This is a genomic window from Stenotrophomonas sp. TWI819, from assembly GCF_039673075.1.
GTDB classification, from domain to species: Bacteria; Pseudomonadota; Gammaproteobacteria; order Xanthomonadales; family Xanthomonadaceae; genus Stenotrophomonas; species Stenotrophomonas rhizophila_B.
The window spans coordinates 57,386-112,689 of the sequence record NZ_JBDJKY010000003.1 but is presented as its reverse complement, the minus strand read 5'-3'; the positions used below and the strand labels follow the sequence as shown (position 1 = coordinate 112,689).

The following is a 55,304-nucleotide window of genomic DNA, read 5'->3' as shown; positions in this document are numbered from 1 at the left end:
CCGGCCCGCGCGCCCGCGTGGGCCGGTTCTCATCCGCCGGCGCGGGCGTGGAGTAACGCCATGTCGCTGAAAATCAATGAGCTCTGCGTCAATTGCGACGTCTGTGAGCCGGCCTGTCCCAATCAGGCCATCTCGATGGGTGAAACCATCTACGTGATCGATCCGGCCCGCTGCACCGAGTGCGTGGGGCATTTCGACGAACCCCAGTGCGTGGTCGTCTGCCCGGTCGAATGCATCGATCCCGATCCGGACATTCCGGAAACCCAGGACGCTCTGCTGGCCAAATTGCATGGGCTGCAGCGCGATCATCCCGAATTGTATGTCACGGAGTTTGTGCCCAAATGAGAACGCTGTCGCGTCGCTGGTTGCTGCTTGTCCTGCTGGTGGCCCCGGGTGCCTGGGCCGCGGAACCCGCGCAGGCGGCCCTGGCCAAACATCCTGACGGTGCCGCCGTCGCCAGTGGCCATCACCTGGCCACCGAAGCCGGCATGGAAATCCTGGCCAAGGGCGGCAACGCGTTCGATGCGGCCGTCGCGGTTTCGGCCACGCTGGCCGTGGTCGAGCCGATCAGTTCCGGCCTTGGCGGCGGCGGTTTCTTCCTGCTGCACGATGCGGCCACCGGCAAGGATGTGATGCTGGACGCGCGCGAAACCGCGCCGCAGTCCGCCACCCCCGAAGCCTTCCTGGACAAGAAGGGCGAGCTGGACCGCGACCGTTCGGTCAATGGTGCCTGGTCGGCCGGTATCCCGGGCCTGCCGGCAGCACTGGTGGAGCTGTCCTCCAAGCACGGCAAGCTGCCGCTGAAGACCTCGCTGGAACCGGCCATGCGCATCGCGCGCGAGGGCTTCCCGGTGTACGCACGCATGGCCAAGGGCTATCAGTCCCGGCGTGAGGTGATGCAGCGCTACCCTGGCACCCGCGAGGTGTATGAGCGCAACGGCAAGCCGATCGCCGAAGGCGACGTGTTTCGCCAGCCGGAATTAGCCAGGACCATGGAGCGCCTGGCCGACCAGGGCTTCGATGGCTTCTACCGTGGCGAGACCGGCAAGCTGCTGCTCAAGGGCGTGAAGCAGGCCGGCGGCCAGTGGACCGCGGAGGAATTGGCCGGCTACCGGGTCAAGCTGCGCGAGCCGATCGCCTTCAAGTACCGCGACTGGACCATCACCACCGCCTCTCCGCCGTCCTCCGGCGGCATCGCGCTGGCGGCCATGCTGCAGATCCTGGAAGGCTGGGACCTGAAGTCGATGGACCAGGCCCACCGCACCCACTTGGTAGTGGAAGCGATGCGCCGTGCCTACCGCGACCGCACCTTCTTCCTGGGGGATCCGGACTTCGTGGATATCCCGCAGAAAGTGCTGACCAGCAAGGATTACGCGCAGGGCCTGCGCGCCACCATCCATCCGGAGAAGGCGACCCCGAGCGACCTGCTGTCAGGCAACCCGACGCCGCTGGAAGATGACGAGACCACGCATTTCTCGATCATCGACCGCGAAGGCAACCGCGTCGGCGCCACCCAGACCGTGAACCTGCTGTACGGCTCGGGCCTGATTCCGTCGGGTACCGGCGTGCTGCTGAACAACGAAATGGACGATTTCGCGCTGAAGCCGGGCACGCCCAATGCCTTCGGCGTGATGGGCTATGCGGCCAATGCGCCGAAGCCGGGTAAGCGCATGCTTAGCTCGATGACCCCGACGTTCATGGAGTCCGCCGACAAGGTCGTGGTGCTCGGCACGCCCGGTGGCAGCCGCATCATCACCATGGTGCTGCTGGGCATCCTCGGCTACGACGATGGCCTGACCGCCCAGCAGGTCGCCGCGTTGCCGCGCTACCACCACCAGTGGCTGCCCGACCGGATCGAGGCCGAGGACGGCACCTTCGATACGGATACCATCAAACAGCTGCAGGCGATGGGCCACAAGATCGATCTGCCCGGCGACACCGCCGCGGGCGGTCGCGGCTCCAGCCATGTCTGGGGCAACCTGCAGACGGTGGAATGGGACCGCCGCAGCAATGTCCTCAGCGGTGGCAGCGACCCGCGCAACCCGGTCGGCAGCGCCGCGGTCAGCCAAGCGCATTGATTGATCGCAGTAACGAGAAACCCCGTCCCAGTGGCGGGGTTTTTTCATGGGCGACGGCTAGCGAATATTTAACGTGCGCCGCCGGATAATTTGCGAATGAAACTATGGTCCATCCGCGGTAACTCCCAGAAACTCGACGGCGGCGCGATGTTCGGCAATGCGCCGCGCGCGGTCTGGGAAAAATGGGCGGCGCCGGACGATCTCAATCGGATCGAACTGGCGTGCCGTGCATTGCTTGCCAGCCCCCTGGCCGGCAAGACGGTGCTGTTCGAAACCGGTATCGGCGCGTTCTTCGAGCCGAAACTGCGGGACCGTTACGGCGTGCAGGAACCCAGCCACGTGCTGATCGAATCCCTGCGCGAGGCGGGGTTCGAGCACGAAGACATCGACGTGGTGGTGCTGAGCCACCTGCACTTCGATCATGCCGGCGGCCTGCTGGCACCGTGGAGCGAAGGGCGCTCGCCGGAACTGTTGTTCCCGAATGCAACCTTCCTGGTCGGTGCCGAACACTGGGCGCGTGCGCTGCATCCGCACCCGCGCGACCGGGCCAGTTTCATTCCGGAGCTTCCCGGCCTGCTGGAGGCGAGTGGGCGGCTGGAAATCGTCGACGGCCCGTACTCAACCACCCTGGGTGACAGTGTGCGTTTCAGCTTCAGCGACGGGCATACCCCGGGCCTGATGCTGGCCGAGATCATCGGGCCGGAAACAGTGGACGGCCAGACGCGGGGTGGCGTGGTGTTCTGCGCGGACCTGATCCCGGGCCGCTCGTGGGTGCATGTGCCGATCACCATGGGTTACGACCGCAATGCCGAACTGCTGATCGACGAGAAGCGCAGCTTTCTGGAAGACAAACTGGCCCGCAACGTCCATCTGTTTTTCACCCACGACCCGCAGTGCGCGCTGGCGCAGGTGTCACGCGATGAAAAGGGCCGCTTCGGCACCGTGCACGAACAGGGCGAACTGAAGGCGCGCGCGCTGGCGTAACGCCAGGGTTGGCCCGGCCGCGCACCGCCCGGCACTGCCGCCTGCGCAACCGCACCGGTAGGTGCCGACCGTTGGTCGGCACGGCTCCCCACGGTGTCCCACGCTACCGGACATGCAGCCGGTGCGACGCCCGGGCATGACCAGGCCATGTGAAGCACCGACGGCCGTTGAGGGCCGCCGGTCAGAACGATGGAATCAACCGACCACGCGGGTCCCGAAAATCCGGTCGCCGGCGTCGCCCAGGCCCGGCAGGATGTAGCCCTTCTCATTGAGCTGGGCATCGATGGCCGCAGTGAAGATCTCCACGTCCGGATGCACCGCCTGCACGGCGGCGATGCCTTCCGGTGCGGCGACCAGGAAGATGCCCTTGATCCGGCGTGCGCCAGCGCGCTTGAGCATGTCGATGGTGGCGATCAGGGTGCCACCGGTGGCCAGCATCGGGTCCAGGATCAGCGCATCGCGCTCTTCTAGGCGGCCGGTCAGGCGCTCGAAATAGGGCACCGGTTGCAGGGTTTCCTCATCGCGCTGCAGGCCGACCACGCTGACGCGCGCGGCGGGGATCAGCGACAGCACGCCACTGAGCATGCCCAGGCCGGCGCGCAGGATCGGCACCACGGTGATCTTGGCACCGGCAATGCGCTGCACCGTCACCGGGCCGGCCCAGCCGGCCATGGTGTGGGCCTCGGTCTCCAGATCGGCGGTGGCCTCGTACGCCAGCAGCCCACCGAGCTCGTTGGCCAGCTCGCGAAAGTCCTTGGTGCTCAGGGACGCATCGCGCATCAGGCCGATCTTGTGCTGCACCAGCGGATGGCGCACTTCGACGATTTTCATGGGGGGAATAACTGGCAAAGGAGAGGCCGATAGTGTGCCGCAACACCCCACCGAAGCCAAAAGCCGACGCCGGCACCGACCTTCGATGTCCCCGGTGTCATCCCCATGCAACCTCCCGGACATACCGTGCTGACCCATTCTTTACACAGATTGGGGAAGGCAGTGCAGAAGAAGCGTCCGTTGGGCCTGGCGATCAGCCTTTCGTTGCTGGCGGTGATCACCCCGTCGGCCCATGCCGCCGATACGCCCGATGGCGGCACGGTGGCCGGCAGCGCCGCAGCCAGTGCCGCCGCGATCGATCTGGACCGGGTCGAAGTCCGCCCGCAGCTGGAGTCGCAGACCCGCGCGGTCGACCTCAAGCGCAGCAGCGATGCGATTGAAGATGCGGTGTCCTCCGATGCCATGGGCGTCTACCCGGACCAGAACGTGGCGGAATCGCTGCAGCGCCTGCCCGGCGTCAGCGTTACCCGTGACCAGGGTGAGGGGCGCTTCGTGGTCATCCGTGGCCTGGATGCCAATCTCAACAGCGTCAGCGTCGATGGCATCGCGATTGGTACCCCGGAAGACTCCAGCCGCGCGGCCCCGCTGGACGTGATTCCCTCCGACTCGACCGAGCGCCTGCGCGTGGTCAAGTCGCCCACTCCGGATATGCCGGGTGACGCCATCGGCGGTGCGATCCTGGTCGAGTCCGCCTCGGCGTTCGACCGCGAAGGCCGCAACCTGCGCGGCAAGATCGAAGCCAGTCACCAGCAGCTCTCCGGCAACACCAGCCCGAAGGCCGCGATCAACTACAGCGAAGTGTTCGCCGATACCTTCGGCGTGGCGCTGGGGGTGAACTACCAGAACCGCAAGTTCGAATCGGACAACACCGAAGTGGAGTACGACACGTTCGATGGCGGTGCCGAGGACGACCTGTTCGCCACCAGCCTGCAGCAGCGCAAGTACGAGATCGAGCGCAAGCGCATCGGTGCGAACCTCAATCTGGATTGGCACCCGGATGAAGACAATCGTTATTACCTGCGCACGCTGTACAGCCAGTTCGACGATGCCGAAACCCGCCAGCGCACCATCTTCAACTTCGGCGATGGTGACGTCACCGCGCTGGGCAGCAACCAGTACCGCGTCGATGACCTGCCGGCCGATGCGATCCAGAAGCGCATGCGCTACCGCACCAAGAAAGAAAACACCTTCACCACCAGCGCCGGCGGCGAGAACCGCCTGACCAATGCGGTGGTCGATTACAAGGTCGGTTACACGCGTACCGAAGAGCGCGTCAACGATGAGATGGAGGCGCGCTTCGAGTACAACGGCGATGACCTCGGCGCCAGCGTCGATCAGAACAGTGGCATCCCGCGCTACAGCCTGAACAGCGCGCAGTGGATGGACAACGGCAACTACGATTTCGATCGTTTCGTGGTGTCGCCCAAGCAGGTCAACGACAGCGAACGCAGTGCGCAGATCAACGTGCGCTTCGATGGCGATGCCTCCAGCATCAAGTTCGGCCTGCTCGGCCGCTGGCGCGACCGCGACGTCAATGTCGATGAGCGCGAACTGCGCGTCGGCCCGGACGTGGCGTTGTCGGACTGGACCACCTCCACCCCCGATCACCGCGGCGGCAGCCTCGGCCAGGGCATGAGCTCGGATGCGATGCGCCGCTACTGGGCGCAGTCTGGTGGTCAGTACAGCGCCCGCCCGCAGGATACCGGCGGCAATGCGCTGACCTCGCTGGAAGAGGACTACACCGCCAGCGAAGACATCTTCGCCAGCTATGCGATGGGCACCTGGGATGTCGGCGCGCTGCGCATCATCGGCGGTGTCCGCGTGGAGAACACCCAGTTCAGCGCCACCGGCAACAGCGTCGAGGTGGCCGGTAACGGCCGCAGCTTCACGGTCACCCCGTTGAGCGTGAGCCGCAGCTACACCAATGTGCTGCCCGGCTTGCACCTGCGTTACGACGCGGGGGATGACTGGGTGCTGCGTGCGGCCGCCAACAAGACCGTCTCGCGCCCGTCGTTCGGCGATGTGGCGCCGCGTGTCGGCCTGAGCCGGGGTGACGAGGAAGTCCGGATCGGCAATCCGCAGCTGGATCCGTATGAATCCAGGAACATCGACCTCTCGCTCGAGAAGTACATCGGCAGCACCGGCATCGTCTCGCTGGGCGTGTTCCACAAGTCGATCGACGGCTACATCGTCAACACGGTGAGCAACAACGATCCGGCGTATCCGGACTTCGAGGTCACCCGGGTGATCAACGGCAACAAGGCCACGGTCAAGGGCGCCGAGTTCAACTGGCAGCAGCAGCTCGCCTTCCTGCCGGCCGGCTGGGATGGCCTGCTGGTGGGTGCCAGCGGTACCTGGCTGGATACCGATTTCGAACCCGGCGTGGCTGGCCGCGAGCGCGACGACTTCATGCTGCCGCGCGCCTCCAAACACGTGTACAGCGCGCACATCGGCTATGAAAAGGCCGGCTTCAGCACCCGCGTGGCCGCGGTCTACCGCAGCGAGTACCTGGATTCACTCGGCGACAGCCGCGCCTATGACATCTATGTGGCGCCCAACACCCAGCTCGATTTCAGCATGGACTACAAGATCACCTCGAACGTCAGCGTCTACTTCGAAGCGCAGAACCTGCTCGACAAGCCGCTGGAGCTGTACCAGGGCGTGCGCTCGCGCACCCTGCAGAACGAGGAATATGGCCGCACCTACGCCCTTGGCCTGAAGGTGGCCCTGTGATGCGCGCGTCCCATGGTCTTAGCCTGCTCGCGCTGGCGCTGCTGACCGCCTGCAGGCCGACGGCCGCGCCCGACGCAGCGGCGCCGGCCCCGGTGGTCGCACCGACCGGCACTGACGCCTCCACGGCACGTGATGTGGCCACCGTCGCCGAGGCGTTCCTGACCCCGATGACCCCGGACGACAACATCGACTCGCCGGCCAGCTGGACCACGCCCGACGGCCAGGTCTGGTTGATCGCCACCGCCAAGGCCACCGACAAGCTGGTGGTCTACGACGGGCAGACTGGCGCAAAGCTGCGTGACGTCGGCAGCCTCGGCACTGCCCCGGGCCAGTTCGACCGCCCCAACGGCATCGCCGTGGTCGATGACCTGGTGCTGATCGTGGAGCGCGACAACCACCGCGTGCAGGTGCTGCAGCTGCCGGACTTCACCCCGCTGGGCGTGTTCGGCGCCGACGATCTGCGCAAGCCGTACGGGCTGTGGGTGAACAGGCAGGGCAATGGCTACGACGTGTACGTCACCGATTCCTACGATGCGGGCGAAGATGCGCAGGGCAACGACGTGCTGCCGCCGCTGGCCGAGCTGGACAAGCGCGTGCGCCGTTACGCGCTCACCGTGCAGGGCGGCAAGGCGCAGGCTACGTTGACGGCCAGTTTCGGTGACACCACCGAGGCCGGCGCGCTGCGCGTGGTCGAATCGATCTGGGGCGACCCGGCCAACGATCGCCTGCTGATCGCGGAAGAAGACGAAACCTATGCCAGCGAGTTCAAGGTTTACACGCTGGAAGGCCGCTTCAGCGGCACCACGTTCGGCCGCGATGCCTTCCAGGCCCAGGCCGAGGGCGTGATGCTGCGCACCTGTGGCAAGGATGGCTGGTGGATCACCACCGAGCAGGGTAAGCAGCGCAGCGTGTTCCATCTGTTCGACCGGCACAGCCTGAAACATGTCGGTGCATTCCAAGGCAATACGGTGGCCAACACCGACGGCATCTGGTCGACGCAGACACCGTCCGCGCGCTTCCCGCATGGCGCGCTCTATGCCGTGCACGATGACCAGGGCGTGGTGGCCTTCGACTGGGCGAGCATCGCCAAGCAGTTGTCGCTGCCGCTGGAGTGTGGTGCGTGAGCCGCGTTCCTGCCGCCCTGACCGCGCTGACGATGGCGCTGCTGCTGTGCAGTGGCAGCGCCTTGGCAAAGAAGGACGCCGAGACCGGTGCCGAGCCCAACACCCAGGTGCCGGCCGGCAGCCGTCACTACGCGGCGACCGGCTTCCCGGATCGCCTGGTCGCTTCGCCGGCGCAGGACGCTGCCCGCGGTTTCTCGGTTGCGTGGCGGACCGACACCTCGGTCAAGGCGCCGGTGCTGGAATGGGTACTGGCCGGTGATTCGCCGGATGTGGGGACGCCCACCCGCATCACCGCCACCACGCAGGCGCTGACCACCGAACTGGGCGCGTCCCATCATCACCGTGCCGACATCATCGGCCTGCAGCCGGACACGCTGTACCTGTGGCGCGTGCAGGGTCAGAACACCTGGAGTGCCTGGAACCAGCTGCGCACCGCCGGCCGTGCCGAGCAGCCGCTCACGTTGTTGTATTTCGGCGATACCCAGAACAAGAACCTCAGCCACGTCTCGCGGGTGATGCGCGCCGGCATCAAGGCCGCCCCGGACGCGCGCGTGAGCCTGTTCGCCGGTGACCTGGTCAGCGGCGGCGACGGGCAGGACGACAGCGAGTGGGGCGAGTGGTTCGCCGCTGCCGGCTGGCTGCCGCAGGAGACCGCCGTGGCCCCGGCGATCGGCAACCACGAGTACTTCGAGGAGTTCGAAGACACCCCGCAGGAGCGTCGCGTGCTCGGCCGTCATTGGCCGGTGACGTTCGCGCTGCCGCGTAATGGTGTGGACGCCGCGGATACCAGCACCTACTGGTTCGACTACCAGGGCGTGCGCATCGCCGTGCTCGACGGCACCTCCGCGCTCGATCTCGGCACCGCCAAGGCGCAGGCCGCCTGGCTGGACACGGTGCTGGCCGACAATCCGCACCCGTGGAGCATCGTGCTGCTGCACCAGCCGTTCTACTCCCCGCGCGAAGGCCGTGAGAACACCGAGCTGCGCGATGTGCTGCTGCCCGTGGTGCGCCGCCACCAGGTCGATCTGGTCCTGCAGGGCCACGACCACACCTACGGTCGCCGTGGCGAAGGGCAGGGCGCGACGCCGCAGTTCGTGGTCACCGTGGCCGGGCCGAAGCAGTACCGGCTTTCGGATGAAGCCCGTGCCACCATGGCCCCGGTGGGTGAGGACACGCAGCTGTTCCAGGTGTTGAAGATCGATCCGAGCCACCTGCGTTACGAGGCGCGCACCGTCACCGGCCGCCTGTACGACGGCTTCGAGTTGACACGCGGCACCGATGGCCGCAAACAGAAAACCGAACTGACGCAGGGACGCATCGCCCCCCGTGACTGCACGCGCGCCCAGACCCTGAAGGGCCGCGCCGACCGTTGCTGGGAATGACCGACCGGCCGGGCCGCTGCGGCGCGCCCGGCCTTCTGTGGAGATCGAGATGATCCATCGCCGTTCCATCGCGCGGGCCGCCTTGGCCACCTCGCTGCTGCTGCTCGCCGGTGCCAGCGTGGCCGGCAATGCCGTCCTGCACCCCTTTCTCGCCGCGCAGCCGAAGAACGCGCCGGACGAAGTGCATCTGGCCGTGGAGATCCCGGCCGGCAGCGTCACCAAATACGAGATCAAGGAAGACGGTCTGGTCCATGTGGACCGCTTCCAGTCGATGCCGGTGGCATACCCGGCCAACTACGGCTCGATGCCGCGCACCCTGGCCGGCGACAACGATCCGCTGGACGCACTGGTGTTGACCCGCGAGCCGCTGCATCCTGGCGTGATCGTGCGGTTCCGTCCGATCGGCTACCTGAAGATGGTCGATGACGGCGAGCAGGATGAAAAGGTCATCGGTGTGCCGACCGACAAGATCGATCCCACCTACGCCACCATCCGCGATCTGGATGACCTGCCGCTGATCGAACGGCAGCGCATCGAAGCCTTCTTCCGCGTCTACAAGGACCTGCCGGTCGGCCGCAATCCGGTCCAGCTCAACGGCTGGGGCAATGCCGCCGAGGCCAAGGCGCTGATCCGTGCCTCGATGCAGCGCTTCGACGCGCAGCAGCGGCGCGCGAAGGGCGACTGATCAGCCACGTGCCATCCCGGGCGATCACACCCGGCTCGCATTCGCCTTCTGAAGTCGCCGCAGGAACACGGCCATCTCCTTGGCCGCCTGCTTGTCGCCGTTGGTCTCGGCGACGGTACTGCCTTGGTGCCAAGCCTGTGCCGCCGCGTCGATGTCGCCGGCGGCCAGATGCGCTTTGCCCAACCATTTCCAGCCCGCCGAGTAGCCCGGATCCTGCGCCACACAGCGCTGCAGGTGGATGACTGCCTCCGCGGTGTCGCCCTCGTCGAGCAGGGCCTTGCCCAGGCCGAAGCGGAGCAGGGCGCTGTCGCGACCACGCTCTAGCAGACGTTGCAGTGCGGGGATATCCATCGCTGTCTCTACCGTGCAGTACCGGCGCCCATCAACGCCCGCCGGCGGCCTGGTAACGGCGCGCCACTTCGGTCCAGTCGATCAGTTCGAAGAAGGCGGCGATGTAGTCCGGGCGGCGGTTCTGGTAGTTGAGGTAGTAGGCGTGTTCCCACACATCCAGCCCGAGGATCGGGGTACCGCCGGAGAGGCCGGCGAACTCGCCCATCAACGGGTTGTCCTGGTTCGGGCTGCTCTCCACCAGCAACTTGCCATCACGGCTCAACGTCAACCATGCCCAGCCACTGCCGAAACGGGTCTGAGCGGCCTTGGTGAAAGCCTCCTTGAACGCGGCGTAGCCGCCGAGATCGCGCTCGATGGTGGCAGCAACGGTGCTGTCCGGCTGGCCGCTGTTGGGGGTCAGCACCGTCCAGAACAGGCTGTGGTTGGCATGTCCGCCGCCGTTGTTACGGACGGCGTTGCGCAATCCCTCGGGCAGGGACCCGATATCGGCGATCAGCGCATCGATGTCGGTGCTCTCGATGCCGGCATCGGCGAGCGCGGCATTGAGGTTGGTGATGTAGGCCTGGTGGTGCTTGGCATGATGGATCTCCATCGTGCGCGCATCAAAGTGCGGTTCGAGTGCGTCGTAGGCGTAGGGCAGGGCTGGGAGGGTGTAGGCCATGGATATCTCCGGAAGAGCAGGTGGGGGCGGTGCCGGCAAGCAGCACGGTGATGCCACGATAGAACCTCAAGCGTGATTGAGGTCAAGCGTGGCGATGTGGAACAGTGCGGGCCATTCACGCGCCATCGCTGCCTCTCCTTCACCTGCACTGGCTATCATTGCCCTTCGAATCTTCCGGGGTAGTCTCGTGTCGGTAGCGTTGGTGTGGTTTCGCCGTGACCTGCGGTTGCAGGACAACCCGGCCCTGCAGGCCGCTCTGGCTGCCGGCCATGTGCCGGTGCCGGTCTACATCCACGCGCCACACGAAGAAGGCGACTGGGCGCACGGTGGCGCGTCGAACACCTGGCTGCATCGCTCGTTGGCCGCGCTCGACACGGACCTCCGTGCGCGCGGCTCGTCGCTGGTGCTCCGCCAAGGCGACAGCCAGGCACAGTTGCAGCAGCTGATCGAGCAGACCGGTGCGGTCGCGGTGTACTGGAACCGCAAGTACGAGCCGGCCACGCAGCCCCGCGACGCGAAGATCAAGCGGGAACTGCGCGAGCAGGGTATCGACGCCGAAAGCCACAACGGCAGCCTGATGTTCGAACCGTGGGACGTAGCGACCCAGCAGGGCGGGCCGTACAAGGTGTTCACTCCATTCTGGCGCAATGCGCTGACCCGTCTGCAGTTGCCGGCCCCGACCTGCTTGCCCGAGCGGCTGCCCGCGCACAGCGCCAGCGGCGAGAGTCTCGACACGCTTGGCCTGGCACCGTCGATTCCGTGGGATCGACAGTTCTGGGACCATTGGCAACCGGGCGAGGCGGGCGCGCACGAGGCGCTGACCGTCTTCATCGATGGGGCGCTCAACGGTTATCGCGAGCAGCGTGATCTGCCGGACCGTGTGGGCACCTCGCTGCTGTCGCCGCATCTGCATTTCGGCGAGATTGCCCCGTGGCAGATCGCGCGTCGTCTGCAGGGCGAGCGCAGCGCCAGTCGCGATGCCGACATCGACGGCTACATCCGCGAGTTGGGCTGGCGCGAGTTTTCGTATCACCTGCTGCATCACTTCCCGCAGACCCCGGATCACAACCTCAACCCGCGCTTCGATCAGTTCGACTGGGCCAAGCCCGATGCCGACGCGCTGCGTGCGTGGCAGCAGGGCCGTACCGGCATCCCGATCGTGGATGCGGGGATGCGCGAGCTGTGGGCCACCGGCTACATGCACAACCGCGTGCGCATGATCGTCGCCAGCTACCTGTGCAAGCACATGCGCCAGCATTGGCGCGAAGGTGCGCGCTGGTTCTGGGACACCCTGGTCGACGCGGATCTGGCCAACAACACCATGGGGTGGCAGTGGGTTGCCGGCACGGGGGCGGACGCAGCGCCTTACTTCCGGATCTTCAATCCGGTGACGCAGTCGCAGAAGTTCGATCCGCAGGCGTGCTACATCACGCGCTGGGTACCCGAACTGGGTGCACTACCCGTGAAGGCACGCTTCGCACCGTGGCAATCGCCGCAGCTGCTGGCCGAGCTCGCGCCGGGCTACCCGGCATTGCCACTGGTGGATCTGAGCGAGGGCCGGGATGCCGCGTTGGCAGCGTATCGGCATACCGGCGGGGCGTGACCGGCGCACCGTAAAAGTCGCTTTCGCCGTAACCGTTTACCTGAACAGGGAGCTGCCGGGCGTGACATTCATCATGCCGGCATCGCGTTGGGCTGTTTATGCTCTTCACGCCCCGCACGCCGGCGGCGTCCGGTAACCAAGGAGAAACCTCATGATTCGACCTGCAACCCGCAACGTGGCCCTGGCCCTGATGACCGCTGCCGCCCTGACGGCCTGCGCCACCGGCGGCTCGTACGTCCAGAGTGACCAGTACGGCAACCCCGTCGAACAGCAGAACCGTACCGGCCGCAATGCCCTGATCGGCACCGCCGTCGGCGTCGCTGCCGGCCTGCTCAGCGGCAACAGTGCCACCGAGCGCCGCCAGCACGCCATGATCGGTGCTGGTATCGGCGCACTCAGCGGCGCGGCCGTGGGCCAGTACCAGGACCGCCAGGAACGCGCGCTGCGCGAACGTACCGCCAACACCGGTATCGACGTCTCCCGTAATGGCGACAACCTGGTCCTGAACCTGCCGGACGGCATCACCTTCGATTTCGGCAAGTCCACGCTGAAGCCGCAGTTCTACGGTTCGCTCAACGGCGTGGCCAGCACGCTGGCCGAGTACAACCAGACCATCATCGAAGTGGTCGGCCACACCGACAGCATCGGCAGCGACGCGGTCAACAACCGCCTGTCCAAGGAACGCGCCGACTCCGTCGCCGCCTACCTGGCCGGCCAGGGTGTGCAGCGCGCCCGCATTGAGACCCTGGGTGCCGGCAAGGCCTACCCGATTGCCGACAACAACACCGATGCCGGCCGCGCGCAGAACCGCCGCGTCGAGATCCGTGTGATTCCCTTGCAGCAATAACGGCGCGCCAGCGCGCTGTTATTGCGTGTAGCGAGCCACAGGTTCGCAACACAAAAATGCCGCCCTTACAGGCGGCATTTTTTGTAGGTACCGGCCGCTGGCCGGTACGCCCGGAACAACTCCGTCCGCTCGCACACCCACACGACCGCACCGCCCAAACGACAACGCCGCCCAAGGGCGGCGTTGTCGTTCATACGGCACTTCGCTGATGAAGCATCGACAGCATTACCCCGCGGTCACCGTCTCCAGAATCCGCTTCCCGGCCGCCTGCAGCTCCGTTTCAACCTGGGTCTGCTGCTGCTTGGCCAGCTTCGCGGCCGGGCACTGGGCCAGCATGTAGTTGGCGTCGAAGTTCATCTTCTCGACCAGGAAATCGACGAACGCGCGCACCTTCGGCGAGACCAGCCGGCCGCCGGCGAACACCGCGTTGAAGTCCACTTCCGGCCCGGTCCAGCCGGCCAGCACGCGGCGCACCATCCCCGATTCAACGAACGGCTTGGCCATCACGTCACCGGTCAACAGCAACCCTTCGCCGCACACCAGTGCACCGTTCAACGCGGACGGATCATTGGCCACCAGCAGCGGATTCACCGGGAAATCGAGCAGCTCGCCCCCGTTCTCGCCCAACTGCCAGAAGAAGCGGTTGTTGTTGAGGTTGCGCGCTTTGCGCATGGCCAGGATGCGGTGGAACTGCAGCTCATCCGGATGCAGCGGCTCGCCGTAGCGTTCGATGTAGGCCGGGCTGGCGAACACCTGCGTGCGCAGGCTGCCCAGCTTGCGCGCGACCAGGTTGGAGTCGGGCAGGGTGCCCACGCGCAGCGCCAGATCCGCTTCACCGGCAATCAGGTCGAGCTTCTCGTTGCCCAGGTGCATGTCCAACTGGATTTCCGGGTACTGCGCATGGAACTGGCCGAGCAGTGGTGCGATCCAGGTGATGCCGATCGAATAGGGCACGGTGAAGCGCAGCCAGCCACGCGGGCCGGACTGCAGCTGGTTGACCGCGCCTTCGGCTTCTTCCAGTTCGCGCGCGATGCGCTGGCAGTGCTCGTGATACACCGAGCCCGCTTCGGTAAGGCCGAGGCGGCGGGTGGTCCGGTGCAGCAGGCGTGCGCCAAGACGCGTTTCCAGTTCCTGCACTTTGCGGCTGACCGTCGTCTTGGGCAGCCCCAGTGCAGTGGCGGCGGCAATGAAGCTGCCTTGCTCGACCACTTTGACGAAGATCAGCGTGTCGTTGAGATCGTGGGCCATGACGGGATCCAAGGTCGGGGGAGGAGAGAGTGCCGCAAATGATTGTGCCGGGCACGGGATGATTATTCCCCTAAATCCGGACTAATCAAGGGGGAGTTTGAGGACTAATCTGGCGCCATTCCAGATATGAAGGACGACAACCATGTGGTTGCGGAACATTCTTGGCCGCCTGCGTAGCGGCCCAAACGCCCCGCTGGACCTGGCGCTGACCGTGGAACCCCGCTTGGGGTCCCTGTCCCGCAAGGCTTTCCGGGAGTTCACTCCGCCTGCCAACATGCAGCGTGGTGGCAGCATTCGCCTTGGCGCCCGTGGCGGTGACCGACTGGGCCGGATTGGGATTATCCCGGCGACGGGAGTGAAAGTCCCATGAATGGGACATTGGCCCCCGAGGTGCTGGTGCTCGGTGGCACCGGCAGCGTGGGCCAGGGCATCGTGGCTGCGCTGCTGGAGGCCGGAAGCCCCGTGCTGGTGGTCGGCCGCGATCCCGCGCGGCTGACTGCGCTGCAGGAGCAGTTCGCCGATGAGCCCGGGCTGGAAGTGCTGCTCGGCTCGTTGGGCGATGACGGCTCGGCGCGCACCGTGGCCGAGCGCCTGGGCGGGCGTCGGCGCACGCTGGCCGCCGTGGTCGATGCGATGGGCGGGCCGTACAACCGCGGCCGCGTGACCGACCGCAGCGGCGACGCCCTGTTGCAGGCGCTGCAGGCCGATGTGATGCCGCATGTGCATGCCGGGCGGCACCTGCTGCCGTTGCTGCGCGGTGGCGCACAGACGCGTCGCTATGTGCTCGTGGGCGGTCCGGCCGGCTTCAAGCCGTGGGCCGGTCACGGTGAGTCGTCCATCACCATGTCCACCACGCGCATGTACGCGCAGGTGCTGCACCAGGAAGCCCAGGCGCTGGGCGTGCGCGCGCAGATGCTGGAAGTGTGCAACCCGGTCTGTACCCCGGCCAACGCGGCCAATGCCTGCATCGAGTGGCCGAGCGCACTGCTGGTCGGCCGCCGCGTGGTCTCCCTGCTCGACAACTGCGCCGACAACCGCGCCATCGTCCGCTGCGACGCGCGCGACGCCGAACTGCCGCGCGGACTGCTGCATCTGGATTGGCCTCCCTCGCTGTCGCGCAACACCGCCGGCACCGCTTGACCTTCACCTAGGTTCAGGTCCCAGGCTACGCCCCCACGTCGCCCCGTCTCTTCGATTTCCCTGTATCACCACCCCTACGTACGGATGCATGTCATGACTTCTTCCTCTTCCACCCCGCACCGTTTCACCCGACGGCTGGCCCTGGCCGGCGTGTCGATTCTTGCCGCCGCGGTGCTGACCGCCTGCAGTGGCAGCCACGCTGAAGAAGCCGGCATGCCGCCGCCGCCCTCGGTCAGTGCCGCCCCGGTGCTGGTCAAGCAGGTCAGCCAGTGGGACGATTTCAGTGGCCGCGTTGAAGCGGTCGAAAGTGTTGAACTGCGCCCGCGTGTCTCCGGCTACATCGACAAGGTCAACTATGTCGAAGGCCAGGAGGTCAAGAAGGGCGATGTGCTGTTCACCATCGACGCCCGCAGCTACCGCGCCGAACTGGATCGCGCGACGGCCGAACTCAACCGCGCCCGCACCCAGGCCCAGGTGAGCCGCAGCGAAGCCGACCGTGCCCGCCGCCTGTCCGACCAGCAGGCCATCTCCACCGAGACCTGGGAACAGCGCCGTGCCGTGTCCGAGCAGGCCCTGGCGCAGGTGCAGGCTGCTCAGGCCGCCGTCGATGCAGCCCGCTTGAACATGGAGTTCACCCAGGTGCGCGCACCCATCAACGGCCGTGCCGGCCGCGCGATGGTGACCGCCGGCAACCTGGTTACCGCCGGCGACAGCGCCAGCGTGCTGACCACGCTGGTTTCGCTGGACAAGGTGCATGTGTACTTCGATGCCGATGAAGGCACCTTCCTGCGTTACGCCCAGATGGCGCGCAAGGGTGAACGCCCGAGCGAGCGCGACAGCGAACTGCCGGTGAAGGTCGGCCTGTCCGGTGAAGAGGGCTTCCCGCACGAAGGCAAGGTCGACTTCCTGGACAACCAGGTGACCCGCAGCACCGGCACCATCCGGGTCCGCGCGCTGTTGGACAATGCCGACCGCGCCTTCACCCCGGGCCTGTTCGCCCGCGTGCAGCTGCTCGGCAGCGGCCAGTTCCAGGCCATGCTGATCGATGACAAGGCCGTGCTGACCGACCAGGACCGCAAGTTTGTCTACGTGGTCGACAAGGACAACAAGGCACAGCGCCGCGATATCCAACTCGGCCGCACGGCCGACGGCCTGCGCATCGTTGAGCAGGGCCTGAAGGCTGGTGACCGCGTGATCATCGACGGCGTGCAGAAAGTCTTCATGCCCGGCATGCCGGTCCAGGCCAAGGCGGTTGCGATGCAGCCGGCTGGCGGCACCGTCGCCCCGAAAGCCACCGCCGCTCTGAACTGATCTTCCCTCGCTGATGCCCCGTGCGGGGCTGCCCGTCTCCGCTGTCGTCCGCGACAGCGGCAGGGGTCCTGCACGCCGGTGTCGGCGAACACCCAGGAATCCACCCATGGACTTTTCCCGTTTTTTCATTGACAGGCCGATCTTCGCGGCGGTGCTGTCGATCGTGATCTTCGCCGCCGGCCTGATCGCGATTCCCATGCTGCCGATCAGCGAGTACCCCGAAGTGGTGCCGCCCTCGGTGGTGGTGCGCACGGTGTACCCGGGCGCCAATCCCAAGGTGATTGCTGAAACCGTGGCCACGCCACTGGAAGAAGCGATCAACGGCGTGGAGGACATGATGTACATCAAGTCCGTCGCCGGCTCCGACGGCGTGCTGCAGATGACCGTGACCTTCCGCCCGGGCACCGACCCGGATGAAGCCGCGGTCAAGGTGCAGAACCGTGTGGCCCAGGCGCAGGCGCGCCTGCCTGAAGACGTGCGCCGCCAGGGTGTGTCCACCCAGAAGCAGTCGCCGACCTTCCTGATGGTGGTCCACCTGACCTCGCCGGACGGCAAGTACGACTCGCTGTACCTGCGCAACTACGCGCGCCTGCACGTCAAGGATTCGCTGGCACGCCTGCAGGGCGTCGGCGATGCGCAGATGTTCGGCGGCGGTGACTACGCGATGCGTGCGTGGTTGGACCCGGACAAGATCGCCGCCCGTGGCCTGACCGCCAGCGATGTGGTGCGTGCGATGCGCGAGCAGAACGTGCAGGTCTCGGCCGGCCAGCTCGGCGCCGAACCGATGCCGAGCAGCGACTTCCTGACCCTGATCAACGCCCAGGGTCGCCTGCGCAGCGAGCAGGAGTTCCGCGACATCGTGCTCAAGGCCGGTGACGACGGTGAAGTGGTGCGCCTGTCCGATGTCGCCCGCCTGGAACTGGGCGCCGGTGACTACACGCTGCGCTCGCAGTTGGACGGCAAGAACGCGGTCGGCATCGGTATCTTCCAGGCCCCGGGTGCCAACGCGCTGGAGATCCGTGACTCGGTCATCCACACGATGGACGAGCTGACCAAGCAGTTCCCGGCCGGCGTGAAGTACGAAGCGGTGTACGACACCACCATCTTCGTGCGTGACTCGGTCAAGGCTGTGGTCTCCACGCTGCTCGAAGCGATCGCGCTGGTGGTGCTGGTGGTGATCCTGTTCCTGCAGACCTGGCGCGCCTCGATCATTCCGTTGATCGCCGTGCCGGTGTCCATCGTGGGTACGTTCGCGGCGCTGTACGTGCTGGGCTTCTCGATCAACACCCTGACCCTGTTCGGGCTGGTGCTGGCGATCGGCATCGTGGTCGATGACGCGATCGTGGTGGTGGAGAACGTCGAGCGCAACATCGAAGAAGGCCTGACCCCGCTGGCTGCGGCGCACCAGGCGATGCGTGAAGTGTCCGGCCCGATCGTGGCGATCGCGCTGGTGCTGTGCGCGGTGTTCGTGCCGATGGCGTTCCTGTCGGGCGTGACCGGTGCGTTCTACAAGCAGTTCGCCGTCACCATCGCGATCTCGACCGTGATCTCGGCGATCAACTCGCTGACCCTGTCGCCGGCCCTGGCCGCGCGCCTGCTCAAGCCGCACGGTGCACCGAAGGATGGCCTGACCCGTCTGATCGATCGTCTGTTCGGCTGGATCTTCCGTCCGTTCAACCGCTTCTTCAAGACCAGCTCGGAGAAGTACCACGGTTCGGTCGGCCGCCTGCTGGGCCGCCGTGGCCTGGTATTCGTGGTCTACGCGGGCCTGCTGCTGGCCACCGGTCTGATGTTCAAGGCGGTGCCGGCCGGCTTCATCCCGACCCAGGACAAGCTGTACCTGATCGCCGGTGTGAAGCTGCCGGAAGGCTCCTCGATCGCACGGACCGACGCCATGCTGGCCAAGGTCGCCGAGATCGCGCGCAACACCGATGGCGTGGCGCACACGATCCAGTTCCCGGGTCTGAACGCGCTGCAGTTCACCAATACGCCCAACACCGGCGTGGCGTTCGTTCCGCTCAAGCCGTTCAGTGAGCGCAAGGGCCGCACCGCCGCGCAGATCAATGCCGAGATCAATGCCAAGATCGCCGGGCTGCAGGAGGGCTTCGCGTTCTCGATGATGCCGCCGCCGATCCTCGGTCTGGGCAACGGCAACGGCTATCAGATGTTCATCCAGGACCGCGGCAACCTCGGTTACGGCGCACTGCAGACCGCGGTGAGCACGATGCAGGGCGCGGTCGCGCAGACGCCGGGCATGGCGTTCCCGATCACCAGTTACCAGGCCAACGTGCCGCAGCTGGATGCCGAAGTGGACCGCGTCAAGGCCAAGGCCCAGGGCGTGGAACTGACCGAGTTGTTCGACACCCTGCAGACCTACCTGGGCTCGTCGTACGTGAACGACTTCAACCAGTTCGGTCGTACCTGGCAGGTGATTGCCCAGGCCGACGGCCAGTTCCGTGACAGCGTGGAAGACATCGGTCGCCTGCGTACCCGCAACAACCGTGGCGAGATGGTGCCGATCGGCTCGATGGTCACCGTAAAGGAAACCTACGGTCCGGATCCGGTGCTGCGCTTCAACGGTTACCCGGCGGCCGATCTGGCCGGCGAAGCCGACCCGCGCATGCTGTCCTCGGCCGAGGCCATGGCCAAGCTGACCGAGATCGCCGGGCAGGTGCTGCCGGTGGGCATGCAGACCGAGTGGACCGACCTGAGCTACCAGCAGGCCACCCAGGGCAAGGCCGCCTTCATCGTGTTCCCGGTAGCGATCCTGCTGGCGTTCCTGGTGCTGGCTGCGCTGTATGAAAGCTGGTCGCTGCCGCTGGCGGTGATCCTGATTGTCCCCATGACCCTGCTGTCTGCGTTGTTCGGCGTATGGATGACGGGCGGTGACAACAACGTGTTCGTGCAGGTCGGCCTGGTGGTGCTGATGGGCCTGGCATGCAAGAACGCCATCCTGATCGTCGAGTTCGCCCGAGAACTTGAAATGGGCGGCAAGGGCATCGTGAAGGCTGCACTGGAAGCGTGCCGCCTGCGTCTGCGCCCGATCGTGATGACCTCCATCGCGTTCATCGCCGGCACCATCCCGCTGGTGATCTCGCATGGCGCCGGTGCGGAAGTCCGCTCGGTGACCGGTATCACGGTGTTCGCCGGCATGTTGGGCGTCACCCTGTTCGGCCTGTTCCTGACCCCGGTGTTCTACGTGGCCCTGCGCAAGTTCGTCAGCCGTAATGGCGGCGGGCAGCTGGTGACCCACGGCGAACCGACCATCCACCACTGATTCCTTCCCCCGCGAGGTTTTTCCTATGAATACCGCTACCCAAAAGATCGCCCTGGTCACCGGTGCCACACGCGGCATCGGCTTGGAAACCGTCCGTCAGCTGGCCCAGGCCGGCGTGCATACGCTGCTGGCCGGGCGCAAGCGCGACGTCGCCGTGGCCGAGGCGCTGAAGCTGCAGGCCGAGGGCCTGCCGGTGGAAGCGATCCAGCTCGACGTCGGTGATGCCGCCAGCATCGCCGCCGCCGTGCAGACCGTGACCGAGCGTCACGGCCGTCTGGACATCCTGGTCAACAACGCCGGCATCCTGCTCGACGACATCAAGCTGGCCCCCTCGGCGCAGACCCTGCAGACCTGGCGCGATACCTTCGACACCAACGTGTTCGCGGTGATCGCTGTCACCCAGGCGTTCCTGCCGCTGCTCAACGCCTCGTCGGCCGGCCGCATCGTCAACGTGTCCAGCATCCTGGGCTCGCTGACCCTGCACAGCCAACCGGGCTCGCCGATCTACGGCTTCGCGGTGCCGGCCTACAACGCCTCCAAGAGCGCGGTGAACGCCTGGACCGTGCAGCTGGCCTATGAGCTGCGCGAGAGCACCACCAAGGTCAACACCGTGCATCCGGGCTACGTCAAAACCGACATGAACGGTGGCGAGGGTGAGATCGAGATCAGCGAAGGCGCGCGTTCCAGCGTCGGTATGGCACTGATCGATGCCGATGGCCCGAACGGCAGCTTCACCTACCTCGGCGAGGTGCTGCCATGGTGATCCGCCTGTTGACCGTGGCCGTGACCAGCGCGCTGCTGGCCGGCTGCGTCAGCGTCGGCCCCAACTACCAGGCGCCGCCGGCCGAGCCGGTGACCCTGCAGGGCGCCGCCGCGCCGGTGTTCACCACCACCTCGCCGGTGGCGAGCTGGTGGGCCCAGTTCGACGACCCGGTGCTGGAGCAGCTGGTACATGAAGCACTGGGCACCAACCTGGACCTGCGCATCGCGATGTCGCGCGTGCGCGAGGCCCGCGCGGTGTTTGTCGAGCAGCGCCTGGACCAGTTGCCCCATGTGACCAGCGGCGGCAGCTACGACCGTCGCAAGCAGCCCGATGCAACGGTGGGTGGCGAGCGTGTCTTCAGCGAAAGTTATCAGCTCGGCTTCGATGCCGGCTGGGAACTGGATCTGTTCGGCCGCCAGCGCCGTGCCGCCGAAGCAGCGCGCGCGGACCTGGGCGCCGAGCAGGACAACCTCGCCGATGCACAGGTCACCGTCGCCGCCGAAGTGGCCCGCAACTACTTCGAACTGCGTGGTACCCAGAAGCGCATCGCGGTGGCAAAACGCACGCTGGTCAACCTGCGCGACACTCAGAAACTCACCGAAACCCGGTGGGAACTGGGCGCCGGCAGCGAACTGGATGTGCAGAGCAGCCGCGCGCGTCTGAAGGCGATCGAGGCCGACATCCCGCTGCTGGAAGTGGCCGAAGTGCAGTCGCGTCATCGCTTGGCGGTGCTGCTGGGCCAGCGCCCGGATGCACTGGACAGCCTGCTGCAGCCGCGCGAGATGCGGCCGTACGCCAAGGCGTTGCCGCTCGGTGACACCACCGATCTGCTGCGTCAGCGCGCCGATGTGCGCGTGGCCGAGCGTCGGCTGGCTGCGGCGACCGCGCGCGTTGGCGTGGCCACGGCTGACCTGTTCCCGCGGATCAGTCTGAGCGGTTTCGTCGGCTTCCTGTCCGGCGATGCCAGTGGCCTGGTCAACGGCAGCAACAAGGCGTGGTCGGTGACCCCGTCGATCAGCTGGGCCGCGTTCGATTTCGGCACGGTGAAAGCCCGACTGCGCGCGAGCAAGGCGCAGGCTGACGGCGCTGCGGCCGAGTACGAAAAGGCCGTGCTGCTGGCACTGGAAGACACCGAGAACGCGCTGACGCGTTACGCCAAGCAGCAGGCCCGCCTGGCGATTGTCGCCGAGCAGGCACAGGCGGCAGGGCGCGCCGAGGAGCTGGCGCAGATCCGCTTCCGCGAGGGCTCGGAAGACTTCCTGACCCTGCTGGATGCACAGCGCACCCAGCTCGCGGCGGATGACGCGCTCGCCGAGGCCGAATCCACGGTCAACGTCAGCGTGGTCGGTGTCTACAAGGCTTTGGGTGGTTGGGGCCAGCAGCAGGATGCGGCCAACATCCCGGTGGCGGTCACGCAGCGCTGACCGCCGCGTGGGTCTCGGGGCGGCGAGGGCGCCGTCCCGGGGAAGGAATGAGCAACAGCCGTCACTTCCGCTGCGCAGTGCGTCGCGGTTGACGGCTTTGCCTCTGCACGGTGTCTGCGCACGGTGCTAAAAGCGTGGGTCGTTTTCTGGAGTGGCCCGCATGCAACCCAATCACTGGCGCCCTGTCCGCGCGCATCTGCACGACCCGGGACCTGGTTCCGGCGCCGGGCTTTCCCGTGGCGTGATCGCGCTGTTGGTGGTGGCGATCGTTGCGGTGGTCATGGGATTCTGTTGCCTGACCGAAGGGTTGTTCGAGATCGGCCTGATCGCCACCGGTGTGTTCATTGCCATCGGCGCGCGGATCTGTCAGGCACGTGAGCAGCATCAGGCCCTGTATCGGTTGCTGCAGCAGATCGATCAGCGGCAGCCGTGATCGACACTGTGAAAACGCAGGCCGCCGTACGGCCAGGAAGCCGATGGACGGTGCTCTGACCGCCCATCGCGCGTTTCCTTACTTGCCCGTCGTCGTGCCCGCGGCGAACCGGAGTTCCGCCTGCACCGGGTAATGATCCGACGGCAATACGCCACCGGGCTTCTGGTCCAGCGTGCTGAAGCTGTCCACGCTGAAGCCGCGCACCAGGATCCAGTCCAGCTCCACCGTGGGCTTGCCGGTGAAGTCATGGAAGGTCAGGCGCGGGCCGTCGACCTTGCCGGCGAGTGTGCGAGCATCGCCCAACGCAGCGGTGAATGCCTTGTAGGTGTCACTGCCGGGCTCACTGTTGAAATCGCCGGTAACGACCACCGGGATGTCCTTGGGCAGTTCAGCCAGACGGGAGACGATCAGCTTGGCACCGAGCACGCGGCGCGGCTCATCCTCATCGCGGTAGGGCAGGTGGGTATTGAACAGATAGAAGCGCTGACCGTCGGCCTGCCGCTGGAACAGCGCCCAGGTCACCATGCGCGGGAACAGGTTGCCCCAGGTGATGCTGCCCGGCACGTCCGGTGTATCGGAGAGCCAGAAGTCACCTGATTCAAGCACCTTCAGGCGCGAACTGTCGTACAGCACGCCCATGTGCTCGTCGCCATTGCCGCCGCGGCGGTCTCTGCCGAACAGGGTGTAGCCGGGCAGGTGCGCGACCAGATAGTCACCCTGTTTCTGCACCAGTTCCTGGGTGCCGATCACCTCGGGCTTCTGCTCGCGGATCAGCGTGACCATCGCATCGCGGCGGTCTTCCCAGCGCTTGCCCGGGTCGGTATCGGCCGGCGTGCGTACGTTGAACGACATCACCTTCAACGCATCCGGTGCCTGCGCCCAGGCGCTGCCCAGCGGGGCGGCGAACATCATCAGGGCCAGCAGCGCGGGCCGATGCAAACGAGACAGCATGTGGAATCCCTCCATTCCATGAAAACGTTCCCAAAGGGTCGCATGGAAGGGCGGGGGAAGGATATGCGGGACATGGCGGTTGGTCGGCAGTGTCGCCCTCAGCTCGAGAGCAGGATCACGCCGATCGTCATGTTGATCGCAGCGCCGAGTACCAGTACCCACAGGGTCGAGAGGATCGTGTTGAGCCACGAGCGCTGCAGCGCGACCTTCAGCCACCCGGCCTGGACCACCGCACACCACAGCGCGGCGAGCACACCGACCGCGATGCCCAGCGTGGTCGACAGCTGGCCCGGCAGCCGCACGAACACCATGCTGGTGGACAGGGCCACCGCGAACGGTGCGGTCAGGTAGCACTGCATGAAGAAGGGACGGCGCAGCGACTCGCGGGTCATCGGCACGTGCTTGCGCCGCAACAGGTGCGTGGTGGTCACCAGTGGCCAGATCGCGAACGTGATCGAGCGGTACAGCAGCAGGCTCTCTTCATTGCCGAAGATCGAGCGCGACAACGCCCCGGTGCCGACCACCTGCTGGTGCAGCATCAGCTCCACCCCGTGCGCGACCAGCACCGCCAGCATCAGGAACATCGGCGGGCTGATCGCATCGTCGAACTGGCGGTCCAGTTTTTCCTTCAGCTCGGTATCCACGTACTGGGCCATCCGCCGCGGATACACGATCACGCGGTACAGCGTGCGTGGGAAAAACAGGAACCAGGTGCACAGCTCGTAGAGGAACTCTTCCAGCGACCGCAGCAGTTTGAGGAAGTCCATCCCGGGGTCCTTGCGAGGGGGAAGCCAGCACCGCCGAGGATGCCGGGGACAGGGCTCAGCGGATCGCGACCGTCAGGCTGTGCGGTGCCTTTTCATTGCGACGCGCCTGGGCACGCATCTGGTAGACCTGCACGACATAGGTGCCGGTGGTCGGCAGGGTGCCGCTCCAGCGGCGCTTTTCGTCGTTGCTGCCCAGTGCCTCACCCTGGCCGGGCGTCACGCCGGGGGCAAACACATTGAAGTTGGCGTTCGGACTGCCGTCGATCGTCACTGCCATGGTCTGGCCGGCCCGTGCGGCGATCGTGTACCGAACGGTGTCATAGCCGGACACCGTGCCGCGCAGGGTGGCGCTGCTGGCGCCCTTGGTGAAGTGCACGGGGGTGGTGGTGACCTTGTCCGCCGCGGTGGCCAGCATCGGCGTCAGGGCGAGCAGGGTGGTCAGCAGCAGCGAGCGGAGCGGCGTCATGGCATGTCCTTGGTGGCCCCTGACAGGGGCGTTTCGTATTGAGCATGAGCGCGACCCGATCAAGGAATTGTCGAGGCTGCGCGGTTCACCGCCGACGGGTCAAGCGCGTGTGACTGAACGTCTTCCAACACTGGCCCGGCGTACCGGCTACCATGCCCGCATGAGCATCCCCGTACCGGACAGCAGCGTGCCGCGCCTGCTGGGTTTTGACGTTCCGACATTGCATACCATTGTCGATCACGGCGCGGATGAGGCCATTGTCGCCATGCTCGATGTTGTGCCCGATGCCCACTGGTTGAAGCTGTTCGACGAACGGGTGGCCGCGCTGAAGGGCGAACTCGGCCTGGCCGGTGTCGAACTCGACGGCACCTCGATTCTGTTCTTCGGCTCCATCGCGGACAGCCGCCGCCTGGCGACTGCCGTATCTGCCCTGATCAATGCCATCAACATGGAAGTGGCCGGCCATACCGATCCGTTCCAGCCGACGGCGCCGTAGCCCCTCACGAATCGATACGGCACGCGCGCAGCAGCGCGCTGTCACTCATGCCCGTATCTGCCGTGCGATACGGAGCCGGGCAGGTGCCGCGGATCTCGGTCACCCACATCACCATCATGCCGACGATGCGATGGGCTTCGGCAGGCCATTGCGCGATCAGTCGATCGTGGATCGCGTCATACACCGCCCAGCGCTCAGCGGCTGACATCCCGCCTGCCCAGCACTGCGCCAATTCGGCCTGCGCCAGCCGAAAAGCCTCCTTCTGTCCGTCCATAGCGTTCCCCCGACACAATCCATACCGGGCAGGCGCCTGCCTGCCCGGGTGAGCCCCCTGCAATGAGGTAAACGCAGTTGGGGCGGCGCAGCGGCCAGCGCGCAGTGCGCACACGGTGCGTCGCCGCAGGCTGAACGCGTCGGGGGTACACGGGTCAAACAAAACAGGACGTCCTGTATAGTTACGATCCCGTTTGTCCCCCCCTGACGCCCCATGACCCCGACCAAGACCCAGCGCTGGAGCCTGCTGCTCACCGTAGCCGCCGGCCTGTTGCTGATCACCCTCGACAACTCGGTGCTCTACACCGCCTTGCCCACGCTGACCAAGGAACTGGGCGCGACCCCGCTGCAGGGCCTGTGGATCATCAACGCTTATCCCCTGGTGATGGCTGGCCTGCTGCTGGGTGCCGGTACGCTGGGCGATCGCCTGGGGCACCGCCGCATGTTCCTGATCGGCCTGGCGATCTTCGGCATCGCCTCGCTGCTGGCCGCGTTCGCGCCGGATGCCAATCTGCTGATCGCCGCCCGCGCGCTGTTGGCCGTGGGCGCGGCGGCGATGATGCCCGCCACCTTGGCGCTCATCAGCCTGACCTTCGAAGACGAGCGCGAGCGCAACCTGGCCATCGCGGTGTGGGGCTGTATCTCCATCATCGGCAGCGCCATCGGCCCGATCGTCGGCGGCGTGGTGCTGGCGCACTTCTGGTGGGGCGCGGTGTTCCTGATCAATGTGCCGATCGTGCTGCTGGCCATGGTCGGGGCGGTGCTGTTCGCCCCGCACGGCACGCCCGATGCAGGCAAGCCGTGGGATCTGATCTCCTCGCTGCTCAGCCTGGTCGCCTTGTCCGGGCTGGTGGTGGCGATCAAGGAGGTCGCGCATGCGCCGCCGAACGGGGTGCTGGCAGCCGGCGCGGCGCTGATCTTCGTCGTGGGGCTGGTGCTGTTCCTGCGCCGCCAGCGCCGCCTGCCGTATCCGATGCTCGACGTGGCCATCTTCCGCAATGCGCCGTTCCTGGCCGGCGTGCTCTCGGCGGCGTTTGCGATGTTTGCCATCGCCGGCCTGCAATTGCTGACCACCCAGCGCTTCCAACTGGTCGCCGACTACACCCCCTTGCAGGCGGGCCTGCTGGTGTCCGTGGTGGCGATCGGGTGCCTGCCCAGCGCCATTTTCGGCGGCATGTTCCTGCACCGCGTCGGGCTGTTGCCGCTGATCACCGGTGGGCTGGGCGTGGGCACCGCCGGTGTGGTGCTGGTCGCGGCCACCTTTGGCGGCCAGCTCGGCTGGACCCTCGCCGGGCTGCTGCTGACCGGGCTGGGCATGGGCGCCACCATCTCCGTGGCTTCCACCGCGATCATCGGCAACGTGCCCCCGCACCGCGCTGGCATGGCCTCCTCGGTGGAGGAGGTGTCCTATGAGTTCGGCAGCCTGTTCGCGGTGTCCCTGCTGGGCAGCCTGATCGCCGCGCTGTACTCGGCCACCGTGACGCTGCCGGACGGCGTGGACCCGGCCGCAGGCGAGAGCATCCAGCAGGCACTCGCGCTGGCCGCGCAACCGGGTGGCGATGCCGGGTGGCTGGCGGCGGCCAGCACCGCGTACGACGCCAGCTACGTTTGGGTACTGTATGTGATTGCCGGGGTGCTGCTGGTCGGCACCGTCACCACCGGCGTGCTGCTGCGCCGCCATGGCCCCGGCACGGCCACCACCGTCTCCCACGCCCACTGACCCATGCGCCCGAGCAACCGAACCAACATCCTGGATGCCGCCGTCCGCGTGATCGAACGCGACGGCATCACCGCACTGACCTTTGAAGCGGTCGCCAGCGAATCCGGCATCGCCCGGGGCGGGCTGCTGTACCACTTCCCCTCGCGCGATGCGCTGCTGCAGGGCATCCACCAGCACCTGGCCGGCGTGTGGGAGGCGAGCATGATCGATGCGGCCGGCAAGCCGGGCGAGGCCGCGGCTGCGACTGAACGCTACCAGGCCTACGCACTCACCTGTGCCCAGACCGCGAGCCGGGCCGAGCTGCAGCTGATGTTCGATGCGGCCGCCACCGACGAGAACATGCAGCCGTGGACCGCAGTGGTCGAGCGCTGGTCGCCGCCCACGCCGCAGGACCTGAGCGATCCGGGTGCGCTGGACCTGTTCATCGCCAAGCTCGCCGCCGACGGCATGTGGGTGTTCGAAGCGCTATCGCGCTCGCGGCTGGCGCCGGAGGTGCGGCAGGCCATTGCCGACCGGCTGGCGCAGACGATTGCCGCCGCTTCAAAGACAGCGTGATGCCTGCCATGCGGGTACCCTTGGCGGTTCACTTCTTGAACGACGGAAACGCCTGATGGATTACCAGCTTGTGATCAAGTTTTGGCGAAAGTCGCTGGACGACGAGGCCTTTTTGGCCACGCTGGAGGCCGAACTGACCACCGCGCTCGGCAAGGCCGCCACGCTGGACGGCTACGACGTCAGCGCGAAAGAGATCAATCTCTTCATGTTCACTGCGGATCCGCGCCCGACGTTCCGGAAGACCAAAGATGTGCTGGAGGCGCTGGGCGTGCTGCACAGCGTATCCGCGGCGTACCGGCTGGTGGGCGGTGCGCAGTTCACTTCGGTGTGGCCGCTGCGGATGGCACGGAAATTTACGTTGCCGTGAGAGGCTGAGCGGCTGCGTCGGATGCGGAAGACGGGCACAAAAAAGGCCGGGACCTTCGATTTCTCTAGGGTTCCAGCCTCTGATGCACCGTCGAAACGGCTAATTGGTGGAGGTGGGCGGAATTGAACCGCCGTCCGAAGGCACTCCATCCCCGGTACTACATGCTTAGCTCACCGTTAGATCTCATCCTGTGGCAGCACGGTGTGCAAAGCGCACCCCAGGACCAGCCTGCTTTAGTTAAGTCGTGACTGACAGGCAGCCATCACAACCGGTTCCGTGATAATGACCCTACATCTACGAGCACGGGCACAAGTAGGTTCGGGGGTTCGCCTAAGGCGGCTGTAGAACTAAACGCTAAAGCTGTTTTTAGGCAGCGATTGCGAAGTCGTTCGAACCGTAGTTGTCGTCGTTGGCAACTAAAAGTTTGCTGCTGGATTAACGAGGAAAGCTGCCCCCTCGGCATGCACCAAGTAACTTCACAACCCCCGTCGAAACCAATGCACCCCCGGTTTCTTCAAGAACCGCACGTCATCCGGAAAAGAGCACCGGAACTCTACTTGACGGAGTGGATGCTACTCCAATCCAGCTGAACAGTCACCTTGGCCCTCTGCGCCTTACTTCTGCAGCTGGCGGCGGCTGTCGGCCTTGTGGCGGGCCTTTTCCTTCTTCAGGCGATTGTGCTCGTTGCGCACGGTCATGGCCTGCTTCTTCGCTTGCGGCTCAACCCGAGCCATCAGCGATTCCACCTGGGCGACCAGGCGGCGGTGCTCCAGGCTGTCGTAGCTCTGGGTTTCCGAGGCGACGCGCTTGGCGTTGCGGATCAGGTAGGTCAGCACCTTGAGCAGCGCGGCCGGGTCCATGGCGCGGGCGAGTTCGTCAAAGATGAACTCCAGCGCCGCCACGTCGGCGCGCAGGGTGGTCAGTTCGTCCGCCGCCAGTGCGGGTGCCGGGGTAGTTTCGAGAGTCACGCGCGGATCCTTTCCGTATCAATGCGGGGATTCTGACAGCTGTGCGGGGTTGGCGGGGAAAGATCGTTATCCCGCTGGCGTCCGCGGGTCAGGCGGTGCGGGCGCCCTGGCGCACCGGCGGACTACAATCCGGCCCCGGAAGAGTGGTTACAGACAAGGACGGCGCGTTGAAGAGGCAGGTGTGGATCGCAATGGCGATGCTGGCGGCGGCAATGCTCGGGGCAGCCAGCGTTTGGCGGTCGACGTCGGGTGCGCAGGCGCCGGCCGGGGCAGAGCAGGCGGCGAAACCGAGCGGACAGGCGGCCACGCCTTCGGTTGAAGCGGCGCCGACCGCCTCGACCAGACCGCCGCACCCCTTTCCCGATCTCGCCCGCACACGGGAGAGCCTGGATATCGCCCAGGACCCCTTCAGCAGCGGTCACCCGGAGGAGCGGCGCTGGCTCGACCAGCACGGCTTCCCCAATGGCGCGCAATGGACCCGCTATCAGCAGGCCTCCGACGCCGAGCTCGACCAGGCGGCACGGGCAGGCGACGCGGTGGCGGCCACGATGCTCCATGCGCGGCGGCTGGGCGCCGATCCGACGGCTGAAAGCCGTTTGCTGGCTTCCGGCGCGGAGGGCGACCTGTTCGCGCTGAGTCTGCTGTCGTCCTGGAAGGCGGGCGCCAATGCGGCCGGGATTCCCGAGGCCTACGCGATATCCCGCGTGGCCGAAATGCGCGGCGACCTCACCGCAGCGCTGCACCGGGAAATGATGCTGGGTGGGCGACTGACCAGCGAGCAGCGCCTGTTGGCCGAGGCCGAGGCGCTGCATCTGAATCTGCATCTCAATGCGTTGTACCGCCAGAAGCACGGCGTGGACCCGCCGCCGGTGGAGATGCGACCGTATCAGGTGGACGACGCGCGCTGAGCTTGACGTTCCCACCCCCGGTGCACTGCCATGCCAACGAGCATCGCCGGCACGAACCAAAGGACTTCGTGGGCCCCATAGCCGAGACCGACCAGCGCCGGCCCGGGGCAATAGCCCGCCAAGCCCCAGCCGATGCCGAACAACGCTGCGCCGCCGAGCAGGCGGGTGTCGATCCGTTGGCTATCGCTGAGATGGAACTGATCGGCCAGGCGCGGCCGCGGCGCGCGCAGTACGAACCGGAACAGCAGCACGGTGGTGGCGACGGCGCCGCCGAGCACGAACAGCAGGGACGGGTCGAACGCGCCGGTGACATCCAGGAAACCGAGGATGCGCAGCGGATCGGTCATGCCCGAGACTGCCAGGCCGAGACCGAACAGAGCGCCCGCAGCGAGCGCGACGAGGATCTGTCGGCTCATGCGATCCCCGCGAGATGGCGCACGATGAAGGTGGTCAGTATCGCGGTGACCATGAACACCCCCACGGCGACCAGCGAACGCAAGGACAGGCGACCCAAGCCGCAGACGCCATGGCCGCTGGTGCAGCCGCCGCAAAGCCGGGTGCCGAAGCCCACCAGCAGGCCGCCTGCGATCAGCAGTACCGGCGCAAAGCCGGTGCGTGAGGGCGCGGCGGAGGGCAGCCAGTGCAGCGCAAGTGCACCCGCCGCGATCAACCCCAGCAGAAATGCATAGCGCCACGCCGTCTCGCCACGTTTCGGGAACAAGGCGCCCGCGGTGATGCCGCTGATGCCAGCGATGCGGCCGTTGAGCCAGAGCAGTGCGGTGGCGGCAAGGCCGATCAACACCCCGCCAGCCAAAGGGGTCACCCAGTAAGGCGTCATGGCTGATAGCCTGCGGTGGCAGGACGGTACTGATATGGCATGGGCCAGTCCTTTAATTTAGATAAATCTAAATTAGGGATGTCTCAGGTAAAGTGCAAGCCATGCGTGACTCAAATCCGACCAGACACCCGCCTTCAGCCTCCCGCGCTGCGGAGATGGCCGCCCAGGCTGGCCAAGCCGCCGCGCTGCTCAAGGCGCTGGCGCACCCCGCGCGGCTGCGGGTGCTGTGTCGGTTGGTAGAAGGCGAGGCGTCTGTAGGGGAGCTGCAGCCGCTCAGTGGACTGGGCCTGTCGGCGCTGTCCCAGCACCTGGCCGTCCTGCGTGGGATGGCGTTGGTGACCACGCGGCGCGAGGCGCAGACGATTTTCTATGCGTTGGCCGACTCCCCGGCACTGGGTGTGCTGGCGGCGCTGCATGACGCCTATTGCCCGGACGGGGATGCCGAGGCGGTCTGACCCGGAGAGTCAGAGCGGCTTGCGCAGGTACAGGCGCTGATGCCCGGGCGGAAACGCCTGCAGCCGGCCGAACACCTCATAGCCCTGCTTGAGATAGAAGCCCTCGGCCTGCCAGGAGAAGGTATCCAGCGTCACGGCGTGTGCGCCGAGCGTGCGCGCCTGTTGTTCGGCATCGGCCAGCAGCGCCTGGCCCAGGCCTTCGCCGCGGCGGGTATCGTCGACCCACAGCGCATGCACCATCAGCCAGCCGCCACAGACATCGGCGGCGATCCCGGCCACGACCTGGCCGGCGTCATCGTGGATCACCCGGTTGACCGGCTGGTCGTCCAGGGCGTCGCCACTGGCGGCCTGGTTGAAGGCCAGCAGACCAGCGAACACCGCGCGGGTGTCCTCGGCGCTGGCCGGCTGGATAACCGGGGCGGGCGACGCCGGCGCCATCAGGCGTCGCGGTTGTGCCGGCGCATGGTGCGCGACTTCTCGCGCGCCCAGTCGCGGTCCTTCTCGGCATCGCGCTTGTCGTGGGTCTGCTTGCCCTTGGCCAGCGCGATCTCGAGTTTGATGTTGTTCTTGCTCCAGTACATCGCGGTGGGCACGATCGTGTAGCCATCGCGCTGCACCTTGCCGATCAGCTTGTCGATCTCGCTGCGATGCAGAAGCAGCTTCCGCTCGCGACGGTCGTTGGCCACCATGTGGGAGGAGGCCTGGATCAACGGGGTGATCTGCGCCCCGATCAGGAAAATCTCGCCATCGCGCACGTAGGCGTAGGCATCGATGATGTTGCCGCGCCCGGCGCGGATCGACTTGACCTCCCAGCCCTGCAGGGCCAGGCCGGCTTCGAAGCGATCCTCGATGTGGTACTCGTGACGGGCACGCTTGTTGAGCGCGATGGTTTTGTTGGCCGTCGCGCCCTTTGCTTTATCCTTGCCGCTGTTCTTGCTCATTTCCCTATTGTCTCCGATTCGGGCACGCCCGGTCGATTCATCCGACATCTGTATCGCATGCCAACTATCCGACGTAGTGCCCTGGTCGAACATTCGGCTGCCCGTATGTTCGACCTGGTCAATGATATTGACGCTTATCCGCGCCGCTTCCGCTGGTGTTCGGCCTCGCAGATCCTGGAGTCCGGCCCGGACCGCCTGGTCGCGCGCCTGGACCTGGGCTTTGGGTCGTTCTCGACCTGGTTCATGACCGAGAACACGCTGCAGCGCCCGCACAGCATTGATATGCAGCTCAAGGACGGGCCGTTCAAGCGCCTGCACGGGCGCTGGGAGTTCCACGCGCTGGCCGAGGACGCCTGCAAGGTCACGCTGACGCTGGAGTTCGAACCGACCTCACGCCTGCTGGGTCCGGCCTTGGCGCTGGGTTTCCAGGGGCTGGCCGACCGCATGGTGAATGATTTCGTCCGCGTCGCCGACGCCCAGGACTGAGCCGTGATCACGGTCGAGGTGGTGCTGGCCTGGCCCGATCGGGCTGATACCCGGCGTTTGACCTTGCCCGAAGGGGCCACGGTCGCCGATGCCATCGAAGCGGCGGCCATTGACGGCAGCGTGCAATGCCCGGCCGTGGCCGTGCATGGCCTGCTGGCCAAGCCGGATCAGATCTTGCGCGAGGGCGACCGGGTCGAGCTGCTGCGTCCGCTGCTGGCCGACCCGAAAGACAACCGCCGCCGGCGCGCACGCGCCGGCAGCTGAGTGAAGAAGGCGGGCCTCAGCGGCCGCGCTTCTTCTTGTCCTTGGGCAGGTTGCGGCCGAACTGGCGCAGCGTGCTGCGGGCCAGCTCGGCGTCGTCGCTGGCGAAGTACTCGCCGTCCCAACGGGTGACCGCGTCGTTTTCGAAGTAGACGGTGAAGTTCTTCACTTCCGTCTTGCCTACGCGGTTGACGCGCTGGCTGGCGGTGTAGTCCCAGCGCTGGGCGTGGAACGGGTCCGCGATGGAGGGCGTACCAAGCAGGGCACCAACCTGCTGCTTGCTCTGGCCCACCTGCAGCTGACCGACGGCCTGCTCCCGGATCAGGTTGCCCTGATAGATGGGTTGCTTGTAAATGATGCCGCAGCCCGTGGTGGACAGGGCAACGGCGGCGACCAGCAGGAGATTGCGCATCGGGGAATGGCGTTTGGGGAAATCGAGTCGATGATACACTCCTGACGTGTCGCCGCGACCCAATCCGAGGCAGCTGGCGCTAAATCGCCAATGAACGGAGAAGTATGGAAACCCACGACCTGCGCAAAGTCGGCCTCAAGGTGACCCATCCGCGTATGCGGATCCTGGCGCTGCTCGAGCAGCGCAACGCCAGCCACCACATGACCGCCGAAGACATCTACCGTCAGCTCCTGGAGCACGGCGACGAGATCGGCCTGGCCACGGTGTACCGGGTGCTGACCCAGTTCGAGGCCGCCGGCCTGGTGCTGAAGCACAACTTCGAAGGCGGTCAGGCCGTCTACGAGCTGGACCGCGGTGGTCACCACGACCACATGGTCGATGTGGACAGCGGCAAGATCATCGAGTTCGAAAGCCACGAGATCGAGGAGCTGCAGCGCAAGATCGCGGCTGACCACGGCTACGAGCTGGAAGAGCACTCGCTGGTGCTGTACGTCCGCAAGAAGCGTCGGTAACGGCCTGCAGGCCGCCCGGATGCGATCAAAAAACCCCGGGCATGCCCGGGGTTTTTGTTTTCAGGGTGAGGCGCCGGTTCGGGCGGGGCGCCGGCCAGCGGCCGGCACTACCTGTCACACCTGGAGCAGCTTGCGCGCCGCGGCCCGGGCTTCCTTGCTGACTTCCACGCCGCCCAGCATCCGGGCGAGTTCTTCCTCGCGGGCCTTGGTATCGAGCTTTTCGACCGCGCTCTGGGTCATGCCGTCCACCGGCGCCTTGCTGACCCGGTAGTGGGCGTGGCCCTTGGAGGCGACCTGCGGCAGATGGGTGACGCACAGCACCTGACGCTTCTCGCCCAAGGCGCGCAGCTTCTGCCCGACGATGTCGGCCACGGCGCCACCGATGCCCGAATCGACTTCGTCGAAGACCATGGTCGGCACCGCATCCAGGCCCAGCGCGGCGACTTCGATCGCCAGTGAGATACGGGACAGTTCACCGCCCGAGGCGACCTTGCGCAGGGCGCGCGGCGGCTGGCCGGCGTTGGCGGCGACCAGGAACTCGACCCGTTCGGCCCCGTTCGGGTCCGGCTTGACCACGGTCTGCGGCTCGATATCGATCAGGAACTGACCGCCGCCCATGCCCAGCTCGCCGATCAGGGTGGTGGTGGTATCCGACAGGGCCTTGGCGGCCTTCCGGCGGCTGGCGCTGAGCACCTCGGCCACGGTCTTCCACTGGCCGGCGGCACGGTCGATCTCGCCGGCCAGGGCCTGCAGGCGCTCGTCGGCACCGCGCAGCTGCTCGACTTCGGCCTCCATGGCGTCGCGGTGCTCGCCCAGCGCTTCCATCGGCACGCGGTGCTTGCGCGCGAGGTCGTGCAGGCGGCCAAGACGGCGCTCGATATCCTCGAACTGCTCCGGGTCGGCATCGAGGTCGTCATGGACGCGGTCGAGCAACGACAGCGCTTCGTCCAGCTGGATGGCGGCGCTGTCGAGCAGGGCATCGACCTCGCCGAGCCGGCTGTCGTGTTCGGCCACGCGGGCCAGGTCATGGCGGGTCTGCTGCAGCAGCTGCAGCACCGAGACCTCGTCATCGCCGTTGAGGCGGCTGACCGCCACGTCGCAGGCGCCGATCAGCGCGCTGGCATGGGCCTGGCGGCGGTGGCTGCTGCCCAGGGTGGCGATCGAGGCCGGGTCCAAGTCTTCGCGCTTGAGCTCGCTGAGCTGGTGTTCCAGATAGCCGATCCGGTCGCTCACGTCGCCCTGGCGCGACAGCGCCTCGGCTTCATCGACCAGCGTCTGCCAGCGTGCCGCGGTCTGGCGGACCTGGGCGCGCTCGGCGTCGTTGCGGGCGAAGGCATCCAGCAGCGAGAGCTGCGAGGGGCGCGAGAGCAGGGCCTGCTGTTCGTGCTGCCCGTGGATCTCGACCAGCATGCTGGCCAACTCGGTCAGCTGGGTCAGCGTCACCGGGCGGCCGTTGATGAAGGCGCGCGAGCCACCGTCGGCGCGGATCACCCGTCGCAACTGACACTGTTCTTCGTCGTCCAGCTCGTTGTCGCGCAGCCACTGGCGGGCAGGGGCGTCGGCCAGCGGCGCGAATTCGGCCGAGAGCTCGGCGCGCGCGGCACCGTGGCGGACCACGCCGCTGTCGGCGCGCAGCCCGGACAAAAAGCCCAGCGCGTCCACCATCAGCGACTTGCCCGCGCCGGTTTCACCTGAGACCACGGTCATGCCGGCGCCGAATTCCAGCTCGGTGGCGCGGACGACCGCGAAATCCTTGATCGATAGATGTCTAAGCATGGTCTACGTTGTACACGAGGGGCGTCTCCAAGCCGCGCACGCTAGCATGGGCGGGGGGCGTCTCCAATGACTTGCCAACGCCCCGTGCAGCCATTATCTAAGTGGGCGTCTCACAGGCTGATTCCATGCATCCTTCCACGTCCCATCTCGCCCCGCGTGCCCGCCATCTGCTGCGGACGCTGATCGCGCGCCACATCCAGGATGGCGAACCGGTCGGCTCGCAGACGCTTGCCCGGCATGCTGGCCTGGACGTCAGCCCGGCCACGATCCGCAACATCCTGGGCGACCTGGAGGACCTGGGGCTGCTCAGCTCGCCGCACACCTCGGCCGGCCGGGTGCCGACCGCGCACGGCTACCGGGTGTTCGTGGACAGCCTGGTCAAGATGCAGCCGCCGGGCGAGGGCGAGCTCAGCCGCCTGCGCACCGAGCTGGCCACCGGCACCGGCACCCAGGCCCTGCTCGGCAGTGCCTCGGAGCTGCTTTCGGCGATGAGCCATTTCGTCGGGGTGGTCAGCGCCCCGCGCCGGGAGCAGTTCGCGTTCCGGCATATCGATTTCGTGGCACTGGACGCGCGCCGGGTGCTGGCGATCCTGGTGTTCGCCGACAACGAGGTGCAGAACCGGGTGATCGAGCCTCGCCGCGGGTTCAATCCCGGGGAGCTGGAGCAGGTCGCCAACTACCTCAATGCGAACTGCGCCGGTCGGCCGCTGGCCGAGATCCGGGCCCGGCTGCTGCTGGAGCTGCGCGATGCGCAGTCGGAAATGGAGCAGTTGCTGGCGCACAGCATCGAACTGGCCGAGCAGGCGATGGTGCCGCCGGCCGATGACATGGTGCTGGCCGGGCAGACCCGGCTGATGGGCGTGCAGGACCTGTCCGATCTGGAGCGCCTGCGCGAGCTGTTCGATGTGTTCGCCAGCAAGCGCGAGATCCTGCAGCTGCTCGAGCGCACCATCCAGGCCCCGGGGGTGCGCATCTTCATCGGCGAGGAGACAGGGGTGATGCCGCTGGAAAGCGTCTCGCTGGTCACCGCCCCGTACTCGGCCGACGGCCAGGTGCTGGGCGTGCTGGGGGTCATCGGCCCCAAGCGGATGGCCTACGACCGCATGATCCCGCTGGTGGAAGCCACCGCCCAGGTGCTGGGGGCCGCGCTGGGCTCGCCCGCTGGCGGCGGATTGTCCCGCGATCGCGCATAAAGCGGCCCTGGACTCTTGAATCCCGTAGCCGCGCCCACATAGGGGTGGGTGGAGGCGGAGAGTCACCGCCAAGGATCCGGAAATGAACCAAGATCAGCCCGATATCGCATCCCAGAATCCCGCCGGCGAGCCGGCCGCTGAGCCGTCCCTGCAGCAGCAGCTGGACAGCCTGCACAACGAGCTGGCCCTGCTGCGTTCGGAGTCGCTGCGCGAACGCGCCGACCTGGACAACCAGCGCAAGCGCGTTGCCCGCGACGTGGAACAGGCGCGCCGCTTCGCCAATGAGAAGCTGCTCGGCGAGCTGCTGCCGGTGTTCGACAGCCTCGATGCCGGCCTCAATGCCGCCGGCAGCGAGCCGAGCCCGCTGCGCGAAGGTCTCGAACTGACCTACAAGCAGCTGCTCAAGGTCGCCGCCGACAATGGCCTGACCCTGCTCGACCCGACCGGCCAGACCTTCAACCCGGACCACCACCAGGCCATCAGCCAGGTCGACGCGCCCGGCGCGGCGCCCGGCAGCGTGGTCCAGGTGTTCCAGAAGGGCTACCTGCTCAACGACCGCCTGCTGCGGCCGGCGCTGGTCGTGGTCGCCCGCGACTGAGCCACAGGTCGGTCCGCCGGGCCAGGCCCGGCGGCTCGGCCGGACGCTGAACGCGTTGGGTCGCCATCGAACACTGTGTTTGATGGACGGCTTGAAAGTGTCCGCAGCGTCCCACACATCCCATTCATAACCCGGCAGCTGCCGGATGTACCCAGAACTTTCAGGAGTCTCCCTCATGGGCAAGATCATTGGTATCGACCTCGGCACCACCAACTCGTGTGTGGCGATCATGGACGGCGGCAAGGCCCGCGTCATCGAAAACGCGGAAGGCGATCGCACCACGCCGTCCATCGTCGCCTACACCAAGGACGGCGAAGTCCTGGTCGGCGCCTCGGCCAAGCGCCAGGCCGTGACCAACCCGAAGAACACCTTCTACGCTGTCAAGCGCCTGATCGGCCGCAAGTTCACCGACGCTGAAGTCCAGAAGGACATCGCGCACGTGCCCTACGGCATCCTGGCCCATGACAACGGCGACGCCTGGGTCCAGACCAGCGACGGCAAGAAGATGGCCCCGCAGGAAATCTCCGCCCGCGTGCTGGAGAAGATGAAGAAGACCGCCGAAGCGTTCCTGGGTGAGACCGTCACCGAGGCCGTGATCACCGTGCCGGCTTACTTCAATGACAGCCAGCGCCAGGCCACCAAGGACGCCGGCCGCATCGCCGGTCTGGAAGTCAAGCGCATCATCAACGAGCCGACCGCTGCTGCCCTGGCCTATGGCCTGGACAAGGGTGACGGCCGTGACCGCAAGATCGTTGTGTACGATCTGGGCGGCGGCACCTTCGACGTGTCGATCATCGAGATCGCCAACGTCGACGGTGAGAAGCAGTTCGAAGTGCTGGCCACCAACGGTGACACCTTCCTGGGCGGCGAAGACTTCGACAACCGCGTCATCGAGTACCTCGTCGACGAGTTCAACAAGGACCAGGGCATCGACCTGCGCAAGGATCCGCTCGCCCTGCAGCGCCTGAAGGACGCCGCCGAGCGCGCCAAGATCGAGCTGTCCACCAGCCAGCAGACCGAAGTGAACCTGCCGTACGTCACCGCTGACGCGTCGGGCCCGAAGCACCTCAACATCAAGCTGACCCGCGCCAAGCTGGAAGCGCTGGTGGAAGACCTGATCAAGAAGTCGATCGAGCCGTGCCGCATCGCGCTGAACGATGCCGGCCTGCGTTCGAGCGACATCGGTGAAGTGATCCTGGTCGGCGGTCAGACCCGCATGCCGAAGGTGCAGCAGGCGGTGACCGAGTTCTTCGGCAAGGAACCGCGCAAGGACGTCAACCCGGACGAAGCCGTGGCACTGGGTGCTGCGATCCAGGGCGGCGTGCTGGGCGGCGACGTCAAGGACGTGCTGCTGCTGGACGTGACCCCGCTGTCGCTGGGCATCGAGACCCTGGGTGGCGTGTTCACCAAGATCATCGAGAAGAACACCACCATCCCGACCAAGGCTTCGCAGGTGTTCTCCACCGCCGAGGACAACCAGTCGGCCGTGACCGTGCACGTGCTGCAGGGTGAGCGCGAGCAGGCCCGCTTCAACAAGTCGCTGGCCAAGTTCGACCTCTCCGGCATCGAGCCGTCGCCGCGCGGCCTGCCGCAGGTGGAAGTGTCCTTCGACATCGACGCCAACGGCATCCTGCACGTGTCGGCCAAGGACAAGAAGACCAACAAGGAACAGAAGGTCGAGATCAAGGCCGGTTCGGGTCTGTCCGAGGACGAGATCGCACGCATGGTCGCCGATGCGGAAGCCAACCGCGAAGAAGACAAGAAGTTCCATGAGCTGGTCCAGGCCCGCAACCAGGCTGATGCGCTGATCCACGGTACCCGTACCGCGATCACCGAGCACGGCAGCAAGGTCGGTGGCGATGTGATCGGCAAGGTGGAGTCGGCCCTGGCCGATCTGGAAACCGCGATGAAGAGCGACGACAAGGCACAGATCGAAGCCAAGTCGAAGGTGCTGGAAGAAGCCGGCCAGGCACTGTTCGCGGCCTCCGCGGCAGCCGAGCAGGGCGGCGCGGCACCGGGCCCGGACGCCGGTGGAAACAGCGGCGCGCACGACGATGTGGTCGACGCCGAGTTCACCGAAGTCAAGGACGACAAGAAGTCCTGATCCGGACACGACACGGGACGTTGCGCAGGCAACGTCCCGTTGTCATATCCCCCTTCTGGTCCTGACAGCCGTATCCCGGCCTGTCGGGGCGCCCGGCGAAAGAGCGGACCTGGTGCCGCTCTTCCGCTTTGACGAATCCCGACTTCCGGAACCCGATTCAAGTTATGAGCAAGCGCGATTACTACGAAGTGCTGAGCGTGTCCCGCACCGCCAGCGATGAAGAACTGAAGAAGGCCTATCGCCGTTGTGCGATGAAGTTCCATCCGGACCGCAATCCGGGTGACAACGAGGCCGAGGCCGCCTTCAAGGAATGCAAGGAAGCCTACGAAACCCTGTCCGATGGCAACAAGCGCCGGATGTACGATGCCCACGGCCACGCCGCGTTCGAGCACGGCATGGGCGGCGGTGGCGGTGGTCCGGGTGGCCCGGACATGGGCGATATCTTCGGTGACATCTTCGGCAACATCTTCGGCGGTGGCGCCGGCGGTGGTGGTCCGCGCCAGGCCCGTCGTGGTGCCGATATCGGCTACGTGATGGAGCTGGACCTGGAAGAAGCGGTGATGGGCGTGGAGCGCCGCATCGAGATTCCGAGTCTGGTCGAGTGTGACGACTGCAATGCCAGCGGTTCGGAAGATGGCAAGGTCGAGACCTGCTCGGTCTGCCGTGGCCAGGGTCAGGTGCGCATCCAGCGCGGCATCTTCGCGATGCAGCAGGCCTGCCACCACTGCAACGGCCGTGGCCAGATCATCCAGAACCCCTGCAAGACCTGTCACGGCAATGGCCGTGTCGAGGAAGACAAAGTGTTGTCGGTCAAGGTGCCTGCGGGCGTCGACACCGGCGACCGCATCCGTCTGTCCGGTGAAGGCGAGGCCGGTCCGGCCGGTACCCCGGCAGGCGATCTGTACGTGGAAGTGCGGGTGCGTGAGCACGCGATCTTCCAGCGCGACGGCGATGACCTGCACTGCGAAGTGCCGATCCGCATTTCCCAGGCGGCCCTGGGCGATACCGTCCGTGTGGCAACGTTGGGCGGTTACGCCGAGATCCGCATCCCGGCCGAGACCCAGACCGGCAAGCTGTTCCGCATGCGGGGCAAGGGCGTGCGTTCGGTGCGCAGCCGCAGCGAAGGCGACCTGTATTGCCGCGTGGTGGTGGAGACCCCGGTCAACCTCACCCCGGAGCAGCGCAAGCTGCTGGAACAGTTCGAAACCACCTTCACCGGTGAGGAAGCGCGCAAGCATTCGCCGAAGTCGGCGACGTTCATCGATGGCGTGAAGGGCTTCTGGGATCGCATGACGTCGTAAGCGTCACGTGTTCCTGTGAACTACCGAAGGCCCCCTGGTGACAGGGGGCCTTTTTTGTGCACGGCCGTACGCGTGTGGTCCGCGCGCGGAAAAGCGGGCCTCTCCGGGCCGCCGGTGCTCTCGACACGGTCCCCCGCTCGACCCACCTTCCGCCGCGCCTGGAGAGACTCGCAGGCGTAAAATGTCGGTATGAACGAATCCCTCGAAAGCCACCTGGTCCACGGCCGCCGCCAGCGCCCGGACGGTCCGTCGCCGGTCGACGTCATTTCGGTGCAGTCCCAGCTGGTGTACGGCTATGCCGGCAACAGCGCGGCCGTGCCGCCGCTGCGTGCGCTGGGCGTGCGCGTGGCCGAAATCCCCACCACGCTGCTCAGCAACGCGCCGTTCTACGAGACCACGCGCGGCCGCGTGCTGCCTTCGGACTGGTTTGCCGATCTGCTGCTCGGCGCCGGTGAGCGCGGCCTGCCACAGCGGGCGCGGATGCTGGTGTCCGGCTACTTCGGCAGCGTCGGCAACGGCGCGGCCTTCGCCGACTGGCTCGATGCGGTGCTGCCGTCCTCGCCGCAGCTGCGCTACTGCCTGGACCCGGTGATCGGCGACACCCACACCGGCCCTTACGTTGAGCCGGGCCTGGAAAAAGTCTTCGCCGAACGTCTGCTGCCGCATGCCTGGCTGGTCACGCCGAATGCCTTTGAACTCGGCCGACTGACCGGCATGCCAAGCCTGGCCCAGGACGATGCGATCGCCGCGTCGCAGGCGCTGCTGGCGCGTGGCCCGGAGTGGGTGCTGGCGCACAGCGTCGGCGGCGATCCGGGCCAGCTGGTCACGCTGGCGGTCAGCCGCGACGCGATCTGGCGCTGGTCTTCGCCGCATCTGCCGGTGGACGTGGCCGGCACCGGCGATGTGCTGATGTCGCTGCTGGTCGCGTTCCTGCTGCGTGGCGAAACCTTCGAACAGGCGATCTCGCGTGCCATCGCCGGCGTGCATGTTGCGCTGGAGACCACGCTGGCCAACGGCCACGAAGAGTTCGATGTACTGGCCGCAGCGCCGGCAGCGTTGGCGCTGCCGGATCGTTTCGTCCCCGAGCGCCTGGCGTGAGTCTGACGCCGGTGGTTGGCATCGTCGGCAGCGACGGTGCCTATGGGCGGTGGCTGCGCCGGTTCCTGGAACAACGCCTCGGGCTGGACGTGATCGGCCATGACCCGGCCGACGCATCGTCGGACAATCCGGAAACGCTGCTTGATCGCGCCGAGGTATTGATCTTCTCGGCACCGATCCGGCACACGCCTGCGCTGATCGCCGACTACGTGGCCCGCTCGGCCGGTCGTGAAGCCGGTCGCCTGTGGCTGGATGTCACCTCGGTGAAATCGGCCCCGGTGGAGGCGATGCTTGCCTCGCAGGCGGAGGTGGTGGGCCTGCATCCGATGACAGCCCCGCCCAAGGCGCCGACGCTGAAGGGCAGGGTGATGGTGGTCTGCGAGGCGCGCCTGTCGCGGTGGCAGCCGTTCGTGCAGCAGCTGTGCGAGGCACTGGAAGCGGAGTGCGTACGTGCCACGCCCGAGCATCACGACCAGGTCATGGCGCTGGTGCAGGCGATGGTGCATGCCACGCATCTGGCCCAGGCCGGTGTGCTGCGCGAATACGCGCCGATCCTCGGTGCGTTGCCGGCGTTGATGCCGTATCGCTCGGCCTCGTTCGAGCTGGATACCGCGATCATCGCGCGCATCCTCTCGCTCAATCCGGCGATCTACGAAGACATCCAGTTCGGCAACCCGCACGTGGCGCCGATGCTGGACCGGTTGCTGGCCCAGTTGCAGCAGCTGCGCTCGCAGCTGGAGCAGGGCGATGACGCGGCACGCGCGGCGTTCCGACAGCAGTTGCTGCTGGACAACCGCGACAGCCTGGGAGCGGAGGTGCTGGCCGACGGCAATTACACCTTCGAGCGGGTCGGCTACCTGCTGGCCGATCTCACCGAACGCAACGCGATCAGTGTGCACCTGCCCGAAGACCGGCCCGGCTCGTTGCGCGAGTTGCTGCATGTGTTCGAACGGCACCGGGTCAGCCTGGCCTCGATCCATTCCTCGCGGACGCCGGCCGGTGAAGTGCACTTCCGGGTGGGCTTCGTGGCAGGCAGCGATGCCCTCGCGCTGCAGGCGGCGGCCATCGAGATCGATGCCTCCGGTATCGGCCGCGTGCTGGTGCGCTGACACGGTGCGCTGCAGCATTCATCCACAGGGGGTGTGGATGATCTGCGCACAAACGTGTGGATAAGTGCGTACGCGCCTTGCCGTAAAAGGCTGTCAAGATGCTTGGTCAAAAATTGACCAACATCCGCGTAACTTTTTTTCAACGCGTCAGGTGACGAGGGTCAGCTCGCCGCCCGCCGTGCGGAACTCACGGCCGTCGCGGATCAGATGGCGGCCATCGGCCAGCTCGTAACGCGCGCTCTGGCCGGTGCCAGCAGTGGCATCGGCCTGCTCATCCTTGAACTCGATGATGACGTAATCGTCGCCATTGGCGTCGGTGGCGGGGAACTGTCGGAACGACATGAAACACCTCCTGCAGCGCGTCCAGTGAGGGCTGCAGGATGCGATGGCCGGTGTTACCGGCCCGTCGTCAATCGATGAATTGCAGGCGCGCCAGGTCCGCGTAGAGACCGCCCTCGGCCAGCAGCTCGGCATGCGTGCCCTGGGCGACGATGCGGCCGTGGTCCATGACCACGATGCGGTCAGCCTTTAGCACGGTGGCCAGGCGGTGCGCGATCACCAAGGTGGTGCGGCCGGCCATCAACCGCTCCAGCGCCTGCTGCACCGCGCGCTCGCTTTGTGCGTCCAGTGCACTGGTGGCTTCATCGAGCAGCAGGATCGGCGCGTTCTTGAGCAGGGCGCGCGCGATCGCGATGCGCTGCTGCTGGCCGCCGGACAGGCGCGCACCGCGCTCGCCCAGCTCGCTGGCATAGCCTTCGGGCAGGGCCTGCAGGAATTCATCGGCCTCGGCGGCTTCGGCCGCGCGCTGCACTTCTTCGTCGGTCGCTTCAAGGCGGCCGTAGCGGATGTTCTCGAACGCACTGCTGGCGAACAGGGTCGGCTGCTGCGGCACCAGCGCCAGCTGTTCGCGCAGCTGCGCCGGATCGACTTCGCGCAGGTCCACGCCATCGACCAGAATGCGGCCGGCCGCCGGATCGTGGAAGCGCAGCAGCATCGACAGGATGGTGCTCTTGCCGGCGCCGGACGGGCCGACCAGCGCGACCGTTTCACCCGGGCGCACGTGCAGGTCCACATGATCCAGCGCGGCGGTATCCGGGCGCTGCGGGTAGTGGAACACCACATCCTCGAAACGGATTTCGCCGCGCAGTGGCTGCGGCAACGGGGTGGGATGGGCCGGGGCGGTGATCTCCACGTCTTCCTGCAGCAGCTCGGCAATGCGGCCCATGCCGCCCGACGCACGCTGCAGTTCGTTCCAGACCTCGGCCAACGCACCGACCGAGCCGCCACCGATCAGCGCATACAGCACGAACTGGCCCAGCGTGCCGGCGCTCATGTTGCCGTCGATCACCTCGTGCGCGCCCAGCCACAGCACGCCGACGATGGCCCCGAACACCAGCACGATCGCGCTGGCGGTGACGATCGACTGGGCGCGGATGCGCCGGCGCGCGGCACCGATCGCATCGCCCAGCGCCGCATTGAAGCGGCCGCGTTCATACGGCTCACGCGCATGGGCCTGCACGGTACGTACCGCGCCCAGTGTTTCCGAGGCCAGGCTGTTGGCATCGGCGATGCGGTCCTGGCTGGCGCGCGCGATATTGCGCAGGCGGCGGGCGCCGATGATGATCGGCAACACCGCCAGCGGAATGCCGACCAGCGACCACGCCGCCAAGTGCGGGCTGGTGACGAACAGCATCACCAGGCTGCCGACCACGGTCACGCTGCTGCGCAGGGCCACCGACATGGTCGAGCCGATCACGCTGCGCAGCAGTTCGCTGTCGGCGGTCAGGCGCGAGACCAGCTCGCCGCTGCGGCTGCGGTCGTGGAAGCCAGCACCCAGCGTGATCAGATGGGCGTAAAGGCGGCTGCGCAGATCGGCGACCACCTTTTCGCCCAGCAGCGAGACGAAGAAGAAGCGCGCGGCGGTGGCCAGCGCCAGCACCACCGCGACCAGGAACAGCAGCGCGAACGCCTTGTTGATCTGGCCGCCGCTGGTGAAGCCGTGGTCGATCATCTGCCGCACCGCGACCGGCAGGCTGAGCGTGGCCACCGAGGACACCGCCAAGGCCACCAGCCAGGCACTGAACAGCCCGACGTGCCGGCGCACGAACGGCCACAAGGTGTTCAAGCTGCCCAATCGGCGCATCGGCGTGTCGTTCGGAACGGGTGCGTCAGTCATTCGATGGGCCTGGTTCGATGCGGGATTCAATACGGACACGATCACGAGTGGCGTCGCGGAGGCGGTTTTTCAACGGTTCGACCTGATCGGCCGGCAAGCGCAGGTGCAGGTTCACGCCGTCGGCGGTGAACCCTTCGTCCACTTTCTCGGCCAGATGGGCGCCCAAGGCGGCATGCAACGGGCCCAGATCCTCGAAGCCGGCCTGCACGTCCAGCTCGGCCATGGCGATCAGGGGCAGCCGCGGGGCTACCCGCAGGCACTCGGCGGCGGTCCCGCCATAAGCACGGACCAGGCCGCCGGCACCGAGCTTGATGCCGCCGTACCAGCGTGTCACCACGACCATCACCCGATCGAAGCCCTGGCCATCAATGGCGGCCAGGATCGGGCGCCCGGCGGTGCCGGACGGCTCGCCATCGTCGCTGGAGCGGTAGTCGCTGCCGTAGCGGTAGGCCCAGCAGTTGTGGGTGGCATCGGCGACGGCGACCTGCTGCAGGAACTCCAACGCAGCGGCTGCATGCTGGATCGGCGCGGCATGGGCGATGAAGCGGCTGTGCTTGATCTCCAGGCTGTGGCTGACGGGGGTGGCGAGCGTATCGGGCATTCCCACCATTCTAGTGGGGATGCCTGATCACCGTACGCGCCGCGTCAGTTATCGAGCAGCTGGCGAAGGTCGCGCGGGATGCGCACTTCCGGGTATTGCTGCAGGTAACGCTCCAGGCTGGCGCGTGCGGTATCCACATCGCCGGCATCGCGTCGCTCGCGGATGCGCTTGAGCCATTGCTTGCGCGGCAGGCTGGCATCGGCAGCGACCGCCTGATGCAACGCGCGCACGGCATCGTCTGCCGAGGCGGGGGCCGCCATCGGCGCGGCGGCGCGGCGCATCACGCCGGGTGCGCCGGGTGCAGGCTTGGCCGGCGCGGCGCTTTTGAGGGCCCCACGCGGTGCTGCGCGGTCGATCGTGGAGCCGGTCACCACCACGCTGTCCAGCGCCGGTTCGTTCGCCTGCAGGGCAGCGGCCGATGCCGCCTCCGGTGCCGGGGCGGACATCTTCGGCGCCGGTGCCGGTGCCTGCGCCGGTGCTGGCGCTGGCGCTGGCGCGGGAACAGACGGCGGTGGTGCGGTGATCACTTCAGGGCGGGGCGGGGCGGCCGTCCGCGCATGCTCGGGCGCAGGCGCCGAGGCGGGCGCTGCGGACGGCGCTGTGTCTTTCGCAATGCGCTCTTGCTGGACCACGGGCGGTGCAGCGACCGGGGCCGGTGGCGGTGCGGCGTCCAGTGCCGGCGCAGCCTCCGTCCTTGCGGTGCTCGATGCGGCGGCGCCCGGTACGGGTGCGGCAACCGGTTCGGCCAGCGGCGGCGCGGGCGGCTCTTCAGGTTTGAGCTGCCAGGCGATGCCGACCGCGAAGATCACCGAGGCGGCGAGGCCGAACACCGCCGGCAGACGCGAACGCGGGCGTGTTGCCCGCACCGGCGCAGCCGACGGCAGCTTCCAGGTGGCCGCGTCGGCGGCCGGTGCTTCCACGGCCGTTCGCGCGGCTGCGAGCACGGCCGCGTCGATCGCCGGTGCGGGACCGGTCGCGCTCGGCCGACCCAGCAGCCGGGCCAGTTCGCGTTCTTCCGGGGTCAGCGAATCCGGGCGGTTCATCCGCTCAACCCCGCACGTAGTTTGTCCATGGCATAGCGCAGTCGCGATTTGACCGTCTCACGGCCGACGCCGGTAATCTGGGCGATCTCTTCCAGGCTCAGTTCCTGTTCCAGGCGCAACTGCAGGACCTCGCGCTGCTCCGGCGGCAGCTGTTCCATCGCCAACTGCAGCTGGCGGCGTTGCTCGAACGCGGACAGCTGGGTTTCCGGCGTCCGCGCATCGGCGATCGCCGCCACACGTTCATCGGCGTCGATCGGGGCCGACGGCCGGTGCCGTGCCGCGCGCCAATGGTCGTTGAGGCGGTTGTGGGCGATCCGGAACAGCCAGGTGGTGAATGCGGCTTCGGGCTGCCAGCCGGCACGGGCGGCAATCACGCGTTGCCAGACATCCTGGAACATCTCATCGGCCAGCGCACCATCGCGCAGCTGGCGCAGCAGGAAGCTGTACAGGCGGCTGCGGTGCCGGCCGTACAGCGCCTCGAACGCACGCAGGTCGCCACCGGCCCAGGCCAGCATCAGTGCTTCATCGGTCGGCAGGGCAAGGGCGTCCACGCCGCACAGAGTAAGCGCTGCGGGGGTGTTCGCATAGTCGATGGGCAGCCGGGCGAGGTTGCTGGGGGGCATGGGGATGGCCTGGGAGACAACAGGAACAACGTTCATCGGCGGCCGATGGGGTTGATGCTCTTCCATTGCCCCCCGGTCGGCGCGTTATGCTCGCAGGCAGGGGAGGTGCCGGGCAGCCGGTACCCGTAGGGATGAGCAACGTGTCCAGTCAGATGGTGACCTCTGCAGTGCAATGCGATGGTGATGCGGTGATCCCTGCCGCCGTCGCCAGGGCGTTGTGCGCCCTGCTGCCCGGTGGCGCCGTGGTCGCGCTGGCCTGGTCGGATCCGGTCCTCGGCGAGGGCACCCGATGCCATCCAGACGGGGATCGCTACGGCGCCGACCCGGCCCGGGCATTCCGGCATGAGCCCGCTGCCGCGATGGCCTCGCAGCAATCTTGGACGCATATCGGCGCCGAGTTGACGCTGAGCGTGACACTGCCCTGCGGCAACGCGCCTGCCGACAGCTGGTGGACGGCCGCGCGCAGTCTGTTCCAGGGCACGTTGTCACTGGCCCGGCAGCGCCGCGAAATCGCCTCGCTGGAGGAATCCAAGCGCCTGCAACAGGCGTTGTATGAGATCGCCGATCTGGCCGGTGCGGATCTGGAAATGGGCGAGATGCTGCGGCATTTCCATCGCGTGCTCAATTCCCTGATGTACGCGCAGAACTGTTTCATCGTCGAGTACGACGACATCCGGCACCGGGTGCGGTTCCTGTACTTCGCCGACCAGAAGGACGACTTCGTCGCCGATCCGGACCGCAGTTACGAAGAACACGAAATGCCGCGCAGCCTGACCTTCGCGCTGCTGCGGCATGGCGAGCCGTTGAGCGGTCCGTCCAGTGAGCTGCTGGCCGAAATGGAGGGTGAGCAGGGGCAGCGCGGGCCGGAAAGCCTGGACTGGCTGGGCGTGCCGATGCTCCGCGACGGCCGCGTCTGCGGTGCGATCGTGGTGCAGAGCTATGAGCACCGCGCGCGCTACGGTGAGGCCGATCGCACGCTGCTGGGCTATGTCGCCCAGCACATCCTTACTGCGATGGACAGGCGCCAGGCGCAGGTCCAGCTGGAGCGTCAGGTAGAAAGGCGCACGCTGGAGCTGCAGCGCGCCAATCGCAACCTCCAGGACGAAGTGGTCGAACGTCGCCGCGCCGAAAAGCTGCAGATGGCCCTGTTCAACATCGCCGAGCTGGCGATGAGCGCCGCGTCGCTGTCGCAGTACTACGGTCAGGTGCATGGCGTGGTCGGCACGCTGCTGGACGCGCGCAATTTCTATATCGCGCTGGTCAACGAGAACGGCGATGGGCTGGAGTTCGTGTACTCGGTGGATGAGTACAACCCGTCGCGCGCGCCACGCCCCTTCAGCGAGGGGCTGACCGAGTTCATCGTGCGCAACCGTCAGCCGCTGCTTGCCAATCGTGAGCGCATCGATGCGCTGCGCGACAGTGGTGTTGTCCGCGAGTTCGGCGCGCGTTCGCAGTGCTGGCTCGGGGTGCCGCTGTTGAGCGATGACGATGTGGTGGGCGTGATCGTGGTGCAGAGTTACTCGCCGGAGGTGGTGTTCACTGCACACGATCAGCGCCTGCTGACGTTCGTCGCACAGAACATCGGCAACGGCCTGGCGCGCCAGCGCGACCAGGAGCAGCTGCGCAACGCGCATGCCGACCTGGAAAAGCGCGTGGACGAGCGCACCCGCGAGCTGGCCGACGTCAACGACAAGCTGCTGGGCCAGATCGGCGAGCGCCTGCGTGCGGAGCAGCGCCTGACCCACCAGGCCATGCACGATGCGCTGACCGGGTTGCCCAACCGGTTGCACCTGCTGGATCGGCTGGAAGATGCGATCGTGCGCGCGCGTGGCAGCGAGGGTCACGGATTTGCGGTGCTGTTCCTCGATCTGGACCGCTTCAAGCTGGTCAACGACAGCATCGGACATGCTGCGGGCGATCAGATGCTGGTGGAGGTGGCCAAGCGCATCGTGTCGATGATGTCCGCGCAGGACGTGGTCGCACGGCTGGGCGGTGATGAGTTCGCGATCCTGCTCCAGTGTGGCGATGGCCTGGCGTCGGCGCTGGAGTTCTCGCAACGCATGCTGGTGGCACTGGAAGAATCGATGTGGGTGAAGGGGCGCGAACTGTTCCCCTCCGGCAGCCTGGGCATTGCGATGTGGAACCCGCGCTACCGCAATGGCGAAGAGCTGGTGCGCGATGCGGATGCGGCGATGTACCGCGCCAAGGCGCAGGGCAATGAGCGCTGCGCGGTGTTCGATGAGGCCATGCGTGAGCAGGCGCTGCGCAGCCTGGATCTGGAGGCGGACCTGCGCCGGGCCATCATCAACCGCGATTTCGTGCCGTACTACCAGCCGATCATGCGGCTCAGCGACGGTGAGCTGGTCGGCCACGAGGCGCTGCTGCGCTGGCAGCACGAACGCCGCGGGCTGCTGCTGCCGAGTGCGTTTCTCGATCTGGGCGAAGAGAGTGGCCTGATCGAGCAGGTGGACTGGCTGCTGTACGAGCAGGTCATCACCCAGTTGGCCCGCGGCGGGCGCGGCTACCTCTCGGTCAATGTGTCGCCACGGCACTTCCGCTCGGCCGATTTCAGCACGCGGCTGTTCGGGCTGATCGAGGCGGCCGGTGCCGACCCGCACCGGTTGCGGCTGGAGATTACCGAGGTGGCGTTGCTGGACGATGGTCCACGCACGCTGCGCATCCTGCAGACGCTGCGCGAGCGCGGGGTGCTGGTGCAGCTGGATGATTTCGGCACGGGCTTCTCGGCGCTGTCCTACCTGCACCGGTTCCCGATTTCGACGTTGAAGATCGACCAGTCCTTCATTGCCGGTCTGCACGGGCAGGACATGCAGAGCACGCACGCACTGGTGCAGGGCGTGCTGTCGCTGGCGCGCACGCTGGGCATCGAAACAATCGGCGAGGGCATCGAGACCCAGGCCCAGCACGACACGCTGCTGCAGCTCGGCTGCGATTACGGCCAGGGCTATCTGCTCGGCCGGCCGGCCCCGATGGACGCTGCCGCAGCGGCCTGAACCGCTACGGCAGCGGGTGGATCAGCGCAGCGCGTTGGCGCGCTTTTCGTCGATCCACTTGGAGGCCTGCGCCGGCTCGTAGGCGCGCATCCAGGCCAGCATCTCGTCGATGTCCGAGCCGTACCACAGGTCCGCGCGCTGGGCCGGGTGCAGGAAGCGCTCTTCGACCATGCGGTCGAACATGCCGATCAGCGGGGCGTAGAAGCCGTCCACATCCAGGAACGCGCACGGCTTGTTGCCGATGCCCAGCTGGCGCCAGGTCAGCATCTCGAAGATTTCTTCCATGGTGCCGAAGCCGCCGGGCAGGGCGACGAACGCATCGGAGAGATCGAACATGCGCGACTTGCGCTCGTGCATCGAGCCGACGATTTCCAGCTCGGTCAGGCCACGGTGGGCCACTTCCCAGTCCGCCAGCTGCTGCGGGATCACGCCGGTGACTTCACCGCCGCCTTCAAGCACAGCATTGGCCACGGTGCCCATCAGGCCGACGTTGCCGCCGCCGTAGACCAGGCGCAGGCCGTCGCGGGCGATGCGGTCACCCAGCGCGATGGCGCGCTCGGTATAGACCGGCTTGCTGCCGGGATTGGAACCACAGTAAACGCAAATCGACTTCATTGGATCTTCCTGTTGTCCGAAGCTGTAGCGACCGGAAACGAAAAAGCCCCGCCGATGACCGGTGCGCTGGTCTCGTGACGGGGTGTCGTTCCGCAGGTGCGGTAGCGGATTATCGCGCGTTTCGGGCGCGGGGGCCAATCGGCCAGCGGTGACGGCATCGACCCGTGGCCGGCTACCTCCGTGCGGGCTAATACCCGCACGGAAGCCGAACTCAGGCCGCCTGCGACTGCTCCCGGCGCGGGCCTTCCTTCAGAGCACGGCCGACCAGACCTACCAGCAGGTCCAGTTCCTCGCCGTCCATCCCGAAGTGCGGGGTGAAGCGCAGCGAGTTCTCGCCGCCATGGATCACATTGATGCCGTGGTTGCGCAGCCACTCTTCGGTGGAGCCGGTGCCGTAGCACTTGAACTGCGGGGCCAGCTCGCAGGAAAACAGCAGTCCCGTGCCCTGGACCTTGGTGATCAGCCCGCCCAGCTCGGTCTTGAGCTGTTCCAGCTTGCGCACGGCTTCCTCGCCGCGCACGCGGATGTTCTCGCGTACCTGCGGCGTCAACAGCGACAGCGTGGCGCAGGCCACGTCCAGCGCCCGCGGGTTGGAGGTCATGGTGTTGCCGTAGATGCCCTTGCGATACAGCTGCGCGGCGTGCTCGGTCACGGCCAGTACCGAGAGCGGGAACTGGGCCGCATTGAGCGCCTTGGAATAGGTCTCCATATCCGGCACGTCCAGACCTTCGAAGCCCGGGTAATCCACGATCGAAAGCACGCCGTGCGCGCGCAGGCCGGCCTGGATCGAATCCAGCAGCAGCAGGCTGCCATGCTGGCGGGTCAGTTCACGGGCCAGCGCATAGAACGCGGGCGGCACCGAGCGGCCCGGGTCGCCTTCGCCCATCACCGGCTCCAGGAACACCGCTTCGATGAACCAGTGGTTCTGCTCGGCCTCGGCGAACACCCGCTTGAGCGCGTCTTCGTCATACGGGGCAATCGCGATGACCGTGTCCTCGCCACGGTAGCTGGCCAGGTGCTGCATGTAGGTCTTGCGGCTGGAATCGGAATACAGGCCCGGGCGGTCGGTGCGGCCGTGGAAGCTGCCCTTCACCACCACGCGTTTGATCTTCGCACCGGCGTGGCGGGCGCCCGGATCGGTCTGCAGCTTGGCGTTGACGTCGGCGATGCGGGCGGCCAGGCCCACGGCTTCCGAACCAGAATTCAGGCACATGAAGTGGCTGTACGGGCAACCGCCACGACGGTGGCCGATTTCCCTGCGCAGGGCCTGGATGAAGCGCTGCTGTGAGAGGCTGGGGGTCATCACATTGGCCATGACCTGCGGCGCGGCCATCGCCTCCATCACCGCCTCGGGGGTATGGCCGAAGCCGAGCATGCCGTAGCCGCCGGCGTCGTACAGCACCGCACCCTTCAAGGTGACCACCCACGCGCCACGGGCGGCGAGGGCGACGTACGGGGTGACCGCATCATCGGCATAGAAATTGACGAAACCGTCCTGCATCGCCTCGATCTGGGCGCGTTCGTCCAGGGCCAGCAGATCGCCCAGATCGGCGCGCACGCGGTCGAACTCCGCAGCGGCAGCATCAATGGCGGCGACCAGGGCGGGGTGGCCGGCGGCCAGGCGTTCAAGGGTGGCGTCATCCAGGCCGGTGGTCAGGCGGGTACCGGGCTGGGCGCGAAGGGGGGCGAGGCGTTCGATGAAGCTCATTGCAGATCTCCTGAAACGATTGGCGGCACGGCGGAAAAGCAAAACGCGCGTCTATTCGCGCGCGCTTCGGGCATTCCTGCTCGTGCATCAGACTTCCGGTTCGATGCTAGCACGCGGTTTTTCGCGCGATAACCCCGCAAAACGCTGTTGCATAGCAGCATTTTGCGCGACGTTTGCCGAATCCTTCGTTGCCACCGAGGGCCAGTCGTACAATGGCCGACATTGCCTACACGTTGCCGTGCGCTGCCTTGAAGAAGTCCGATTTCAACTACGAACTCCCGCCTGAACTGATTGCCCAGGCGCCGCTTGCCGAACGCTCGGCCAGCCGCCTGATGGTGGTGCCGCCGGCCCCGGCCGCCTTCGAGCACCGTCAGGTGCGCGACCTGCCTGATCTGCTGCGCGCAGGCGACCTGCTGGTCTTCAACGACACCCGGGTGATCCCGGCCCGTCTGTTCGGCCAGAAGGCCAGCGGCGGCCGTGTCGAGATCCTGATCGAGCGCCTGCTCGGTGGCCAGCAGGCGCGTGCCCAGGTCGGCGCGAGTAAATCGCCCAAGCCGGGCAGCCGCATCGCGCTCGACGCCGGTGGTGAGGCCGAGGTGCTGGGCCGCGACGGCGAGTTCTATGTGTTGCAGTTCCACGTGCCCGAGGCCCTGGAGCAATGGCTGCTGCACGCCGGCCGGCTGCCGCTGCCGCCCTACATCCAGCGCGAGCCGGGCATGGATGACCGCGAGCGCTACCAGACCGTGTTCGCCCGCGAGATCGGCGCGGTGGCCGCCCCGACCGCCGGCCTGCACTTTGATGAGGCCCTGCTGGCCACGTTGAAGGACAAGGGCGTCGACTTCGGTCACGTGACCCTGCACGTGGGCGCGGGCACCTTCCAGCCGGTCCGCGTGGACGATCTGAAAGAACACGTGATGCACCGCGAATGGCTGAACGTCGGCGCCGAGCTGGTCCAGCAGGTGCGCCGCACCCGGGCTGCGGGCGGCCGGGTGATCGGTGTCGGGACCACCGTGGTGCGTGCGCTGGAAAGCGCCATGCGCGAGGGCGAACTGCTGCCCTACGCCGGGGAAACCCAGATCTTCATCACCCCGGGCTACCGGATCCGCAGCGTGGACGCGATGGTGACCAACTTCCACCTCCCGGAAAGCACGCTGCTGATGATGATCTCCGCGTTTGCCGGCCAGACCCGGGTGTTCGAGGCCTACCAGGCTGCGATCGCGGAAAAGTACCGCTTCTTCAGCTATGGCGATGCGATGCTGTTGTTCCCACAAGGGGAATGAGGGCAGCGGGGCAGGCGCGGCCGTTTTCGGCGACAATGGCAGACTATCTGCCCGAATGACCGCTACATGTCCCGACTCCAGTTCCAGCTCCAGACCACCGACGGTCGCGCCCGCCGCGGCCGCCTGACCTTCCCGCGCGGGACCGTGGAAACCCCGGCCTTCATGCCGGTGGGGACCTATGGCTCGGTGAAGGGCATCCTGCCGGAGCAGATCCGCGCGCTGGGTGCGGAAATCATCCTCGGCAACACCTTCCATCTGTACCTGCGCCCGGGCCTGGACGTGATCGCCGACCACGGCGGCCTGCATGGCTTCGCGCGCTGGAACGGCCCGATCCTGACCGACTCCGGCGGCTTCCAGGTGTTCTCGCTGGCCCACCGCCGCAAGATCACCGAGCAGGGGGTGACCTTCTCCTCGCCGACCGACGGCGCCCGCGTGTTCCTGGGCCCGGAAGAGAGCATGCGCATCCAGAAGGTGCTCGATTCGGACGTGGTGATGATTTTCGACGAGTGCACCCCGTACCCGGCCACCGAGCCGGTCGCGCGCACCTCGATGGAACTGAGCCTGCGCTGGGCGCAGCGCAGCCGCAACGCGCACGATGAACTGGGCAATGACGCGGCGCTGTTCGGCATCGTCCAGGGCGGCGTCCACCACGACCTGCGCAGCCGCTCGGCCGAGGGCCTGCAGCAGATCGGCTTCGACGGCTACGCCATCGGCGGCCTGGCCGTGGGCGAGCCCGAGCACGAACGCAACGCCATGCTCGACCACATGCATCCGATCCTGCCGGCCGATCGCCCGCGGTATCTGATGGGCGTGGGCC

Annotated in this window: 55 protein-coding genes and 1 other RNA gene (1 of these 56 cut by a window edge); 33 read left to right on the top strand and 23 right to left on the bottom strand. The window is 66.7% G+C overall.

Features of this window, described 5'->3' with window-relative positions:
- Positions 1-60: 60 nt before the first annotated feature.
- The 3 genes from ABE463_RS05270 (at position 61) to ABE463_RS05260 (ending at position 3,062) form a co-directional block, all read left to right on the top strand.
- Positions 61-345, top strand: coding sequence for a YfhL family 4Fe-4S dicluster ferredoxin (locus tag ABE463_RS05270; RefSeq protein WP_123728977.1), 285 nt, complete (start codon positions 61-63; stop codon positions 343-345).
- Entirely contained in the window at positions 342-2,078 is a 1,737-nt protein-coding gene (gene ggt / locus ABE463_RS05265) for a gamma-glutamyltransferase (RefSeq protein ID WP_123728978.1), read from the top strand. The genes ABE463_RS05270 and ggt overlap by 4 nt, the downstream gene beginning before the upstream one ends.
- Before the next feature lie 96 nt (positions 2,079-2,174).
- On the top strand, positions 2,175-3,062 hold the full coding sequence (locus ABE463_RS05260; protein WP_259260356.1) for an MBL fold metallo-hydrolase: 888 nt from the start codon (positions 2,175-2,177) through the stop codon (positions 3,060-3,062).
- Between the two features lie 195 nt (positions 3,063-3,257).
- On the opposite strand, the gene upp is transcribed toward ABE463_RS05260, so the two are convergent.
- A complete protein-coding gene (gene upp, locus ABE463_RS05255; protein WP_070470290.1) occupies positions 3,258-3,893 on the bottom strand; it encodes a uracil phosphoribosyltransferase in 636 nt (211 codons plus the stop codon).
- Between the two features lie 162 nt (positions 3,894-4,055).
- Here upp and ABE463_RS05250 point away from each other — a divergent pair, with 162 nt between their 5' ends.
- The 4 genes from ABE463_RS05250 to ABE463_RS05235 are packed head-to-tail and all read left to right on the top strand — an operon-like array spanning position 4,056 to position 9,817.
- Positions 4,056-6,626 (top strand): TonB-dependent receptor, encoded by a 2,571-nt coding sequence (locus ABE463_RS05250; RefSeq protein ID WP_346467475.1) that lies wholly within the window; start codon positions 4,056-4,058, stop codon positions 6,624-6,626.
- Positions 6,626-7,750, top strand: a complete 1,125-nt coding sequence (locus ABE463_RS05245; RefSeq protein WP_346467474.1) for a phytase — start codon at positions 6,626-6,628, stop codon at positions 7,748-7,750. Before ABE463_RS05250 ends, ABE463_RS05245 begins: the two co-directional genes overlap by 1 nt.
- A 32-nt stretch (positions 7,751-7,782) precedes the next feature.
- Positions 7,783-9,132 (top strand): metallophosphoesterase family protein, encoded by a 1,350-nt coding sequence (locus ABE463_RS05240; protein WP_346467599.1) that lies wholly within the window; start codon positions 7,783-7,785, stop codon positions 9,130-9,132.
- 49 nt (positions 9,133-9,181) lie between these two features.
- Complete coding sequence (locus ABE463_RS05235) at positions 9,182-9,817, top strand: inorganic diphosphatase (protein ID WP_346467473.1); 636 nt, start codon at positions 9,182-9,184, stop codon at positions 9,815-9,817.
- A gap of 24 nt (positions 9,818-9,841) precedes the next feature.
- On the opposite strand, the gene ABE463_RS05230 is transcribed toward ABE463_RS05235, so the two are convergent.
- Both ABE463_RS05230 and ABE463_RS05225 read right to left on the bottom strand, forming a co-directional pair.
- Positions 9,842-10,168 carry a tetratricopeptide repeat protein gene (locus ABE463_RS05230; protein WP_346467472.1) on the bottom strand — a complete coding sequence of 109 codons (327 nt, stop codon included), beginning with the start codon at positions 10,166-10,168 and terminating at the stop codon, positions 9,842-9,844.
- A gap of 31 nt (positions 10,169-10,199) precedes the next feature.
- Positions 10,200-10,829, bottom strand: coding sequence for a superoxide dismutase (locus ABE463_RS05225; protein WP_346467471.1), 630 nt, complete (start codon positions 10,827-10,829; stop codon positions 10,200-10,202).
- Positions 10,830-11,016: 187 nt separating this feature from the next.
- On the opposite strand from ABE463_RS05225, the gene ABE463_RS05220 reads away from it, so the two are divergent.
- Positions 11,017-12,432 (top strand): deoxyribodipyrimidine photo-lyase, encoded by a 1,416-nt coding sequence (locus ABE463_RS05220; protein WP_346467470.1) that lies wholly within the window; start codon positions 11,017-11,019, stop codon positions 12,430-12,432.
- A 151-nt stretch (positions 12,433-12,583) separates the two neighbouring features.
- Positions 12,584-13,279 (top strand): OmpA family protein, encoded by a 696-nt coding sequence (locus ABE463_RS05215; protein ID WP_123728987.1) that lies wholly within the window; start codon positions 12,584-12,586, stop codon positions 13,277-13,279.
- Positions 13,280-13,504: 225 nt separating this feature from the next.
- Here the strand turns inward: ABE463_RS05215 and ABE463_RS05210 are convergent, their stop codons facing one another.
- On the bottom strand, positions 13,505-14,527 hold the full coding sequence (locus ABE463_RS05210; RefSeq protein WP_121041912.1) for a LysR family transcriptional regulator: 1,023 nt from the start codon (positions 14,525-14,527) through the stop codon (positions 13,505-13,507).
- A gap of 366 nt (positions 14,528-14,893) precedes the next feature.
- Here ABE463_RS05210 and ABE463_RS05205 point away from each other — a divergent pair, with 366 nt between their 5' ends.
- The 6 genes from ABE463_RS05205 to ABE463_RS05180 all read left to right on the top strand — a co-directional run bounded on the left by ABE463_RS05205 (position 14,894) and on the right by ABE463_RS05180 (position 22,875).
- Positions 14,894-15,667: an SDR family NAD(P)-dependent oxidoreductase gene (locus tag ABE463_RS05205; RefSeq protein ID WP_346467469.1), complete on the top strand. Its 774-nt coding sequence runs from the start codon at positions 14,894-14,896 to the stop codon at positions 15,665-15,667.
- A 93-nt stretch (positions 15,668-15,760) separates the two neighbouring features.
- On the top strand, positions 15,761-16,978 hold the full coding sequence (locus ABE463_RS05200) for an efflux RND transporter periplasmic adaptor subunit (protein WP_346467468.1): 1,218 nt from the start codon (positions 15,761-15,763) through the stop codon (positions 16,976-16,978).
- Between the two features lie 106 nt (positions 16,979-17,084).
- Positions 17,085-20,255 carry a multidrug efflux RND transporter permease subunit gene (locus tag ABE463_RS05195; RefSeq protein WP_346467467.1) on the top strand — a complete coding sequence of 1,057 codons (3,171 nt, stop codon included), beginning with the start codon at positions 17,085-17,087 and terminating at the stop codon, positions 20,253-20,255.
- 25 nt (positions 20,256-20,280) lie between these two features.
- The gene (locus ABE463_RS05190; RefSeq protein ID WP_152151592.1) at positions 20,281-21,018 is read left to right on the top strand and encodes an SDR family oxidoreductase; all 738 of its coding nucleotides are present in this window, start codon (positions 20,281-20,283) and stop codon (positions 21,016-21,018) included.
- Positions 21,012-22,442 (top strand): efflux transporter outer membrane subunit, encoded by a 1,431-nt coding sequence (locus ABE463_RS05185; protein WP_346467466.1) that lies wholly within the window; start codon positions 21,012-21,014, stop codon positions 22,440-22,442. Before ABE463_RS05190 ends, ABE463_RS05185 begins: the two co-directional genes overlap by 7 nt.
- 160 nt (positions 22,443-22,602) lie before the next feature.
- Entirely contained in the window at positions 22,603-22,875 is a 273-nt protein-coding gene (locus tag ABE463_RS05180; protein WP_346467465.1) for a hypothetical protein, read from the top strand.
- 78 nt (positions 22,876-22,953) lie between these two features.
- On the opposite strand, the gene ABE463_RS05175 is transcribed toward ABE463_RS05180, so the two are convergent.
- The 3 genes from ABE463_RS05175 to ABE463_RS05165 all read right to left on the bottom strand — a co-directional run bounded on the left by ABE463_RS05175 (position 22,954) and on the right by ABE463_RS05165 (position 25,059).
- Positions 22,954-23,826, bottom strand: a complete 873-nt coding sequence (locus tag ABE463_RS05175; protein WP_346467464.1) for an endonuclease/exonuclease/phosphatase family protein — start codon at positions 23,824-23,826, stop codon at positions 22,954-22,956.
- A 98-nt stretch (positions 23,827-23,924) separates the two neighbouring features.
- A complete protein-coding gene (locus ABE463_RS05170) occupies positions 23,925-24,593 on the bottom strand; it encodes a hypothetical protein (protein WP_346467463.1) in 669 nt (222 codons plus the stop codon).
- A gap of 55 nt (positions 24,594-24,648) precedes the next feature.
- Positions 24,649-25,059: a g-type lysozyme inhibitor gene (locus ABE463_RS05165; protein WP_123728997.1), complete on the bottom strand. Its 411-nt coding sequence runs from the start codon at positions 25,057-25,059 to the stop codon at positions 24,649-24,651.
- Between ABE463_RS05165 and ABE463_RS05160 the strand changes: the two genes are divergently transcribed.
- Positions 25,058-25,555, top strand: coding sequence for a hypothetical protein (locus tag ABE463_RS05160; RefSeq protein WP_346467462.1), 498 nt, complete (start codon positions 25,058-25,060; stop codon positions 25,553-25,555). The genes ABE463_RS05165 and ABE463_RS05160 overlap by 2 nt on opposite strands.
- 4 nt (positions 25,556-25,559) lie before the next feature.
- Here the strand turns inward: ABE463_RS05160 and ABE463_RS05155 are convergent, their stop codons facing one another.
- Positions 25,560-25,763, bottom strand: coding sequence for a hypothetical protein (locus ABE463_RS05155; protein WP_346467461.1), 204 nt, complete (start codon positions 25,761-25,763; stop codon positions 25,560-25,562).
- Between the two features lie 279 nt (positions 25,764-26,042).
- Between ABE463_RS05155 and ABE463_RS05150 the strand changes: the two genes are divergently transcribed.
- The 3 genes from ABE463_RS05150 to ABE463_RS05140 are packed head-to-tail and all read left to right on the top strand — an operon-like array spanning position 26,043 to position 28,470.
- A complete protein-coding gene (locus tag ABE463_RS05150) occupies positions 26,043-27,548 on the top strand; it encodes an MFS transporter (protein WP_346467460.1) in 1,506 nt (501 codons plus the stop codon).
- Between the two features lie 3 nt (positions 27,549-27,551).
- Complete coding sequence (locus tag ABE463_RS05145; protein WP_346467459.1) at positions 27,552-28,103, top strand: TetR/AcrR family transcriptional regulator; 552 nt, start codon at positions 27,552-27,554, stop codon at positions 28,101-28,103.
- Between the two features lie 55 nt (positions 28,104-28,158).
- Complete coding sequence (locus ABE463_RS05140; RefSeq protein WP_346467458.1) at positions 28,159-28,470, top strand: hypothetical protein; 312 nt, start codon at positions 28,159-28,161, stop codon at positions 28,468-28,470.
- A gap of 104 nt (positions 28,471-28,574) precedes the next feature.
- Here the strand turns inward: ABE463_RS05140 and ssrA are convergent.
- Positions 28,575-28,977: a transfer-messenger RNA gene (ssrA, locus tag ABE463_RS05135) on the bottom strand.
- A 107-nt stretch (positions 28,978-29,084) separates the two neighbouring features.
- Positions 29,085-29,438, bottom strand: a complete 354-nt coding sequence (locus ABE463_RS05130; RefSeq protein WP_121042052.1) for a hypothetical protein — start codon at positions 29,436-29,438, stop codon at positions 29,085-29,087.
- Between the two features lie 191 nt (positions 29,439-29,629).
- On the opposite strand from ABE463_RS05130, the gene ABE463_RS05125 reads away from it, so the two are divergent.
- A complete protein-coding gene (locus ABE463_RS05125; RefSeq protein WP_346467457.1) occupies positions 29,630-30,346 on the top strand; it encodes a hypothetical protein in 717 nt (238 codons plus the stop codon).
- Here ABE463_RS05125 and ABE463_RS05120 read toward each other — a convergent pair.
- A complete protein-coding gene (locus ABE463_RS05120; protein WP_346467456.1) occupies positions 30,325-30,762 on the bottom strand; it encodes a YeeE/YedE family protein in 438 nt (145 codons plus the stop codon). The genes ABE463_RS05125 and ABE463_RS05120 overlap by 22 nt on opposite strands.
- On the bottom strand, positions 30,759-31,184 hold the full coding sequence (locus tag ABE463_RS05115) for a YeeE/YedE family protein (protein ID WP_346467455.1): 426 nt from the start codon (positions 31,182-31,184) through the stop codon (positions 30,759-30,761). Before ABE463_RS05115 ends, ABE463_RS05120 begins: the two co-directional genes overlap by 4 nt.
- A 155-nt stretch (positions 31,185-31,339) precedes the next feature.
- Here ABE463_RS05115 and ABE463_RS05110 point away from each other — a divergent pair, with 155 nt between their 5' ends.
- Positions 31,340-31,639, top strand: a complete 300-nt coding sequence (locus tag ABE463_RS05110) for a metalloregulator ArsR/SmtB family transcription factor (protein ID WP_259260386.1) — start codon at positions 31,340-31,342, stop codon at positions 31,637-31,639.
- 9 nt (positions 31,640-31,648) lie between these two features.
- On the opposite strand, the gene ABE463_RS05105 is transcribed toward ABE463_RS05110, so the two are convergent.
- The gene (locus tag ABE463_RS05105) at positions 31,649-32,077 is read right to left on the bottom strand and encodes a GNAT family N-acetyltransferase (RefSeq protein ID WP_346467454.1); all 429 of its coding nucleotides are present in this window, start codon (positions 32,075-32,077) and stop codon (positions 31,649-31,651) included.
- A complete protein-coding gene (gene smpB / locus ABE463_RS05100) occupies positions 32,077-32,580 on the bottom strand; it encodes an SsrA-binding protein SmpB (RefSeq protein WP_123729005.1) in 504 nt (167 codons plus the stop codon). The genes ABE463_RS05105 and smpB overlap by 1 nt, the downstream gene beginning before the upstream one ends.
- Positions 32,581-32,637: 57 nt before the next feature.
- On the opposite strand from smpB, the gene ABE463_RS05095 reads away from it, so the two are divergent.
- Together ABE463_RS05095 and ABE463_RS05090 are read left to right on the top strand one after the other, a co-directional pair.
- Positions 32,638-33,066: a type II toxin-antitoxin system RatA family toxin gene (locus ABE463_RS05095; RefSeq protein ID WP_026069778.1), complete on the top strand. Its 429-nt coding sequence runs from the start codon at positions 32,638-32,640 to the stop codon at positions 33,064-33,066.
- A gap of 3 nt (positions 33,067-33,069) precedes the next feature.
- Positions 33,070-33,330, top strand: coding sequence for an RnfH family protein (locus ABE463_RS05090; protein WP_346467453.1), 261 nt, complete (start codon positions 33,070-33,072; stop codon positions 33,328-33,330).
- A 16-nt stretch (positions 33,331-33,346) separates the two neighbouring features.
- On the opposite strand, the gene bamE is transcribed toward ABE463_RS05090, so the two are convergent.
- A complete protein-coding gene (gene bamE, locus ABE463_RS05085; RefSeq protein WP_123729007.1) occupies positions 33,347-33,739 on the bottom strand; it encodes an outer membrane protein assembly factor BamE in 393 nt (130 codons plus the stop codon).
- 104 nt (positions 33,740-33,843) lie between these two features.
- Between bamE and fur the strand changes: the two genes are divergently transcribed.
- Complete coding sequence (fur, locus tag ABE463_RS05080; RefSeq protein WP_070470227.1) at positions 33,844-34,251, top strand: ferric iron uptake transcriptional regulator; 408 nt, start codon at positions 33,844-33,846, stop codon at positions 34,249-34,251.
- Between the two features lie 114 nt (positions 34,252-34,365).
- Here fur and recN read toward each other — a convergent pair whose 3' ends face one another.
- Positions 34,366-36,027, bottom strand: coding sequence for a DNA repair protein RecN (gene recN / locus ABE463_RS05075; protein WP_313218018.1), 1,662 nt, complete (start codon positions 36,025-36,027; stop codon positions 34,366-34,368).
- 125 nt (positions 36,028-36,152) lie between these two features.
- On the opposite strand from recN, the gene hrcA reads away from it, so the two are divergent.
- The 6 genes from hrcA (at position 36,153) to ABE463_RS05045 (ending at position 43,430) form a co-directional block, all read left to right on the top strand.
- On the top strand, positions 36,153-37,220 hold the full coding sequence (hrcA, locus tag ABE463_RS05070) for a heat-inducible transcriptional repressor HrcA (protein WP_313218019.1): 1,068 nt from the start codon (positions 36,153-36,155) through the stop codon (positions 37,218-37,220).
- An 82-nt stretch (positions 37,221-37,302) separates the two neighbouring features.
- Positions 37,303-37,818 carry a nucleotide exchange factor GrpE gene (gene grpE, locus ABE463_RS05065; RefSeq protein ID WP_259260392.1) on the top strand — a complete coding sequence of 172 codons (516 nt, stop codon included), beginning with the start codon at positions 37,303-37,305 and terminating at the stop codon, positions 37,816-37,818.
- A 175-nt stretch (positions 37,819-37,993) separates the two neighbouring features.
- Positions 37,994-39,922: a molecular chaperone DnaK gene (dnaK, locus tag ABE463_RS05060; protein WP_123729010.1), complete on the top strand. Its 1,929-nt coding sequence runs from the start codon at positions 37,994-37,996 to the stop codon at positions 39,920-39,922.
- Between the two features lie 164 nt (positions 39,923-40,086).
- A complete protein-coding gene (dnaJ, locus tag ABE463_RS05055; RefSeq protein ID WP_121042065.1) occupies positions 40,087-41,223 on the top strand; it encodes a molecular chaperone DnaJ in 1,137 nt (378 codons plus the stop codon).
- A 189-nt stretch (positions 41,224-41,412) separates the two neighbouring features.
- On the top strand, positions 41,413-42,321 hold the full coding sequence (pdxY, locus tag ABE463_RS05050; protein WP_019183153.1) for a pyridoxal kinase: 909 nt from the start codon (positions 41,413-41,415) through the stop codon (positions 42,319-42,321).
- Positions 42,318-43,430: a prephenate dehydrogenase gene (locus ABE463_RS05045; RefSeq protein WP_346467452.1), complete on the top strand. Its 1,113-nt coding sequence runs from the start codon at positions 42,318-42,320 to the stop codon at positions 43,428-43,430. Before pdxY ends, ABE463_RS05045 begins: the two co-directional genes overlap by 4 nt.
- 147 nt (positions 43,431-43,577) lie before the next feature.
- Here ABE463_RS05045 and ABE463_RS05040 read toward each other — a convergent pair whose 3' ends face one another.
- The 5 genes from ABE463_RS05040 to ABE463_RS05020 all read right to left on the bottom strand — a co-directional run bounded on the left by ABE463_RS05040 (position 43,578) and on the right by ABE463_RS05020 (position 47,801).
- A complete protein-coding gene (locus ABE463_RS05040; RefSeq protein WP_265307767.1) occupies positions 43,578-43,772 on the bottom strand; it encodes a hypothetical protein in 195 nt (64 codons plus the stop codon).
- 67 nt (positions 43,773-43,839) lie between these two features.
- Positions 43,840-45,606, bottom strand: a complete 1,767-nt coding sequence (locus tag ABE463_RS05035) for an ABC transporter transmembrane domain-containing protein (RefSeq protein WP_346467451.1) — start codon at positions 45,604-45,606, stop codon at positions 43,840-43,842.
- Positions 45,599-46,207, bottom strand: coding sequence for a YigZ family protein (locus ABE463_RS05030; RefSeq protein ID WP_346467450.1), 609 nt, complete (start codon positions 46,205-46,207; stop codon positions 45,599-45,601). The genes ABE463_RS05035 and ABE463_RS05030 overlap by 8 nt, the downstream gene beginning before the upstream one ends.
- A 44-nt stretch (positions 46,208-46,251) precedes the next feature.
- Entirely contained in the window at positions 46,252-47,250 is a 999-nt protein-coding gene (locus tag ABE463_RS05025; protein WP_346467449.1) for a hypothetical protein, read from the bottom strand.
- Positions 47,247-47,801: an RNA polymerase sigma factor gene (locus ABE463_RS05020; RefSeq protein ID WP_346467598.1), complete on the bottom strand. Its 555-nt coding sequence runs from the start codon at positions 47,799-47,801 to the stop codon at positions 47,247-47,249. Before ABE463_RS05020 ends, ABE463_RS05025 begins: the two co-directional genes overlap by 4 nt.
- A 203-nt stretch (positions 47,802-48,004) precedes the next feature.
- On the opposite strand from ABE463_RS05020, the gene ABE463_RS05015 reads away from it, so the two are divergent.
- Complete coding sequence (locus tag ABE463_RS05015) at positions 48,005-50,884, top strand: EAL domain-containing protein (protein WP_346467448.1); 2,880 nt, start codon at positions 48,005-48,007, stop codon at positions 50,882-50,884.
- A 21-nt stretch (positions 50,885-50,905) separates the two neighbouring features.
- Here ABE463_RS05015 and ABE463_RS05010 read toward each other — a convergent pair whose 3' ends face one another.
- Positions 50,906-51,499 carry a TIGR00730 family Rossman fold protein gene (locus ABE463_RS05010; protein ID WP_346467447.1) on the bottom strand — a complete coding sequence of 198 codons (594 nt, stop codon included), beginning with the start codon at positions 51,497-51,499 and terminating at the stop codon, positions 50,906-50,908.
- 211 nt (positions 51,500-51,710) lie between these two features.
- Positions 51,711-53,207, bottom strand: a complete 1,497-nt coding sequence (locus ABE463_RS05005; RefSeq protein ID WP_346467446.1) for an aminotransferase class III-fold pyridoxal phosphate-dependent enzyme — start codon at positions 53,205-53,207, stop codon at positions 51,711-51,713.
- A 212-nt stretch (positions 53,208-53,419) separates the two neighbouring features.
- Here ABE463_RS05005 and queA point away from each other — a divergent pair, with 212 nt between their 5' ends.
- Together queA and tgt are read left to right on the top strand one after the other, a co-directional pair.
- The gene (gene queA, locus ABE463_RS05000) at positions 53,420-54,487 is read left to right on the top strand and encodes a tRNA preQ1(34) S-adenosylmethionine ribosyltransferase-isomerase QueA (RefSeq protein WP_346467445.1); all 1,068 of its coding nucleotides are present in this window, start codon (positions 53,420-53,422) and stop codon (positions 54,485-54,487) included.
- Positions 54,488-54,553: 66 nt separating this feature from the next.
- A protein-coding gene (gene tgt, locus ABE463_RS04995) for a tRNA guanosine(34) transglycosylase Tgt (RefSeq protein WP_123729020.1) crosses the window boundary here: on the top strand, positions 54,554-55,304 show its 5' portion. Its footprint extends 380 nt past the window's final position; 751 of the gene's 1,131 nt are visible here — the first part of the coding sequence; it begins with the start codon at positions 54,554-54,556; its stop codon lies off the right edge, out of view.

Coding starts and splice junctions, on each gene's coding strand:
- fur (WP_070470227.1), top strand. CDS start 33,844: ATGGAAACCCACGACCTGCGCAAAGTCGGCCTCAAGGTGACCCATCCG.
- dnaJ (WP_121042065.1), top strand. CDS start 40,087: ATGAGCAAGCGCGATTACTACGAAGTGCTGAGCGTGTCCCGCACCGCC.
- ABE463_RS05040 (WP_265307767.1), bottom strand. CDS start 43,772: ATGTCGTTCCGACAGTTCCCCGCCACCGACGCCAATGGCGACGATTAC.
- ABE463_RS05010 (WP_346467447.1), bottom strand. CDS start 51,499: ATGAAGTCGATTTGCGTTTACTGTGGTTCCAATCCCGGCAGCAAGCCG.
- ABE463_RS05185 (WP_346467466.1), top strand. CDS start 21,012: ATGGTGATCCGCCTGTTGACCGTGGCCGTGACCAGCGCGCTGCTGGCC.
- ABE463_RS05195 (WP_346467467.1), top strand. CDS start 17,085: ATGGACTTTTCCCGTTTTTTCATTGACAGGCCGATCTTCGCGGCGGTG.
- ABE463_RS05270 (WP_123728977.1), top strand. CDS start 61: ATGTCGCTGAAAATCAATGAGCTCTGCGTCAATTGCGACGTCTGTGAG.
- ABE463_RS05030 (WP_346467450.1), bottom strand. CDS start 46,207: ATGCCCGATACGCTCGCCACCCCCGTCAGCCACAGCCTGGAGATCAAG.
- ABE463_RS05190 (WP_152151592.1), top strand. CDS start 20,281: ATGAATACCGCTACCCAAAAGATCGCCCTGGTCACCGGTGCCACACGC.
- dnaK (WP_123729010.1), top strand. CDS start 37,994: ATGGGCAAGATCATTGGTATCGACCTCGGCACCACCAACTCGTGTGTG.
- smpB (WP_123729005.1), bottom strand. CDS start 32,580: ATGAGCAAGAACAGCGGCAAGGATAAAGCAAAGGGCGCGACGGCCAAC.
- ABE463_RS05215 (WP_123728987.1), top strand. CDS start 12,584: ATGATTCGACCTGCAACCCGCAACGTGGCCCTGGCCCTGATGACCGCT.
- pdxY (WP_019183153.1), top strand. CDS start 41,413: ATGAACGAATCCCTCGAAAGCCACCTGGTCCACGGCCGCCGCCAGCGC.
- ABE463_RS05245 (WP_346467474.1), top strand. CDS start 6,626: ATGCGCGCGTCCCATGGTCTTAGCCTGCTCGCGCTGGCGCTGCTGACC.
- hrcA (WP_313218019.1), top strand. CDS start 36,153: ATGCATCCTTCCACGTCCCATCTCGCCCCGCGTGCCCGCCATCTGCTG.
- ABE463_RS05165 (WP_123728997.1), bottom strand. CDS start 25,059: ATGACGCCGCTCCGCTCGCTGCTGCTGACCACCCTGCTCGCCCTGACG.
- ABE463_RS05155 (WP_346467461.1), bottom strand. CDS start 25,763: ATGTCAGCCGCTGAGCGCTGGGCGGTGTATGACGCGATCCACGATCGA.
- ABE463_RS05160 (WP_346467462.1), top strand. CDS start 25,058: ATGGCATGTCCTTGGTGGCCCCTGACAGGGGCGTTTCGTATTGAGCAT.
- ABE463_RS05145 (WP_346467459.1), top strand. CDS start 27,552: ATGCGCCCGAGCAACCGAACCAACATCCTGGATGCCGCCGTCCGCGTG.
- ABE463_RS05205 (WP_346467469.1), top strand. CDS start 14,894: ATGAATGGGACATTGGCCCCCGAGGTGCTGGTGCTCGGTGGCACCGGC.
- ABE463_RS05015 (WP_346467448.1), top strand. CDS start 48,005: ATGAGCAACGTGTCCAGTCAGATGGTGACCTCTGCAGTGCAATGCGAT.
- upp (WP_070470290.1), bottom strand. CDS start 3,893: ATGAAAATCGTCGAAGTGCGCCATCCGCTGGTGCAGCACAAGATCGGC.
- ABE463_RS05175 (WP_346467464.1), bottom strand. CDS start 23,826: ATGCTGTCTCGTTTGCATCGGCCCGCGCTGCTGGCCCTGATGATGTTC.
- ABE463_RS05180 (WP_346467465.1), top strand. CDS start 22,603: ATGCAACCCAATCACTGGCGCCCTGTCCGCGCGCATCTGCACGACCCG.
- ABE463_RS05025 (WP_346467449.1), bottom strand. CDS start 47,250: ATGAACCGCCCGGATTCGCTGACCCCGGAAGAACGCGAACTGGCCCGG.
- ABE463_RS05035 (WP_346467451.1), bottom strand. CDS start 45,606: ATGACTGACGCACCCGTTCCGAACGACACGCCGATGCGCCGATTGGGC.
- queA (WP_346467445.1), top strand. CDS start 53,420: ATGGCCGACATTGCCTACACGTTGCCGTGCGCTGCCTTGAAGAAGTCC.
- ABE463_RS05200 (WP_346467468.1), top strand. CDS start 15,761: ATGACTTCTTCCTCTTCCACCCCGCACCGTTTCACCCGACGGCTGGCC.
- ggt (WP_123728978.1), top strand. CDS start 342: ATGAGAACGCTGTCGCGTCGCTGGTTGCTGCTTGTCCTGCTGGTGGCC.
- ABE463_RS05095 (WP_026069778.1), top strand. CDS start 32,638: ATGCCAACTATCCGACGTAGTGCCCTGGTCGAACATTCGGCTGCCCGT.
- ABE463_RS05210 (WP_121041912.1), bottom strand. CDS start 14,527: ATGGCCCACGATCTCAACGACACGCTGATCTTCGTCAAAGTGGTCGAG.
- ABE463_RS05230 (WP_346467472.1), bottom strand. CDS start 10,168: ATGGATATCCCCGCACTGCAACGTCTGCTAGAGCGTGGTCGCGACAGC.
- ABE463_RS05115 (WP_346467455.1), bottom strand. CDS start 31,184: ATGACGCCTTACTGGGTGACCCCTTTGGCTGGCGGGGTGTTGATCGGC.
- ABE463_RS05005 (WP_346467446.1), bottom strand. CDS start 53,207: ATGAGCTTCATCGAACGCCTCGCCCCCCTTCGCGCCCAGCCCGGTACC.
- ABE463_RS05105 (WP_346467454.1), bottom strand. CDS start 32,077: ATGGCGCCGGCGTCGCCCGCCCCGGTTATCCAGCCGGCCAGCGCCGAG.
- recN (WP_313218018.1), bottom strand. CDS start 36,027: ATGCTTAGACATCTATCGATCAAGGATTTCGCGGTCGTCCGCGCCACC.
- ABE463_RS05170 (WP_346467463.1), bottom strand. CDS start 24,593: ATGGACTTCCTCAAACTGCTGCGGTCGCTGGAAGAGTTCCTCTACGAG.
- ABE463_RS05225 (WP_346467471.1), bottom strand. CDS start 10,829: ATGGCCTACACCCTCCCAGCCCTGCCCTACGCCTACGACGCACTCGAA.
- ABE463_RS05120 (WP_346467456.1), bottom strand. CDS start 30,762: ATGAGCCGACAGATCCTCGTCGCGCTCGCTGCGGGCGCTCTGTTCGGT.
- ABE463_RS05260 (WP_259260356.1), top strand. CDS start 2,175: ATGAAACTATGGTCCATCCGCGGTAACTCCCAGAAACTCGACGGCGGC.
- grpE (WP_259260392.1), top strand. CDS start 37,303: ATGAACCAAGATCAGCCCGATATCGCATCCCAGAATCCCGCCGGCGAG.
- ABE463_RS05110 (WP_259260386.1), top strand. CDS start 31,340: ATGGCCGCCCAGGCTGGCCAAGCCGCCGCGCTGCTCAAGGCGCTGGCG.
- ABE463_RS05125 (WP_346467457.1), top strand. CDS start 29,630: ATGGCGATGCTGGCGGCGGCAATGCTCGGGGCAGCCAGCGTTTGGCGG.
- ABE463_RS05140 (WP_346467458.1), top strand. CDS start 28,159: ATGGATTACCAGCTTGTGATCAAGTTTTGGCGAAAGTCGCTGGACGAC.
- bamE (WP_123729007.1), bottom strand. CDS start 33,739: ATGCGCAATCTCCTGCTGGTCGCCGCCGTTGCCCTGTCCACCACGGGC.
- ABE463_RS05150 (WP_346467460.1), top strand. CDS start 26,043: ATGACCCCGACCAAGACCCAGCGCTGGAGCCTGCTGCTCACCGTAGCC.
- ABE463_RS05235 (WP_346467473.1), top strand. CDS start 9,182: ATGATCCATCGCCGTTCCATCGCGCGGGCCGCCTTGGCCACCTCGCTG.
- ABE463_RS05240 (WP_346467599.1), top strand. CDS start 7,783: ATGGCGCTGCTGCTGTGCAGTGGCAGCGCCTTGGCAAAGAAGGACGCC.